The organism is Achromobacter sp. RT286_PF, assembly GCF_059760425.1.
The window spans coordinates 1-41,379 of record NZ_JCBAMR010000043.1 but is presented as its reverse complement, the minus strand read 5'-3'; the positions used below and the strand labels follow the sequence as shown (position 1 = coordinate 41,379).

The following is a 41,379-nucleotide window of genomic DNA, read 5'->3' as shown; positions in this document are numbered from 1 at the left end:
AGACGCTCTCCGTCGGTGGCAAGCTTGACGTCACGGACTCGGACGCCGGCCAAGCGGTGTTCCAGGCTCAAACCAACACCGCCGGCCAACACGGCACGTTCTCTGTCGACGCCAACGGCGCGTGGACGTACAACCTGACCAACAACGACCCGGCCGTCCAAGGCCTGGGCGCCGGCAAGACCCTGACCGAGACCTTCACGGTTACGACGGCTGACGGCACGACGGGTCAAGTCGTGGTCACCATCGTCGGCACCAACGACATCCCGGTGCTGACCGGCAAGGCTGATGGTGCAGTTACCGAAGATGGCAGCCTGGTTGCCACCGGCAAGCTGGATGTGGCCGACGTTGACACGACCGATACCCACACCTGGACCGTTAACAACGAGGGCAAGGGTACGTACGGTTCGTTCTCGGTCGACTCGTCCGGCAACTGGACGTACAACCTGGACAACGCCAATAAGGACGTCCAAGGTCTGAAGTCCGGTCAGTCCATTACCGAGACGTTCACCGTCACGGTGGACGACGGCAACGGCGGCGTAGTGAGCAAGGACGTTACGGTCACGATCAATGGTACCGATGACGGCGCGATCATTACGCCCGCTACGCCTGACAGCGACAAGGGCGAAGTCGTCGAAGACAAGACGCTCTCCGTGGGTGGCAAGCTCGACGTCACGGACCCGGACGCTGGTCAAGCCGTGTTCCAAGTTCAAACGAACGCGCCTGGCCAACACGGCACGTTCTCCGTCGACGCCAACGGCGCATGGACGTACAACCTGACCAACAATGACCCGGCTGTCCAAGGTTTGGGTGCTGGCAAGACGCTGACCGAAACCTTCACGGTTACGACCGCTGACGGCACGACCGGTCAAGTCGTCGTCACCATCGTCGGTACCAACGACATCCCGGTCCTGACCGGCAAAGCCGATGGCACCGTCACGGAAGACGGCACGCTGGTTGCCACCGGCAAGCTGGATGTCGCCGACGTTGATACGACCGATACCCACACCTGGTCCGTTAACAACGACGGCAAGGGCACCTACGGTTCCTTCTCCGTTGATGGCAACGGCAACTGGACCTACAACCTGAACAACTCCAGCGCCAAGGTGCAAGCCCTGGCTGCCGGCCAGCAAGTGACGGACACCATCACCGTGACCGTTAACGACGGCCATGGTGGTACGGCGCAGCAGCAAGTGACCGTTACGATCACGGGCTCAAATGACGCCCCGACGATCTCGGGCACGGCCGTCGGCACCGTCAAGGAAGATACTGCGCCCAGCAGCATCTCTGGCCAGTTGTCCAAGTCCGACGTTGACGCGACCGACACCCACACCTGGTCGGTCAACAACGCCGGCAAGGGTACGTACGGCACGTTCTCGGTTGATGCGACCGGCAAGTGGACCTACAACCTGGACAACGCCAGCGCCAAGGTGCAAGCCCTGGCTGCCGGCCAACAAGTGACCGACACCATCACCGTGACCGTTAACGACGGCCATGGCGGTACGGCGCAGCAGCAAGTGGTCGTGACGATCACCGGCACCAACGACGCCCCGACTATCGGTGGCGTGGCCAACGGCGCCGTCAAGGAAGACGGCACGCAAGTGGTCACCGGCCAGCTGACCAAAGCCGACGTTGACGCTACCGACACGCACACCTGGTCGGTCGGCAACAACGGCAAGGGTACGTACGGCACGCTGACGGTGGACAACACCGGCAAGTGGACGTACACGCTGGACAACGCCAACGCCAAGGTGCAAGCCCTGGCCGAGGGCCAGCAAGTGACCGACACCGTTACCGTGACCATCGACGACGGCCATGGCGGCACCGCGCAGCAAACCATCACGATCACCGTTACCGGCACGAACGACGCCCCGACCATGGGCGGCGTCATCACGGGCGGCGTGACCGAAGATGGCACGCAAGTGGTTAGCGGCCAGTTGACCAAGGCTGACATCGACACGACGGACACCCACACCTGGACGCTGAACAACGCCGGCAAGGGCACGTACGGCGCCTTTGTGGTGGATGCGAACGGCAAGTGGACCTACACGCTGGACAACGCCAGCGCCAAGGTGCAAGCCTTGGCCGACGGGCAGAAGGTGACCGACACCATCACCGTGACCGTCAACGATGGCCATGGCGGTACCGCCACGCAGCTGATCACCGTGACGGTGACGGGCACGAACGACGCCCCGACCATCGCGGGCAACGCCACGGGCGCCGTGAAGGAAGACGGCACGCTGACCGCCAATGGCCAACTGACCAAGTCGGACATCGACCTCACCGACACGCACACCTGGTCCGTCAGCAACAACGGCGCGGGCACGTATGGCACGTTCGTGGTCGATTCCAGCGGCAAGTGGACCTACACGCTGAATAACACCAGCGCGAACGTCCAGGGCCTGAAGGAAGGCCAGCAGGTGACCGACACCATCACCGTGACCGTCAACGACGGCCACGGCGGTACGGCGCAATTGCCGGTCACGGTCACCATTACCGGCACGAACGACGCCCCGGTCATCACCGGCCAGACCTCTGGCACGGTGACCGAGGACTACAGCCTGTCCACCACCGGCAAGCTGACTGTGGTGGACGCGGACGTCGGCCAAAGCGGCGTCATGGCGCAGACCAACGTGGTCGGCAAGTACGGCACATTCTCGATCGATGCCAACGGCAACTGGACCTACACGCTGAACAACAGCCTGGCTGTGGTGCAGAACCTGCCGGCAGGCGCCCTGCTGTCCGAGTCGTTCAATGTGACGACGGGCGACGGCACGACGGTGCAACCGATCTCGGTGTCGATCGTCGGCACGAACGACGCACCGGTCGCCGCGGACAACTCGGCCAATGTGGAGATCGGCGACAGCCACGTCTTCACGCTGTCTGAGTTCAACTTCAGCGACGGCGCCGAAGGCAATGCGCTGCAAAGCGTGATCATCTCGCGCTTGCCGACCGACGGCACGCTGACGTTGAACGGCAACCCCGTGGGCCTGAACACCGCTGTCTCGGCAGCGGACATTGCCGCCGGCAAGCTGATCTTCACGCCTTCGGCCAACGGCCTGGATACCTCGATCGGCTTCCAGGTGCGTGACAACGGCGGTACAGACCACGGTGGCCAGAACACGTCGGGCACGTACAACTTTGTGTTGAACACCAACAATATGGTGACGGGCGAAAACGTCGGCAGCGGCACGGGCACGACGCCGGTGCTGAACGGCGGTTCGGGTGACGACATCATCCTGGGCGACAAGGGCGGTACGGTCGTGACCGTGGAGCCGGGCAAGAACTACAACATTGCCCTGGTCGTGGATACGTCGGGCAGCATGGCGTATGGCCTGAACGGCAGCGAAAACGTCAGTTACGCCAATTCGCGGATGAAGCTCGTCATTGACGCGCTGAAGTCCTTGGCCACCCAGCTGGCGGGACACGACGGAACGGTGAACGTGACGCTGATCGGCTTTGCCGCCGGCGCTCGGCAGAACCTGACGCTGCAAAACCTGTCACAGTCGAACCTGAAGCAACTGACGGACGCCATCGGCGACCTGTCGGCCAATGGTGGCACCAACTACGAGGCCGCATTCAATACGGCGGTGTCGTGGTTCAACAGCCAGGCCACGGCGGGCAAAACCGCGGCGGCAGGCTACGAAAACGTCACGTTCTTCCTGACCGACGGCGATCCGACGTACTACTACGACCGCTACGGCAACCTCGGCGGCACGGGTAGCTCAACCAGCGCCACGACGCTGCAAGAATCCGTCAACGCCTTCGATCCCTTGTCCAAGGTAAGTACCGTGCATGGCATCGGCATCGGCAACGGCGTGAATGCAGACTATCTGCGTCTGTTCGATAACACGGGCGGCGGCGACACTGCCTACACAACGGTCGGCGACAGCAACGACTCTTCGTTGGCTACCTTTGGCAGCAGCAGCAACTCGGGCTTGAATAACATCAACAACTGGACAACGACCGGTACGGGTTCGCAGTCCGGGTCGGTGTCCAAGACCAACGGCGTGCTCAGGCTTGTGGACTTTGCCGGCGGCAGCAGCACCACCGCGACCAACGACACGAAGATCTCCATCAGCGAATATGGAAAGCTGAGCTTCACGGTTCAGACGTCCAATTTCAGCACGGGCGACCAATTCACCTGGACGTTGCAGCGCTACGATGCCGTCTCCAAGACGTGGGTCGGCGTCGATGGCGGAACATCGAACTCTGGTTTCAGCAGCACGACGACCATCACATCCAAGATGTTGACGTCGGGCGATTACCGCTTTGTTTATGAAGTGGTGGATGGCACGAACAACAACTCGAATGCAACGGTGAACATCGACAATATCTCGTTGGCAGCCTACGCCGCCAGCCAGGTCATCGTCGCCCCCGCGGGCCAAGTCGACATCGTGCTGAAGGGTTCGGACCTGGCTGCCGCCCTGCAAGGCGGCAGCTCCAGCACCGATCCGGCCGTGGTGGGTAATGACGTCATCAACGGCGGTGCCGGCAACGACATCATCTTTGGCGACACGATCAATACCGATCATCTTGCCTGGGGCAATGTGGCCGCCGGTTCGCACGATGGCCAGGGCCTGAAGGCGCTGCAAGACTTCCTGGCTTACCAGAATGGTCATGCGGCTACCAGCGCCGAGGTCTATGACTACCTGAAGGCCAACCACGCGCAGTTCAACATTGCGGATGATCCGCGCGGCGGCAACGATACGGTGCACGGCGGCACGGGCGATGACATCATCTACGGCCAGGGCGGCGACGACTCCCTGTACGGCGATGACGGCAACGACATCCTGTACGGCGGCGCCGGCAACGATCTGCTGCATGGCGGCGCGGGCAACGACACGCTGGACGGCGGCGCTGGCAATGACACCCTGATCGGTGGCAAGGGCAACGACACGTTGTACGGCGGCCTGGGCAGCGACACGTTCAAGTGGGAGTTGAACGACCAGGGCTCGGTTGGCGCCCCGGCCGTCGACACCATCAAGGACTTCTCGGCGGACACCCTGGCCAATGGCGGCGACGTCCTGGACCTGAAGGACCTGCTGATCGGTGAGAAGGACGGCACGCTGACCCAGTTCCTGAACATCCATAAGGAAGGCAACAACACGGTCATCGACATCAACACCAAGGGCCAGATCGCCCAAGGCGTCGACCAGAAGATCGTGCTGGAAAACGTGGACCTGACGGGCAACGGCACCATGAGCAACCAGGCCATCATCAATGACCTGCTGCAGAAGGGTAAGCTGAACGTCGACCACAGCTAAGCCGTAGTCGCGTAAGCACCGGGGGGACGACGGGCAACCGCCATCCCCCCGATATTTTTTTCAGGCGAGCCTTATACGCGCTGGAAAAATGTGAAAATCCGCTTCATGTCTTCGACTCACCGTTTCCGCAGCCTGCGGGGCCTATGCCGGTTGGTGTTGCTGTGCCTGGCTTGCGTCTGGGGCGGAAGTTTCGCCCTGGAGGTCAGCTCGGACCGGCTGCAAAGCCTGGCCGCCAGCCGCTACGGCCCGAAAGGCGCGAAGGCGGTGGGCAACTGGCTACAGCTGTTGCGCAACCCGCCCCCGCGCGAAGAGCGGGACAAGCTGACGAGCGCGAACGATTTCTGGAATCAGTCCCTGCTGTCCGGCGAAGCCATCACCCTTTGGAAGCAGGCAGACTACTGGGCCACGCCGCTGGAATCCCTGGGCAGGGGCGCCGGCGATTGCGAAGACTACGTCATCGGCAAGTACTTCACGCTGCTGGCTATGGGCGTACCGGCCAACAAGCTGCGTTTCATTTACGTCCGCGCGCGCGTGGGCGGACCGGCCAGCAGCAGCCAGGTCGCCCACATGGTGCTGGGCTATTACGACACCCCCAACGCGGTCCCGCTGGTGCTGGACAGCTTGATTTCAACCATCCTGCCGGCTACGCAGCGACGCGACCTGACGCCGGTGTTCAGCTTCAACGCCGACGGCGTCTACGTGGACGGCAAGCCCGCCGCGCCGGTTGACCGCCTGAGCCGCTGGCGTGATCTACTTCAACGCATGGAACGGGAAGGCATCCGCCCCTGATGTCCGGAAATAAGACTATGTCCATACTTCGACAGTTACTGCTCAGCGTTACCCTGGCAATCGGCGTCATTTTGCTGGGCACGCTGGCGCTTAGCGTGAATTCGGCGCGGGAATACCTGTCCGGCCAGTTGCAGGTGCAGAGCACCGACGCGGCCGTGTCGCTGGCGCTGTCCTTGTCGCAGCCCGCGAACAACGACCCGGTGTTGCAGGAATTGCTGGTGTCGGCGCTGTATGACGGCGGACATTTCTCGTTGGTGCGGCTGGCGGATCCGGATGGCAAGGTGCTGATCGAACGTCGCTCCACCGCCACGCCGAAGTCGGTGCCGGCATGGTTTCAAAAGCTGGCGCCGCTGGACACGCAACCAGCCAGCCACGCGGTCAGCGACGGCTGGCGTCAGGTGGGTGAAGTGACCCTGATCGCCAACGATTCTTACGCTTGGGAAGCGCTGTGGCGCAGCAGCTTGAAGATGATCGCGCTGGTGATCGGTGCGGGCGTGCTGTGGGCGGTGTTTGCGTTCGTGCTGGTGGGCTGGATCAAGAACCGCCTGCTGCGCGAAATCAGCGACCACGTGCGCAGCATCGGGCGCGACACGCCGCCCGAACAGGTAGAGGCACGCGTACCCGAGTTGTCGGGCGTGGTGCAGGCATTGAACCAGACGCGCGAACGCGTCTACGCCAGCGTTGAAGAACAGAACGCCAAGATCGAATCGCTGGAACTGGAACTGAACCAGGACCCCGTCACAAGTCTGCCGAACCGCAAGTATTTCGTGAACGAATTCCGCCGCGCGCTGGAAGCGCCGGACATGACGGGCGGCCATGTGCTGGTATTCCGTCAGCGCGATCTGGCCGACCTGAACCGCCACATGCCGCGCGAATTCATCGACCAGTGGCTGCGCGCCGCTTGCGAACGCATCCAGGGTGCCTTGAAGGCGCTGAACGTGTCGGCCCCGTTGCTGGCGCGCTTGAATGGTTCGGACTTTGCATTGCTGCTGCCCGGTTGCGCCGCGCCCCAGGCGATGATGGTTGCCGAACGGCTGCGCACCGATCTGCATGCCACCCGCATTCCCGTTGGCGAAGGGCATTTGTGCCGCTGGGCTCTGGCCATGACGGACTATGGCCAAGGCAGCCAGGCTGGCCCCGTGCTGGCAAGGCTGGACTTTGGATTGATGCGAGCCGAAAGCGCCAATAGCGATCAAGTGGTGATTGCGGGTGCGACCGACATGCAGTCTCCGTCGGAATCGGGTGAACGGGCGTGGAAGGACGCGATTCTGACCGCGCTGGAAGACCACCATTTCGAGCTGGCGACCGAGCATCTGTTGGCTGCCGACGGCACCGCGCTGCGCACCGAAGCGATGCTGATGCTACGCACGGCGCCCGACCAGGTCGCCATTCCCGCCACGCTGTTCATACCGCCGGCGGTGCGCCTGGACCTGGTGGCCGACTGCGATCTGGAATCGGTGCGCCTTGGCCTGGACTGGCTGGCGGACAACCCGGGTGAACTGGCGGTGCGCGTGGCGCTGCCGTCGCTACGGGGCCAGAAGTTCTTCCGTCAATTGGCGCTGTTGCTGACCGAACGCCGTCCGCTGGCGCACCGCCTGTATCTTGAAATCGACGCGCACGGCTTGGTGGAATGCCACGAACAGATCGCCACGCTGGCGCGCGTGACCTCGGAGTTTGGCGCGCATATCGGCGTGCGCCGCCTGGCGCAGCAGTTTGGCGCCGTGGCGCAGCTGCACACCCTGCCCCTGTCCTATGTAAAACTGGGCGGCGGTTTTGTGGGCGGGATGTCGCAAAGCCCGGGCAGCCAGCAGTTGACCGCGTCGGTGCTGGAGACGGCACGTTCGCTGAACATCGACGTCTACGCCGAGGACGTGCCCGACGCCGAAACGCAGCGCATCCTGGCCGGCCTGGGCATTGCCGTGATGCGCGGACCGGGCGTCAAACCCGCGGGCGGCGCGGCATCGGCATAGGCGCGGGCATAGGCGCGGGCATAGACGTAGCCGGCACCTGCATCAACAAATACGCCGCCTGGATCTCCAGGCGGCGTATTTTTTTTATTCCCCGCGATCGCAGGACGATGCGGCTATTTCTTTGCTTGCTGATACAGCGGCAGGACTTGCTGCGCGGCAGCTTGCAAGTCGGTGATGCGGGACTCTGCCGACGGGTGCGTCGACAGGATTTCCGGCGGTGCGTTGCCGCTGCTGGCCGCGCCCATCTTCTGCCACAACGTCACGGCGGCGCGCGGATCGAAACCGGCGCGGGCAGCGAGTTCGACGCCCATGCGGTCGGCCTCGGTTTCGTGGGTGCGGCTGTTGGGCAGCGAGAACATCACGTCGGTCAGTTGGCCGCCCAGGTCAGACGCGGCGCTGGAGCCCGTGGCGATGGACAGTACCGACAAACCCAGGTTCGTGGCCATTTGCTGCGAGACGCGCTCGCGCGCATGTTCGCGCAGCGCGTGGGCGATCTCGTGGCCCAGCACCGCCGCAAGCTCGTCGTCGGTGGGCTTGATCTTGGTCAGCAAGCCGGTATAGACGGCGATCTTGCCGCCGGGCATGCACCACGCGTTGATTTCATCGCTGGAAATCACGTGTTCTTCCCATTTCCAGCCCACCGCGTCTGGCCGGAATACGCCAGCCTGCGCGATCAGCCGCTGCGAAATGGCGCGCACGCGCGACAGCTGCTGCGCGTCGCGGTCCAACAGGCCCTTGGCCTGCGCCTGCTTGAGGATGTCGGCGTATTGCTGACTGGCTTCCTGCTCCAGCGCCTGGGAGGGCACCAGGCTGGACATGTATTGCGTACGGTTCACGCCGATGGCACCGGATTGCGTGGTGTTCATGCCCGTGCAACCGCCCAGCAGTGCCAAGGCAAGCACGGCGCCGGCGCCGCGCAACAGATGACGATTACGTTTCAAGTCGGCCTCCTGAAGTCGATGGCAAGAGTGTCGGGGATCAGAGCGGATCGCCGCACTGGCCGCGATGGCGCAGCGCGTGGTCAATCAGTACCAACGCCAGCATGGCTTCGGCGATGGGCGTGGCGCGGATGCCAACGCAAGGATCGTGACGGCCCAGCGTCTGCACCATGACGGGCTCGTTCGCACGATTGACCGAGCGGCGTTCAACACGAATGCTGGACGTGGGCTTGATGGCCAGCGACACCGTGATCGGCTGGCCCGTTGAAATACCGCCCAGCACGCCGCCCGCGTGGTTGGTCAGGAAACCATCGGGCGTGATCTCGTCGCCGTGCTCGGAACCGCGCTGGGCGATGCAATCAAAACCCGCGCCGATGGAAACGCCCTTCACGGCGTTCAGGCCCATCATCACGTGCGCGATGTCGGCATCCAGACGGTCGTAGATGGGTTCGCCCCAGCCAGCGGGCAGGTTTTCCGCGACGACTTCAATGCGGGCGCCGACGGAATCGCCATCGCGGCGCAACTGGTCCATATAGGCTTCAAGTTCCGGCACGATCTGCGCGTTGGGTGCGTAGAACGGATTGTTGGGCACCTCGTCCCAGGACTCGAACGGGATGGCGACGGGGCCAAGCTGGCTCATGTAGCCGCGCACCTTCACGCCATATTGTTCGGCCAGCCATTTCTTGGCGATGGCGCCGGCCGCCACCGTGGGCGCCGTCAGGCGGGCCGACGAACGGCCGCCGCCGCGCGGATCGCGCACGCCGAATTTGCGCCAGTAGGCGTAATCGGCATGGCCCGGCCGGAACGTGTCGGCAATGTTTGAGTAGTCCTTGCTGCGGGCGTCCGTGTTGCGGATCAGCAGACCGATGGGGGTCCCGGTGGTGACGCCTTCGTAGACGCCCGACAGGATTTCGACCTGGTCGGCTTCCTGGCGCTGCGTGACGTGACGCGACGTGCCAGGGCGGCGGCGATCCAGTTCAAGCTGGATATCGGCGACGTCCAGGCTTAGCCCCGGGGGACAGCCATCCACGACGCAACCGATGGCCGGCCCGTGGGATTCGCCGAAATTCGTGACGGTAAAAAGGGTACCTAGGGTATTGCCGGGCATAGGGAGTCAACAGGTCGGATTTGCAAGCAACCCCGATTATGACACCGCCGAAGCCAAAGCCTGGATTTCCGAGGCGGGAGCGGGCCGGCCCAACAGGAAGCCCTGCATCACCCGACAACCCAGCGACTTCAGAATTTCACGCTGCCCTTCGGTTTCAACGCCTTCGGCCACAACAGGCAGACGCATCGCCTGGCACAAACCGAAAAGAGCGGATACCACTTCGCGGCTGCCGGCATCGGACTCCAGCGCGGAAATGAAGCTGCGGTCGATCTTGACCCAGTCGATGGGCAGATGACGCAGGTGGTTCAGGCTGGAATAGCCGCAGCCAAAATCGTCCAGCGCAATGCCGATGCCCTGCGCGCGCAACGTGTTCAACATCTTCACGTGGCGCTCGTAGTGCAGGATGAAAATCGACTCGGTAATTTCCAATACCAGTTTGCGAGGCGACAGCTGCGTGGCCTTCAGCACGTCGGCAATCAGCTGCACCAGGCCGTCTTCATTCATCTGCTTGACGGACAGATTCACATGCACGCGCCACGCCGGGGGCCACAGGGCGGCCTGCGAGCATGCACGCTCCAGGATCCAGGCGCCCAACGGCACGATCAGGCCGCTGCGCTCGGCCAGCTCGATGGTAACGGCGGGCGACACGCTGCCCAGCGTGGGGTGATGCCAGCGCAGCAAGGCCTCGCAGCCCTGCACGACGCCGGAGCCGCTATCGCAAACGGGCTGGTAGAACAATTCGAACTGCTCCATGGCCGGCGTGGTCAGGGCCAGGCGCAGATCGTTTTCCAGGCCCTGCTCATCGCGATGCCGCGCCAGCAGACGGAAGTCAAAGAGATTCCATCCCGGTCCACCGCGCTCTTTGAGCGGCACCATGGCCACCTGCACGCAGCGTTGCAGCTCTTCGACCGTGCGGCCATGCTCGGGATAAAGCGCCGCCCCCACCCTGAATACCGCAATCAAGGTGCGCCCGCCAAGCGCGTAGGGTTCGCTAAGGTCTTCCAGCAGCTTGGCCGATACCTGGGCGGCGCCCACTTCGTCCACTTCGGGCACGCAAATAGTGAATGAATCCGTACCGCTTCGGGCCACCATGCCGCCCAGCGTCCGGGTGATCAGGCTTAGGCGATCGGCAACCAGCACCAGCAATGCCTGGTCTTCGCCGGCGCGCAGCATGGCGCTGATCTCGGCGTATTGTTCAAAGCTGACCAGAAAAAAAGCGCCTCGGCGCGCGGGCCCCTCTTTTTGCGTCAGCCAGGCACGGGCACGACGATGCAATTCCTGCTGACTCAAAACGCCGGTCAACTCATCGCGCATCAAGCGACGACGCAGGGCGCGTTCCCTGCGGACAAAAAACAGACTAATCGCCGCCAAAGCGCCTGCGAGCGTCAGACACAGTGCGAGCAGGTAACTCTCACGCACGGAGCCCCCTATCTGGAAACCCTTGGCGTTGCGGTCCAGAAGGAAACCCAAGGGCTGTAACATTTTTTAAATTATGCATTATTTTCGCAAAAAAACGCCACACTTCGAAGGCAACGCGCCTCTTTTCCTTGTATTTCGAAGGTTCTTAGGATGCTCGAGGGTGGTCATGTCGGTCCTGGGATAGCGTTAGCCGGCCGGTCCGCAGACCCATGCCCTACCCTTACTACGACAGGCAAAGCCCAAAAATTAATACGTGGTGTCTCAATAGTTCTCAATGGGACGATTATCACGATCGAAATAATTGCACAGCTTGTCTGACGTGGCGCCTAATTTCGTAATATTCTGTACGTTCTGTGACATGCCGAATTACAGTGTAAGCGGCGCTGCTGAGGTATTAGTAACGTGTGTCACGTTTCTTATCCAGCTTTTTTCGCGTTGGGCACGTTCTTTGCCCGGCGCCCCCTTTACCCGGGCGGCCCAGTAATCTTGGCTTGCTTGCTGCCCGCGAAGGGAATTGACCGACATGTCGACATTACGCCGATTACTTTTCTGCACTGCTCTGCTGGTCGGCTTCATCCTGCTCGGCGCACAGGCGCTGGGGATGGTCGCTGCCCATCGCTATCTGAATACGCAACTTGCCCAACAGAGCGAAGGCGGCGCAAGCGCCTTGTCGTGGGCGTTGGCGCACGCCTCGTCCCGCCCCGATGAGCGGGCGGCGTTGGCGGATGACCTGTTCGGACAGGGCCTGTATTCCATGGTGCTTATCGCCGATGAAGGCGGCGTCACGGTGCTGGAACGGCACAAGGCCGCAACGGCCGGGCGGGACAGCGACTGGCGTACGGCCTGGCTTAACGTGCAGGCCCCCGCCGTGTCGCGCCCCTACGTGTCAATGGATGGCGGCGCGCGCGGCACCGTCACCGTGCAGGCGGATGGGCGCTTGGCTCGCGACACGCTCTGGCAAGGCGGGGTGCGCGTTCTGGGACTGGTGCTGGCAGCCGGCGTGTTCTGGTCGCTGTTTGCCTTCAATCTGGTGCGCTGGATCGAGACGCGCACCTCGCGCGACATCTGTGATCGCGTGCGTGCGTTGGCGCCGGGCAGCAGCGCGCCGCCCGTCGGGTCTTGCGAGCTGGCCGGGGTGGATCAGGCGTTCGTTGACGCGCAGCGTCGGGTGGCCGCGACCGTCGAGGAACAGAACGCAAAGATCGAGTCGCTGCAAAGCGAGATTTACCGCGACCCCATCACCCGCCTGTCCAACCGCAAGCACTTCATCGACCTTTTCCGCGCGGCGCTGGCGGACAAGTCCACCGATGCGGGCGGCCACATCCTGATGTTCCGCCAGCGAGACCTGGCCCAGATCAACCGCCATCTGTCGCGGGCGTTCACCGATCAATGGTTGCGGTCCTCGTCCGACCGCTTGCGCAAACTGGTGGCGGAATTTGGCGGGCCGTCGGCGCAGTTGGCCCGGATCAGCGGGTCGGATTTTGCGTTGTTGCTGCCGTGCACCTCGGCGCCGCAGGCAAGCGTCCTGGCCGAACGCGTACGCCATGAACTGCGCGCGCTGCGCGTGCCCATGGACAAATACGGATGGTGCCGGTGGGCGCTGGCGATGGCCGCTTTCGCGCCCGGCGACAACATGAGCGATACGCTGGCCAGGCTGGATCACGCGCTGATGTGCGCGGAAAGCGCCGACGACGACCAGATCACCCCCGCCAGCCAGGCCACCGACAGCACGCGCATCGGCGAGTACAGCTGGCACGACGCCCTGGTCACCGCACTGGAGCAACACCGCTTCTCGTTGTCGGTGCTGCCGCTCTACGCCGTGACGGGCGAATTGCTGCACCACGAGGCCAGCCTGACGCTGCATGACACCACAGACGGCGACCCGGTCCCCGCCTCGATCTTCATGCCACCGGCAGTGCGGCTTGGCCTGTCGGCGGAGTGTGACATCCAGGCGATCCGGCTGGGGCTGGACTGGCTGTTCACCCGCTCTGCCGCGCTGACGGTGCCGGTATCCCTGGCGTCTTTGACCCAGACTTCTTTCCTGTCGCGGCTTGAACGCATGTTGGCGGATCGCCCCGCGTTGACCGGACGGCTGATCATCGAAGTGGACGCCGATGGCTTGATCGAACAAGCCGGCGACCTCCGCCAGCTATGCCGCATCGTGACCGCAGCGGGCGCCCGCGTCGGCCTGTCCAGGCTGTCGCAGCAATTCGGCGCGATGGAACGGCTGCACGAATTTCCGGTTTCCTATTTGAAATTGTGCGGCAGCTTCATTACGGGTTTGCGCCATAGCCCGGGCAGCCAGCACCTGGCCGCCACGGTCATGGCCACGGCGGCAACGCTGGACATGGCCGTATACGCCGAAGACGTTCCCGATTCCGCCACCCAGCTCATTCTGGAAGACCTGGGCGTCCGCGCGATACGTGGGGCTGTCGTAAACTTCGCCCATACGCGCGAGCTGGCGCCGGATCACCAATGGGTTACTAGTTGAAGGAAGGATTGTTTCTTCGCATCCACGGCCTTTTCGGCGCACGAGGTGAACGCCGCGCCGCGACAGGATCGCAAGCCCTGTTGTCGCCACTGGGGCTATTGCTGGCGTGTGCATTCTTCTTGCCGGCGGTCGCGCGGGCCTACGGTGTCTCTCCCCCGATTGCAGGACTACAGCTTGGCCTGACGGCGGGCGTCGCCATTGCGTGCGGCCTGGCGTGCGCGCTGGTGTGGGCGTGCGCCCGCGCGTCGATTTACGGCGCCGGCCTGGCCTTCGTGACACTGGAAGGCGTGTTTCGCACCTTGCCCACATTGCTGCCGCCGGGCGCCCTGCAAGCCGGCTCTTATGCCGCGTTGCTGGCCGTGACGGCGCCGCTGGTGGCAGGTGCCGGCGTGGCCCGGTCCGCAACCATCGCGTCCGCATGCCGTGCCTTGAGCATGGCGCTGGCCGGCGTGGCCGCATTGGCGCTGATATTCGTCTACGAGACCGAGGATGGGCTGATTCCAACCCTGATCGCGGGACTGGGAGCCGGCATCAGCGCGGGCCTAGCCATCTGGTTCGCCGTCCAGGCCGCAACGCAAAAAAAAGGCCGCCCGCTGGCGCTGACCCTGGCGTGTATTCATGCCACGACCGCGTGGATGCTGGGCGGCGAGGCCTGGCTATCGAACGGTGCAGACACGTCCGGTTCGCTGATTGAAGTGGCGCGGCTGTTGTTGGTGACCGGCGCCCTGCTCGGCTTGGCGCTGATCGGCCAACGTCACGGAAGCGCCGGCGACCGCCGGGCGGGTCAGGACCACGCGGATGCCGAACATGTTGCCCAGGGCGAACTGCGCGTGGCAGAACTGGCCGGCGCGCTGGACACGCAACGCCAGATGAACGCGTTGATTTCGCACGAGCTGCGCGCGCCGTTGGCCACCATCAGCGCGGCCGCGCAATCGCTGGACATGATCCTGTCCGACAGCGGTGAAGCGGTCGACACGCGCCTGGCTCGCATCCATCGGTCCGTTTCGCGGATGACGGAATTGATGGACCAGCTGCTGAACCAGGACCGCCTGGGCGATCAGGCCTGGACGCCCAGAGGCGAGCACACGGATCTGGCGGAGTTGGCACGCGATGTGGTGACAGCGATGCGGCCGGACACCGCGCACGCGTTGCTGCTGGACGCCGATGACCGCTTGCCGGTGTTCTGCGACCGCCCGCTGACCAGCGTGGTCGTGCGCAACCTGATTCACAATGCGATCAAGTATTCACCGGCCAACGAGCCGGTCCGGATTGAGGTGGGTCAGATACGTGAAGGGAATGCGCCGATGGCGTGGCTGGCGGTGGTGGATCGCGGGCCGGGCATCGAAGAACAGGACCAGCCGCGCGTGTTCGAACCGCATTTTCGGCGTTCCGCGCATCGGGAAACGCAAGGCATGGGCATCGGGCTATATCTGGCCCGGCGCATTTGTCAGAACCAGGGCGGCTCGTTGACCCTGCACAGCAAGGTGGGCGTGGGGACGCGCTTTGTAATCACCCTGCCCGTCAATGCCCCCGGAGAACCGGGCGCGGATCAGGCGGCGAAAACGTAACCCTGACCGCGCACCGACAACACCGGCAACTTCAGGCCCGCGCTTTGCGCCTTGGCGCGCAGGCGGCTGACCAATACGTCAATACGGCGCAATTCGAAACCGCCCGGGCTTTCGGGCAAAAACAGTTCTGCTAGCACCTGACGGCTGACGGCATTACCTGCCGCGTCCATCAGCGCCATCAGAAACGTCCGTTCTTGGGCGCTAAGGTGCAGCGAGGCGCCGTCCGGGGCCACCAGGATCCAGCCCCCGTCTTGCAGGGACCAGGTGCTGTCGGCAGAGGCGCGGGTTTCAGCATCGGCGGGACGCGGGGCCTTGGCCAGCCGCATCCGGCGCGCCAGGCTGCGAATCACGGAACTGAGTTCCAGCAGGTCGACCGGCTTGGTCATGTAGACGTCGGCGCCGCCTTCCAGCCCGCGCACGCGGTCTTCAAGCGCGCTGCGGCCGGTCAGCATGACAATGCCCACGGGGCTCAAGGCTCGTAAACGGGTCGCGACCGAAAAGCCGTCTTCGCCAGGAAGATGCGCGTCCAGGATGACAATGTCGCACGGCTGTTCCTGCAATCGGCGATAGAACGCCGCAGCATTGTCACAAGCAAACGCTACCCGAAAACCATAGCCGCCCAAGCCTAACGCCAATTCCTCGCGGAAGTCAGCGTCATCCTCGAGCAGACCGATACATAGCAAACCATCTGCGCCAGGCATATTCAGAGTGCTTTATATTGAAAATTGTCGACAAATGCCCCATGGATGCGGTATGCGATCCTGAGTGTCCCGCAGGCGACAATCTTACGAGATTTACAATGGAAACGAATGATTGCAGAGAAAAAAAGCGTGATATTTCGCTCTCTATCATCGCTTTTTCGCGTAAATCGCGGGAAAACGCCCCCGCCACCGCCCACCTTTGCGCGATTCGGGATAATCCGCGCGTCAAGACGAGCAGCTGACTTCCAAACTTCCGGCCCAATCCGGGGGCAACCCGGCGTAACGTTCGTACCCGGCCTGCGCCGTGTACGGGTCGCGCAGCAGCCTCATCAATGTGTCGATTTCGCTGGCGTCGCCCGTCTTGGCAGCCCGGATCGCTTCTTCAGCCAGGTGATTTCGTAAAACATATAGCGGGTTCACGCGGTTCATGCCGTCGGCCACTTCTTGCGCGGGGCGGCCCTCTTGTGCGTGGCGCGCCAACAGACGATCCAGCCATGCGCCGGCAGCGGGACGGTCGATGAACAGGTCTTCGAACCCGCTGCGCTGACCCAGCACCGCATCCGCCAATCGGCGCCACGACAAAGTGAAGTCCGCTTGATTCGCGTCCATCAGTTTAAGCAGGTCGTCCAGCAGCGGCTCGTCGGCCGGCTGCCAAGCGGCCAGCCCCAGTTTGGCGCCCATGCGGTCATGGAAAGCGCGCGTGAACACCGCCTCGAATTCGTCCAGCACCGCCCGTAGCGGCTCGACGTCTTGCACCAGCGCGTGCAGGCTTCCGCCCAGGCGATACAGGTTCCACAGGGCCACCGACGGCTGACGATTCCACGAATAACGCCCTTCCGAGTCGGAATGGTTGCAGACGTGCCCCAGCCGGAAACCGTCCATGAACCCATAGGGGCCGTAATCCAGGGTCAAACCCAGAATGGACATGTTGTCGGTGTTCATCACGCCATGGCAAAAGCCCACGGCCTGCCAATCCGCCATCAGCCGCGCGGTGCGGTGCGTGACGGAGCGCAGCAGATTCAGATAAGGGGCAATCTGGGCCTGGGCCGGATCGGCCGGCGCTTCGCGGCATTCAGGGTAAAAGCGGTCGATCACATAATCGGCCAGCGTCTTGAGCAGTTCGGGCTGGCGGCGTGACGACCAATGTTCAAACGAGCCGAATCGCACGAAGCTGGGGGACATCCGGGTCACGATCGCGGCCGTCTCGACGGTTTCCCGCATGACCGGGTCGTCAGATGTCACCAACGCCAAGACCCGCGTGGTGGGGATGCCCAACCCATGCATGGCTTCGCTGGCCAGGTATTCGCGTACCGAGGATCGCAACACGGCGCGGCCGTCGCCCATACGCGAGTACGGCGTCATCCCGGCGCCTTTCAACTGCAATTCCCAGCCGCCATCCGGCCCTTGGACTTCGCCCAGCAAATGGGCACGGCCATCGCCCAGTTGGCCGGCCCACACGCCAAACTGATGGCCGCTGTAGACCGCCGCCAAGGTGTCGCCGCCCGGCAAGGGTGCGCGGCCGGAGAACACTTCGAGGAATTCCGGCGTATCCAACGCGGCCGGGTTCAGGCCGATCAACGCCGCAGCGTCCGCATTGGCGTGCAACAGGCGCGGATTATTCAGGCCTTGCGGCGCCAGCCGGGTGTAGAAAGCAGCGGGCAACGCGGCAAAGCTGTTGACCGCTTGAAGTTCGGAAAGAGATCTGGCATTCATGCGCGTTGGCTCCTGGCGGCGCGCTTGGCGGGCCGCACATAGAAAATGGCGCTAAGGAAAAAGATAGCCGAAAGAACGATTTCGCCCCAGGCCATCAGGACGGAAAGCGGCGCCGGATCCGACATCGCCCGCACCACGCCTTCCATCAGATATAGCAGCGACAACATGGACGCCCACTGATAGGTATAGAGGTTGCCGCGCAAAATGCCGCGCAACGGAAAGGCCAGCGGCAACGCCTTCAGCAGCATCCAGGACCCGCCCGGCCGCAGCGGCGCCACCACCGTTTCCCAGGTAATGCACAAGACGATCAAAGCGAACAATGACGCCGAGGCCAGCAGGCGTAGACGGGGGTTGAGTTCGGGATTCATGCTGCTATTATCGCCTGATGAATCGCCCCGCCGAGCCCGGCGCCGCTACGCCGGTGGCCCCCGAACCCTCGACCGCGCGCTCTTCATGGGTAGCAAGGGCCGGACGCGTCTTCCGGTTCACGTTGCAACGCGCCGGCGAAGAAAAGCTGCTGCAGGTTGCCTCCAGCCTCACCTTCACGACGGTGCTGGCCATCGTGCCCATGCTGGCAGTGGTGCTTTCCCTGTTCACCGCCTTTCCGGTGTTCCAGGAGTTCCGTGTCGCCCTGGAAGACTTCCTGACCAACAGCTTGATGCCCCCGTCCGTCTCGGACAACATCATGGAATACCTGAACCAGTTCGCACGCCAGGCGTCCCGCCTGACGGCGATCGGCGGCGCATTCCTGCTGGTGACTTCCCTGCTGTTGATCATGACGATCGACCAGGCTTTTAACGACATCTGGCATGTGTCCCGCCAGCGGCCCTTGCCGCAGCGGGCGCTGGTGTATTGGGCCATCATCACGCTGGGCCCCGTCCTGGCAGGCGCCAGCCTGTGGGCGACCTCGTTCGTGGCGCGCGAATCGCTGGGGCTGGTCCGGGACGTGCCGGAAGTCGTCAGCGTCATCGTTTCTTTTATCCCGCTTGTCCTGACCGGGCTGGGCTTTGCGGCGCTATTTGTCGTCGTGCCGAACCGCGACGTGCTGTGGCGCGACGCGTTGGTGGGCGGCGGGGTGACGGCGGTTGCGCTGGAAATCATGAAGTCGGGTTTTGCCTACTACCTGACGCGGTTCCCCACCTACACGGTCATTTACGGCGCGTTCGCGACGCTGCCCATCTTCCTGTTGTGGATTTACCTGTCGTGGCTGGCCGTCTTGCTGGGCGCCACCCTGGCCTCAAGCGCCCCGCTGATCCGGCTGGGCCGCTGGGAAATCAACCGCTACCCGGGCGCACAATTCGTCGACGCCCTGGATGCGCTGCGCGCGTTGCGCCGTGTGCAATCCGCCAACCCGCCCGGCCTGCCCGCCAATGTGCTGGCGTCCCAGTTGCGGCTGCATCAGGACGAACTGAACGAGGTGCTGGAAACGCTAAGCGCAATGGGCCTGGCCACCCGCAGCCCCGACGACCACTGGGTGCTGACCTGCGATGCCCGCGAAACGTCGATGGCGCCGGTGGTCGATAATTTCCTGCTGGACCGCAGCCAGCCCAGGGTCCGTAACGACCCGGAAATTCTGCGAGTCGCTTCGGCCGTTATTTCACAGCAAAATACACCCACGCTGGAAGAACTGTGCGGAGAAGCGCAGAATACCGAAAATGGAATCGCTCCCTTACTGCAATTGGAAGCGAACAAGAAATAGCAAAGCATCAGGGCGCAGTCCGCCCGGGAGGAACCGATGTTGAAGGTCAGTGAGATTTTGCGCGTCAAGGGCGATACGCTCTATACGGCGTCGCCCGACATGCCTGTGTCCCAGGCTGTGCAAACCATGAGCGAGCAGGATATTGGCTCGCTTGTCATCATGGAATTCGGCACCCTGACCGGCATGCTCACGTTCCGCGAGATCATCCGCCACATGCACGCGCACGGCGGGGCCGGCGAAACCACGATTCGGTCGATCATGGACGACGCGCCGGTCAGCGTTTCGCCCAATACCAGCGCCGATGAAGTCCAGCGCCTGATGCTGGAAAAGCATGCGCGGTACATCCCGGTCATGGACGGCCCGACCCTGATGGGCGTGATTTCGTTCTACGACATGGCGCAGGCGATCGTCGCGGCGCAGCAGTTCGAAAACAACATGCTGAAGGCCTATATCCGCGACTGGCCGGCTGAAACTGCCGAACCGGCAAAGTCCTGATTGTTCTGATTAGTTCGGTCAGGCTGGGGTTCAGGCAGCGCTAGCCGCCACCCCGACGCCACGCTACACCCCTGCCGGCGCCGCTTCCAATGCGGCGCCGCGCACGTCAGGCGCCTGCCGCTGGCTGCGCCATGCGTCGTAGATCAGTTCCGGGTTGTTAGCCGAAAGCAGGGCCGGGTCGGACAACATCCGGCGCCAGCGACGCGCGCCCGACTGGCCGTTCACCAAGCCCAGCATCGGCCGGGTCATCACCCGCAATGGCACGCCCTGGGCCACCTGGCGGGCGGCGTATTCCGTCATGGCGTCGACGACTTGCGCGTCACTGGGCAAGCGTACCGACGGCCACAAGCGCAGCGACACCTCGGACAGCACGCGCGGCGTGTGCCAGGCCGCGCGGCCCAGCATCACGCCATCGAATTCGCCAGCCGCCTGCACCGACTGGTCCGCATCCGCCAAGCCACCATTCAACACGAAGGTGCAATCGGGAAAATCCCGCTTCAGCTGCTTGACGACGTCGTAGCGCAGAGGCGGGATTTCGCGGTTGTCCTTGGGCGTCAGGCCCTTCAACACGGCATTGCGGGCGTGTGCGATGAAAACGCGACAGCCGGTGTCGTAAATCTTGCCGACGAAATCTCGGACAAAGTCGTAGGAATTTTCGTAATCCAGACCCAGGCGGTGTTTAACGGTGACAGGAATGTCGACCGCGTCCTGCATGGCTTTGATGCAATCGGCGACCAGGTCGGGTTCCGCCATCAGGCATGCCCCAAAAGCGCCTTTCTGCACGCGCTCCGATGGACAGCCGCAATTGAGATTGATCTCGTCGTACCCCCATTGACGGCCCAGCTTGGCCGATTGGGCTAGTGCATCGGGCTCGCTGCCGCCCAGCTGCAACGCAACGGGGTGCTCGGCTTCGTCAAAGTCCAGGTGGCGCGGGATGTTGCCGTGCTGCAGCGCGCCCGTGGTGATCATTTCCGTATACAAGCGCGCGCGGGGGGCCAGCAGCCGGTGGAAGAAACGGCAATGGCGGTCGGTCACGTCAATCATCGGGGCGACGCACAGCCGCCAGTCGGGGGAGTCCAAGAATCACTCTACAAAACAAGGGGATGCGGTATTTTACGGGCTTCGCGGCATTATGTCCGGGACGCCCTGCCAGACAGTGCCCGGCGCTTCCGAACGGCCGGACGCTATGTGGTCTAAAATTGCGCCGCCGCCGCCGCACGGGCTTGTCCCAGCGTCCGTTAACCCCTATTCCCTGCATATCAATGGCCGTATTTACTCCCGTATCCGACGACGACGCGCGCGCCCTGCTGGCGCAATTCGATCTGGGCGAGTTCGTCTCGCTTCGAGGGATTACGGCGGGTATCGAGAACACCAACTACTTCTTGTATACGACCCGCGGCGAATATGTGCTGACGTTGTTCGAAGTGTTGACCCACGCCCAACTGCCGTTCTATATCGAATTGATGTATCACTTGGCGGAACGCGGCATCCCGGTGCCTCGGCCGCAGAACCTGCGCGACGGCACCCGCCTGACGACGCTGCACGGCAAGCCCTGCGCCATCGTGTCGCGCCTGCCCGGCGGGTACGAGCCGGCTCCCGGCGCCGCGCACTGCGCCCTTGCCGGCGCGACCCTGGCGCGCGCCCATCTGGCGGCGCAGGACTTTCCAATACACCAACCCAACTTGCGTGGCTTGAACTGGTGGCTGGATACGGCCCCCAAGGTGATGCCGTTCCTGGCGCCCGCGCAAGCCGAGCTGCTGACTGCTGAATTGGCTGCCCAGCAGGCCGCGGTGGCCACGCCCGCCTGGCAAGCCCTGCAAACCGGCCCGGCCCATTGCGACCTTTTCCGCGACAACGTCCTGTTCGCGGGCACCTTCGAAGATCCGCTCATGGGCGGCATCATCGATTTCTATTTCGCTGGCTGCGATACCTGGCTGTTCGACGTGGCCGTCAGCGTCAACGATTGGTGTATCGAACGTGACACGGGCGAGTTCGTCCCCGAACTGGTGCAAGCCTGGCTGTCGGCCTATGCCGCCGTGCGCCCCTTCACCGACGCCGAACGCCAGGTATGGCCGCTGATGCTGCGCGCCGCCGCGTTGCGGTTCTGGGTGTCGCGCCTCTACGACTTTTATCTGCCCCGCCCGGCCCAAACGCTTAAGCCGCATGACCCCCGACACTTTGAAAGAGTGTTGCAGGCGCGCCACCGCCCGGGCTTGCCAATATTGCCGTAACCGTAACGCCCCCCATAATGGGGCTAGCGCGTCCCTTTTTGAGAGCTATCCCTCCTTTAGAGAGCCATGCAAGCAGCATTCCTACCCGCGACATCCGGCTGGCAATGGGTTCGAGACGGCTTCCGCCTGTTCCGCAAGCAACCCCTGGCCATGTTCACCTGGGCCATGTTCATCAGCCTGCTGGTCGTTTTCGCCAGCGCGACACCGCCCGTCGGCCCCATCCTGGTCGTGGCGTTCATGCCCATCATCACCCTCATGACGTTGTCCGCGTGCAAGCACGTCGAAGCCGACCGCGTCATGTTGCCGTCGATGTGGGGCAAGCCGCTGAAGCAACCGGGCGTGTTCAGAAAGCTTTTCGTCATGGGCCTGCTGTACGCCGGTTTGAGCATGGCGGCCGGTTTGCTGACGTTTATGCCGTTCATGGATTCGATGGCGGAAGCTTATCGGATTGCATCGGTCGAACGTTCCCTGGACCCGATCCTGATGGCCATGCGCGTGCCGCTGACCATCTTCGCCATCATTTATGTGGTGATTGCCGCGTTGTTCTGGCATGCACCCGTTCTGGTCGCCTGGCACGGCCTGCGGCTGGTGCAAGCCCTGTTCTTCTCTGGCATCGCGTGCTGGCGTAATAAGTGGCCATTTCTGGTGTATGGCGCCACGTGGGCCTTGGTGTTTCTTTTCATCGACCTGTGCGCGGGCTTGTTGGTCTACATGGGGTTGTCGCCGCAGTTTGCCGGCACGTTGCAGATTCCGTTCAACATCGCCGCAGGCGGCGCGTTGTATTGCAGCTTCTATCCTGCCTATACCTCCGTGTTTGGCATCAATAACGCCAGCACGCATCTCGACAACGGCAATAGCGCCCAGGCATAGGGCGATGCGGCATGGCGGCAACGCCCTGCGCACCGCTATCACGCTTAAATCGCGCGACACAAACGCCACGTCGATGGCGTAGCGCATGCCAAAGGTATGCACGGCGGCACAAGGCATCAGCATCACACCGGACCGACTGCCGGGCGGTCGACGCCCGAGCAGTCCGCGCATCCGCCCTTTCCAGTCAAGCACGCGCAGGAATCGCAGCCGGGCCACCGGCAAGGGGCTTTGGTTTTGGCTTTGGCTTTGGCTGTTCCGGTTCATGGAATGCTCTGAAGCAGCTGAACCGCGATCGGAAAGGCCAGCACAATGAAGGTGCACGGGAAGATGCAGCCAATCAAGGGCAACAGCATTTTTACCGGCGCCTGCATCGCTTGCTGTTCGGCCCGCACATGCCGGTCACCACGGCACTGCGCCGCCTGCGCACGCAGAACGGGGCCGAGGCTGATGCCCAGCGTCTCGGCTTGAGCCAGCGCCGCAGCCCACGTCCGGGCGATCGGGCTATTGCTGCGGTCGGCCAGCGCTTTGATCGCCACGGCGCGCGTCACGCCCGCCCGCATTTCCGACAGTGCTTCTGACAGGGCATCGCGCAGCGCGCCCTTCGGCCCACTTTGCGCCGCAACTTGCAGCGCCCCCTGCACGCTAAGGCCCGCTTCCACGCATAGCGTCATCATGTCGAACACAAAGGGCAAGTCGCGTTCAATGCTGCGGCGCCGCGCGTCGCTCAGCCCATGCAACCACAGGCGTGGCGCCACGCCGGCCACCATGGCCGCCGCTATCGACCACAGCCACCCGCTTTGAAAGAAGGCGTCAAAGGCCGTCGTCAGGGCTGCGCACACACCGCCTGCAAGCAACGCCGCACTGACGCCCAACGCCGCGACGTGCGCGTAGCCAACCTCGGCAGACAGCCCGGCCAGTTCGACTGCACGGGCCAGGCGGGCACGCAGACGCCACGAACAAAGCGGCCCCACAAGGGGCGCCACGGCCGACACCCACGGCCAAGCCACCCGCCACCACCATGGCAGCCCGGCCAATACCAATCGGTTGCCGCCCAGCAACGGACGCAATGCGGACCAAGTCAACCAGCCCACGGCCGCTGCGGCCATCATCATGCTCAAAGTCAGCAACATGGTTCCCCCCTGTCAGAGTTCGATTCGGACGATGCGCCGGATCAACAGCACCCCGGCCGTTTCCAGCACGGTCAATATCGCGAGGACGCCCCAACCCATCGGCGTGTGCCACAACACGGCCATCACATCGGGCTCCAGGCGGTCCAGCACAGCCAGCAACAGCACGGGCAACGCGCCGACGATCCACGCCTGCAAGCGCCCTTGAGAGGTCAAGGCGAGCAATTTCGCCTGTAGCTGCAGGCGAGCCCGCAGGGTTTGCGCGATGCTGTCCAATGCTTCTGCCAGGTTCCCGCCGGTTTGCGCAGCGATACGCATTGCCGCCACCACCAATGCAGTGGAATCCCCCGGCATCCGCGCTTGGAGGTTTTCCAGCGCGACGTCCCTGGGCACGCCCAGGCGCTGCTCCCGCAGCATCAACCCGAATTCCTGCGCCAGGGGTGCGCCGCTTTGCTCGACGACATGGCGCAACGCCGTCGTCAACGCGACGCCCGCGCGCAGTGCCGCCGCCAGCATCAACAAAGCCATGGGCAACTGCTGTTCGAAACGTCGTGCCCGTCTTCGCCGCAACAGGCCAACCGTCATGCGGGGAGCCCTGGAGGCCACGCCCGCGAACAAGGCAGCCAAAATGCCGCTGCCCGTCAATGAAAAGACCAGCGCCGCGGACATTGCCGCAAACGCCATGGCGGCGGCCCATAACTGCGCCGGGTCAATGAACAGAAAGACCTCGCTCAAGCGCACGCCGGCGTCCTGTGTATAAAGCGCCCGATAGCGGCGCAACGCCGGCGCAAACCAGGCCTGCGCATGCCAAGCCAGCATCGCTGCGCAGCACATCGCCGCCCCAGCCGCCAACCAGATCATGATGCCCCCCATACGCCATGGGCATCCACCGGCCCGGGTATGGAGGCGGCCTCGGAGAACCATGCCGGTTCCAGCGACACACCCTCGTCGGCCCAATCCTGCATGAAGCCGGGCAAGGCTCCGCATCCGCTGAAGCCGGCTGCACGATCAAACCGAAATAGCTGCTGGATCTGTATGCGACCGCTTTCCATGCCCGCGACTTCAACAATGGATGTCACCACTCGCCGGCCGTTTGCCATTCTTGCCTGCTGCACTATCACGTCCACACTGGCGGCTATCTGTTCGCGCACCACCGACAGAGGCAAATCCAGGCCAGCCATCAGGATCATCGATTCCAGCCGCGCCAGTGCATCCCGGGGGGAATTGGCGTGCAGCGTGGTCAAAGAGCCCTCATGCCCGGTGTTCATGGCCGTCAGCATGTCGAACGCCTCGGCCCCTCGGCATTCGCCTACGACGATTCTGTCGGGCCGCATGCGCAGCGCGTTGCGAACCAATTCGCGAATCGCGATATGCCCCCTGCCCTCTTGGTTGGCGGGACGCGCTTCCAGCGCAACCAGATGATCGTGATTCAGCCGCAGTTCGGCCGCGTCTTCAATGGTGACGACCCGCTCACCTTCAGGGATTTCGTCGGACAGGATGTTCAGCAATGTCGTTTTTCCGGACCCCGTTCCGCCGGACACGACGACGTTCTTGCGCATCCTGACGCATAGCGCAAGGAACCGGGCCATGGGACCGCTTAATGACGCCGCCGCAATCAAATCCGCCATCTGAGGCCGACGCTGCGGAAACTTGCGGATGGTCAGGCTTGCGCCCTTCATCGCGACGGGCGGGATGATGGCGTGCACGCGCGAGCCATCCGGCAAGCGTGCATCCACCATCGGTGAGCTTTCGTCGATGCGGCGGCCCAGCGGCGTGACGATACGTTCGATCACCCAACGGACCGACTGTTCGCTGGTGAACGCGGCCGGATGCCGCCATAGACGCCCAGCGCGTTCAACATAGATTTCGTCATAGCGGTTGACCATGATCTCGGTGATATCGGGCGCGGCCAGCAGCGGTTCCAGGGGACCTAGGCCCACAGCCTCGTCCAGCACCTCGGCGCACAGGGCCTGCCTGTCGGCGTCCGGCGGCAGATCGGTGTCCGACGCCACGATCCGCGTCAGCAGGCGCTCGGCCTCGGCGCGCAACGTGCCATCGCTCATGCCTGCCACATCGCGCCTGCGCAGGTCCAGCGCGTCCAACAGCGCCGCATGCAGGCGGCGGCGCGCCTGCACCTGCTGTGGCTGAAGTTGAGGTTGAAGTCGAGGTGGGGGCGTTGGCTCCTGTTGCGTTGCCGTAGTCGCTCGGGTTGATGCGTTTGATGCGTTTGATGCGGTCAATGGAGCGGGCGACGGCAGGCTCGATGGCAATGGCAATGGGGACGGGGACGGGGACGGGGTTAACCGGGAGATTGCGGCCGGCGGCAAATGGGCGGTTGCATCACCGCCGGGCGGGGCGTGGCAATGCGCCGAGGCACTGGCGGACGGATCCGGCAGCGCGGCTGCGTCAGGGGTTGCCAAGCGCACCCTGAGGCGGCACGGTCCAATCAGGATGGCGTCGTCCGGCAGCACCGGCGCATGCCGCACGACACGAGCACCATTGACGATGGTGCCGGCAAGCGTACCCAGATCCTCCAGGACGATATGGCCGTCCTCGCGCAGCAGTCGGGCATGCTGCCGCCCCACTCGCCAATTGACGATACGAAGGCCGCACTGGGCACCTCGCCCGATCAGTACCGGCGCGGTGGTGGCCAGGCGGCGAACGCCGGCATCTTCATAGGTCATTTCGATGTCTAGCATGGCTTCAGGGCTGATCTGGCGGCTGCGCAGGTTCATCATTCGCGGCCCACTGGGAGCCCGCGCCGGAATAGGGATCCCATCCCTGGCTAGCGACCGGAGCCGCCGTTCCCAGGCGGGGCGGGTCCGGGAACGCGGCGTCAATAACGCCCCGCCCCCGCTGCACGCGGTCCATCAGGGCCGGCTCGCTTTGCGACACGATTTTTGGCGTCACGAATATGGCCAGTTCCGTTTCGCGCTGCTGGAATCGTCGGGACGAAAACAGCGCCCCCAGAATGGGAATGTTCTTCAACCACGGCAGTCCGGTGGACTCTTGCCCCTGCTCGCGCGACAAGAAGCCGCCAATAACCAGCGTGTTGCCTGACCTGACATTGAATTCGGTAGACGCCCGCCGCGTGCGCAACGCCGGTCCTCCTGCGACGCTAATCGAGCTGTCCACGGAACTTGCCTCGACTTCAATCAATGAACGGATCACGCCGTTGCGGTCGATGCGCGGCGTGATGTTCAGGGACACCCCATACGGTTTGAACAAGGTGGTAGGGTTGCCACGCGAGTCCGTCGATGTGTAGGGGACCTCGCCACCAGCCAGGAAAGTGGCGCTGGCGCCGCTGCGCGCCAGCAATTGCGGCTGAGCCAACATGACGGCCTCGCCGCTTTGGGCCAGCGCGGCGATACGCGCGGACAGCAAGGCGTTGACCCCGAAGTATCCGGCCGCGGTCGACATGGGCCCCGGCGTCTCGATCACTGGTTCGCCCGGACGCCTCATGCGTCCTCTGGAGCCGGCGTCCCAGGCGACACCGGCATTCAAGCCGCCCTGCGAAACACCGTCCCAGCGCACACCGAACTCTCGCATCCGCGAGGTGGGGATTTCCACGACCTGAACATCAAGAAGCACCATGCGGTCCCATCCCACCTGTCCGGTGAAATCCAGGATGGCGGGATAGCGTTCAGCCAGGGCGGCAATGCGCGCTCGGTCGTCGTCGGACAAGTCATCCCCTTCGATCACGATACGGCCGCCCACGTGCGTGCTGCGCGCCCCGGGAATGCGAGAAAGCAGCGAGTCGACCTCCGCGCGCAAGCGTGGCGCCCCCGCAGGCACCACGCGCAGCTCGTACGCAGCCGCGCGGCCGGCGGCGGTCCAGACGTGCACCGACGACATTCCTTCCGCGCGCGCGAAGATCACCACGTCGCGGCCCTCGGCGGCAATGGCGCTTAGTACCTGCCCGTTGCCGATCGCCACGCGCTTCACACCGGGGTGGGAAAGAACACGGGTTTCGCCGACCTGTAGCTCCAGCACTTCCGAGTTCGCCAGGGCGGCCGCTGTGCTGGGAGTCAGAAGCGCAGTGACAGCCGCCACGCAGAGAGTCCGCAAAATCACCATGACTTGTCTCATGGCCGCCTCGCGGAATAGTCCGGCGCGTCGACGGCTTCCGGTGGGAACATCACCGACTGCTTGTCCATACGATCTCCATACAAAATGGTCACGTCCGGCGCGCGCTTGGGCTCGGGGTCAAGCCCGATAAGGGACGCCAGGTCCGTTTGAGTCGAATCAGCCACGGTGGCCACATCGTCGCGATGCCGCAGCATGGCGGTTAGCGCGCCTGCCTGCCTGGCAGCAACAAACTTCATTGCTTGATCGGGATCGGCGGCAAGCGTGATGCTGCCGGCCGAGCCGACGATGCCGTCTTCGTCCGCCCCGGCGCCTACTGTCAGCACTCGCATCCCTTGCAGCAAGGGCACAGTGACCTCTCGTTGGTGATGGACGAAGGTCACGTAAAGGTCGATCAGGTCGTCGGCGCGCAAGCTATCGGCCAAGCCGCCCAGGTCCGCGGCGCTGACGGTCAGCGCCCGTTGGCCCGATCGCAATCGGGTTGCCAACGCGGGCGCCGGCGCCGTGAACGTCACCTGCGACTTCAGCAGGGGTTCGCCCTGGGCGACATCCACGAGCAGCGTGCCGCCAAGAAGATGGTTCACGGCCTGCGGCTCCAAACTGGCGGCAGACGCCCACTTCACCGGGATCTCTCGCACGGCCATGTCGATTTCTTCAAGCTGCGTCCCCGCCGCCAAGTCATACGCCGCCACCAGGCGCTCGACGACAGGCGCCCGAGCTTCGGCTTCCAGCGCTTCCACTCGCTGCTGCACATGCTCACGCACGGCCCACGCGGACACCAGCCCGGCCGCCAATGCCAACCCATAAACGCCAACGCGCCGCAACCGCAGAACGCCGTGCATCAGTGCGGCCTTCATGGCGTCCACCTTCTGACGTGGAGCCCGCTGCCCCCATCCAACGCAGTCAACGATATCTGCAGACGCTCGCCAGCCTGTGCCCACGACTGCTCTGCACCGCTTTCGGTTTCGGTTTCAAATACCCATCCTTCGCGGCGCAACGCGCCGTGCAGCAACGGCCCAAGCCGGGCGGGCGGCAGGGCCAGTTGCCAGATGCGATCGGACACTTTGCCTCCCTTTTCCTGCACCGCAAGATCCAGCCTCGGTATTGCGCCCTGCGGCAGCCAGGCCGGGGTCGCAAGGCCTGGAACGGAATTCATGCGCAGCGTAGAAACCGTGCCGACCGTGCGGCTCGGGCCCGCAGCTTGCAGCTGCACCACCCATTGCATGTCGTCGACCCGGCCAGACAAAATGATTTGATCGGTAAGCACATTCAAGTCGACCAAGGCCGGCTGCTGAGTCGACAAGTCGCGGATCAGGTCGGGCACTGCTACAGGCGAGTCGAACACAAGCACCTGGGCGGGAAGCCCATGCAGCCATATCCGATCCGCCAACATGTCATGCCGGCTTCCTTCGGGAAAACGTAGTCGGTTCAACGTAACGCCAGGCGATACCGCCGAACGGCCGGAAGGCCACGCGACGGAAGATACGGCCATACAGCCAAGCAGCACGCCGGCCGTCAGCGAACGAAGGCCGGCGCTGACAGCGCGCCTTCTTTGTCTCTGCGTCGTGTTCGTAGTCGCGGTCATCGGGATCGTTCCTTTTGTTGGCCCAATCGGCCCGGCGGGACGACGTCGTCCCACGCCGACAACCAATCAGTGTGGATCGCCGCCCTGCCCCATGCGCGGTCCATACGCTGGACGTACGGCGCCATCCGACGCGCCTCGGCAAGAGACGTTTGTTCGACGTGACGCCATGCCGTGGGCGCGTTGGCGATGCGTCGGCGTGCATCGGCGTCTCCGTGTGCGTGTCCCGTGCCGACCGCCACGTGCGTATGACGCGTGATCAAAGGCGCCGGCGGTCCGTCTCGCCCTGAAGGCGCCGACCGGGCGTACACCGCAAGCAAATGGAGCCCGGCTCCAAACCACTCGTGCTGCAAGCGGGACAGGTTTGGCGCTGCGATGTCAGCAAGGCCGAGTACCCGGCGAGTTTGCGCGGCGGCTGCGAAAGAATGTCGTGGCGTCACCGGTTCGCCCAACGCGCCGGCCATCGCCGCCTTGCGGCTGGCATGCGCCAACTGTTGAGCCGCAAACTGCAACCCTCCGATCCAGGTGACACTCCACACTAGCGCCGCCATCAATGGCAGCATCAGCAGCGCTTCAATCATTGCCTGCCCTTGCTGGGCGGCCGGAAAGCCAGAGCGAGTCGACATCGAGCTCATCGTGCCTCCCGGATTCGCAGCGCTTCGTCGCGAGTTATTGCGGATAGACGTGCCTGCCAATAGGGTCGAAACAATGTCGGCAATTCACTTTTTTTGTCGGCTCTAGGTTCCGGCCGCAGAAAGTACGTTTCAGCGGCGCTGGCGACGGTGATGGCGCCCGACTGGCCCAAGCCGTCATAGCGAAAGCGACCACGAGGTTGCGCCAGTGCGCTATCCGCATCCGTCGTCTTGAGCCGGGCGCCTGACCAGGCCACGCGCACGGCAAAACGCAGCGGGTCGCGCATACGCTCAGTGGGTATTTCCAGATAAGACGGCAAGCCACCGGCGGGCCAACGCTGCGCTGAAGCCATCGCATAGGAGTTGGCCATGGGATTGGTCGCGCCGCTGAAAATGTCCCACCCGGTGGACTGCTGCACCCATCGCCAAAAATCCTCTTGGGAGAAATCCGCGGGCGCGTCATCCACGTAATCGATGCCGTCAGGCGTCTGGGACTTTTTTCCTTGGGCCGTGCCCCAACCCATGGCGTACTCACGGAAGTAGCACCCAATCCAGCGATTGGAACGCAGCGCATGGAACGATTGCGTATCCAACGCGCCCCATCGCCCATCCGGGCCAAGCCAGGTCATTCCACGACGGCGCAATTCATGCCGCTTCAACGGACATCGGCGGCTGACCGGCCAGGCATTGCGACGCGTTGCATCGCGGCTATTCAGAAAGCGATAACGTTCCGTGGCCTGCTCCACGGCCGGACGCAGGCCCGCGTCTCGGGTAGCTGCGCTGCGCCCAATAAAGCCGGGCCAGTTGTCGGACAACAGATCCAGCGCCAAGCCCGACGAACGTGCGCCTACGCCGGAATCGGAACCGGGCCCGGAACCGGACCCGGACCCGGACCCGGAGTCGACCATGTTGGCTTCAAGCACCTTGCGCATGATGCGATCGCGAGTAGCGACAAGACCCGCCATGGCCGATTCCGCTCCCGCCTTCAAAACGCGATGTACCGCCCGATCATGTTGAGCAAACGCGCCGGCCAGCCGCGACTGTGCGTCCGATGGGGCTTGCCCGGCCCGATAGGCCAGGCCCATATCCGCGCCGAACAGCATCGCTATCAGGCCCCCCGGCGGATTGCGACGAGTGTGCTGCGTGTGCAAGGCGCCGCCGTACTGCGCGGCCGCTGCCAGGGTGACCAGATGCGCCATGGCGACCTGGTGGGCAATGTGGGTGCGATTGACGTAGGCGATCGCGTTGAGCGTGCGCGCTTGTTCCAGCGCGCCGCTGTACGCCGCCGCATCCGCGGCATGCGTCAGCCGCACGCGGCCCTCGACGGTCTGGCCCAGGTTGTAAAGCACGACCAGGGACGCCACTGCCACCGACACAACGACCATGCCGAACACCAGGGCCTGGCCATGTTGAAGGGACTCTGGCGTACGAGTAAACATCTTCACTTCGCTTCCGTCGCATTGCCGGTGAAAGACTTCAACGAGCGGGCCTTTGCCTGCGCGCCCGCCTTCTGAGCCGCTTGCTGCGCCGCGCGCGTCTGCGTCCCGCCGTCTTCTCCGGCCAGCTCGCGCGCCATCGCGGCGGTTTGCGAGCGAACCACTTGTCCGAAGTACTGATAGACGGCGATCGCCGCGACCGCCACAAGCGCTACGACGACGATGTATTCGGTCATGCCCTGACCAAGCTGACGTTTTCGACTGCTCCACATTTCTGCTCTCCGCTGCATTGAAAGTAGGCGTCAGTGTCGACGTCGCACTCAGGCGCCACAATTCGCACAAGCCGAGGTGGGCAAATGTGTCCCCGGGCCTTGACGCGTTGAAGAGCGCCCCAGCGGGCAAGAAATTCGTTGACGCCGGACGCGTCATAAAGAGCGTTCAGAGCGGAATGACCTGCGTGAGACCGAGATCTTGTAACCCGCTAATTCTTTTGGGGTTTTCCCTATTGCCGGCCGTTTTTTCCAGCAGTAGATTTGAGTTGCCGGGCTGTCTGACACCCATCGCGTGCGAAGCCGGGCAGGAGCGCCTCAGACTCATCTTGAGCTGGGGCGCTCTTCCGTTTTGGCGTCGACTTTTCAGCCATCGAGGCACGCATGTGTTCCCACTATCAGACGCTGAAAGACGCAGAACTGCTGCTGCAGAAATTCGGCGTTCGCGCCCCTTCCGTCAGCACGAAGTACGACATGTGGCCCCGATACGAAGGCTTGTTTGTCCGCCGGCCGATAGAGTGGGATTCAGGTGATGAAGCGGTGCCGGAACGAGAGGCTGTCATCGGCCGATGGGGCCTGATCTCGGCGGCGACGCGCCCGGATGCGGTGGATAAAGCCGCCAAATTGTCCACCTTCAACGCTCGTAGCGAAACCGCGGCAAAGTCATACACGTTCGGCAACGCTTGGCGCCGCGCGCAACGCTGCATCATCCCCGCCCAAGCCATCTTCGAACCCGACTGGCGATCAGGCGCGGCCGTTCCGACTCGGATCAGCCGTGCCGACGGCATGCCGCTAGGCATCGCCGGGCTTTGGGACAGGTGGCGCGACGCCGCGGGCCACCTGTACGAAAGCTACACAATGCTGACCATCAACGCCGACGACGATCCGCTGTTCAGTCGATACCACCGGCCAGACGAGGAAAAGCGGATGGTGGTGATCCTGTCGGAAGGTTCGTACCAAGACTGGCTGCGCGCGCCTTCGGAAGAGACGCGTGACCTTCTCGGCGCCTATCCGGCCCTGAAACTAATTGCCGACGCCGTGAAATGACCCCGTTTCTGGTGGAATATACTGGATATATAAACAGTGTCTTTCGCCATGACGTTCAAAGCCCCCCTCACCCTAGACGACCTCCGGACGATCCGCGAGCGTCAACCCTGGAACTCCGACGTGATCTCGCTGCTTTGGGAGGTCAAGCGCCTAAGGTCGGTGATCCTGCGCGCCTATCAACTATCGGGAGACTTCAAGCGGCCCGCCGGCGTGACGGGCGAACTGTACGATGATTTCGTCAAAAGTCTGTGCGACGAGCCCTGTGTGCAAGAGCGCGACAGCCTGGCGGCCTCGCTGCTAGAGGCTCCTGACAAGCTTCGCAAGGGAATGGCCCCGCGCTGAAAAGGCAAGGCCACAAGCCCCGGAGCGCCGCGCATAGACCCGTCAATCAGTCCTAGTTCCGGGCTTCAGACGATACAGAAGCGAATCCCGTTGCTAGAGTGTCTGAATGAACACATGGCCCTATCCCGATTTCCCGCCCGCCGAATTCCGGGCGCTCTCCGAAGCCGACAAAGAGCTTTGCATAACGATGATCCGAGCGTTCTGCGCAGAGATAGCGTTGCAAGAAGCGAGAGGCATGCGCCCGGATCCGAATGAATAGGCAGGCGACGCCCGCAGGCATTAGATAAGCCCACGGAAACCCACCATACGGATGTGCCTTCAGCAGTTACCGACCTTGAAAAGGCAAGGGGGCGTTCCACACGCTCCCGAACGAGGCGGTAAAGGCCATATCCGTATGACTTTTGCACAATGAAGACTGCGAACGCCCCGGCAAAGCCCATAGCTTTTGTCGGGGCCGCCGCATACCTTTCCGCATACCCGCCTTGGCTGCACAAAGAATCAGCCAAGATTCACAAGATCTGGTCTGTTGGCCCTGGTGTTAGCCCCCGTGTTAGCCCAAGAGCGAACGCTAGACCGGCCTCACAAACAAAAAGGCCGAATCCATTGTTCCAATGGATTCGGCCCCGCAGCTTGCTACCTACCTGCCCGCCTGACAGCGGGCAAACAGGTTATTAAATCGCTTTGATCATGGTCGCCTGAGGACCTTTCTGTCCTTGGCCGGCGACGAAAGAAACGCGCTGGTTCTCTTCAAGAGATTTGTGCCCGTCACCCTGAATTTCCGAGTAATGCGCAAAGAGGTCTTTACCACCCAGTTCCGGCGAAATAAAGCCGTAGCCCTTGTCGTTGTTGAACCACTTCACGATACCAGTTTCTATCTTCAATGTATGTCCTAGATGTACAGGGAAAAAATATTCCCGCAGCCACTATGGGCGCTTAACGGCAACAAAGATATCGCTGTTTCTCAATGCCACATATTCTGCACACACTGAAGGTCCCTCTTCGCTCCAAAAACGAAACAGCCGCCATTGCTGGCGGCTGTACGTACCTGATTACTCAGGATTTTCTTGGTAGGCCCCCCGAGAGTCGAACTCGGCACCAACGGATTATGAGTCCGCTGCTCTAACCAGGCATGAGCTAGAGGCCCAGGAAACGATTACTGCCCTTCGAGGAAGCTTTTCAGCTTATCGGCGCGGCTGGGGTGACGCAGCTTGCGCAGCGCTTTAGCCTCTATTTGGCGGATGCGCTCGCGAGTCACGTCGAACTGCTTACCCACTTCTTCCAGGGTCTGGTCGGTGCTCATTTCGATACCGAAACGCATACGCAGAACCTTGGCTTCACGCGGGGTCAGAGAGTCTAGCACTTCCTTGACCACATCACGCATGGAACCATGCAAAGCCGCGTCCGAAGGCGCCAGCGTCGAGGTGTCTTCGATGAAGTCGCCCAAGTGCGAATCATCGTCGTCGCCGATCGGCGTTTCCATCGAGATCGGTTCTTTAGCGATCTTGAGGATCTTGCGGATCTTGTCCTCGGGCATGTCCATCTTTTGCGCCAGGGTCGCGGGATCCGGCTCAGCACCGGTTTCCTGCAGAATCTGACGGCTGATCCGATTCATCTTGTTGATCGTTTCGATCATGTGAACCGGAATACGGATGGTGCGCGCCTGGTCAGCGATGGAACGCGTGATGGCTTGACGAATCCACCACGTGGCGTACGTCGAAAACTTGTAGCCGCGACGGTACTCGAACTTGTCCACGGCCTTCATCAAGCCGATGTTGCCTTCCTGAATCAGATCCAGGAATTGCAGGCCACGGTTCGTGTACTTCTTGGCAATCGAGATCACCAGACGCAGGTTGGCCTCGGTCATTTCGCGCTTGGCCTTGCGAGCCTTGGCTTCGCCCGTGGCCATGCGCTTGTTGACGTCTTTCAGGTCCTTCAGCGGCAGCACGACACGCGTTTGCAGGTCGATCAGCTTTTGCTGCAGTTCCTGCACTGCGGGAATCTGACGTTCCAGCGTTTCGGCGTAAGGATGGCCGGCGCTGACTTCGTCAACGACCCATTGCAGGTTGGTTTCATTGCCCGGGAAGACCTTGATGAAGTGCGTGCGCGGCATGCCGGCACGGTCCACACACGTGTGCAGGACGGCGCGTTCAAGCTGGCGTACTTCTTCCACTTGGTTGCGCAACGTGTCAGCCAGCTTCTCGACCATCTTCGCGGTGAAGCGGATGCCCATCAGTTCGTTCTGGATGGATTCCTGCGCGCGCACGTAGATGTCCGACTTGTAGCCGTCTTTCTCGTACGACAGGCGCATCTTGTCGAACTGCTTGCCCACTTCGTCGAACTTGGCCAACGCCTTCACGCGCAGGTCTTCCAGCTGCTTGCTGGACATCCCGCCCGCGGGGCCGTCATCGCTTTCGTCTTCGTCAGCGGTCACACCGGCGCCGGCGTATTCTTCGCCGTCTTCCGGATCAACCAGGCCGTCAACAACTTCGTCGATCTGCGCCTGGCCTTCCCGCACGCGCAGGATGTGGGCCAGGATTTCGTTGATCGTGGTCGGGCAGGCCGAAATGGCCATGACCATGTGCTTCAAGCCGTCTTCGATACGCTTGGCGATTTCGATTTCGCCTTCGCGCGTCAGCAGTTCAACCGAGCCCATTTCGCGCATGTACATACGCACGGGATCGGTGGTCCGGCCAAAGTCGGAATCCACGGTGGTGAGCGCGGCTTCGGCTTCGTCTTCGACATCGTCGTCGTTGGACGCAACCGGGGCGTTCTCGCTCATCAACAGCGTTTCGGCGTCGGGGGCCTGGTCGTAGACCGCGATACCCATGTCGCTGAACGTGCTGATGATGCCGTCAATGGCTTCGGCGTCGACCAGGTCGTCAGGCAGATGGTCGTTGATTTCGCCGTATGTCAGGTAGCCGCGGTCTTTGCCCAGCTTGATGAGCTGCTTCAGACGGTTGCGGCGAGCTTCGTATTCTTCAGGCGTGACAGGGCCGCGCGCGATCAGATCCTTGGGATCTGCCTTGCCGCGCTTGCCGCCGCGCTTGGGCGGCTTCAGGTCAGGCAGCACTTCGCCTTCGCCGTCCATCGTGTCGTCGAAACCATCGCCGTCGTTATTGGCGTTCTTGGCGGGGCGGCCCGGGCGGCGGCCGCTGGGTACCGGACCCGAACGAGGTGCGCTACCGCCAACCAAGTCGGCGAGTTTGTCCTCAGCCTTCTTGGCGCGAGCCTTGGTCACTTTTTCGGGCTTGTCAGCCGCGGCCGTCTTGGTTGCCTTTTTGGCAGCCGTCTTGGCGGCAGGCTTGGCGACCTTCACCGCCGTCTTGGCGGGCGCTTTTTCCGCCGCCATGCTTACGGCACGCTTGGCCGCGGGGGCCTGAGTTTCAGCCGCATCAATTGCAGAGGAGGATTTGCCGGTGGATTTGGTCATAGTCGCTTCCGTGGTCGTCGCAACCCGTTTGGGCATGTTGCACCGCGCTGGTTCACCCTGGACGGTGGCCCAGCGCGACGCAGATACGGGTAAAACAGATAAACCGGCCAAGATCACGCGGCTGCGTTGTTCGCAGCGCCAGCTCTTGCGAGCCCGCTTGGCGCCTTGCCGGTGCAATACCGTTCGGGCGCTTAACGTGCATAACCTCATCCTGCGGCGGATTCCGGGCGTCGGGGGGGCTGCCTGCCTATAAATAGGCTTTGCTTGCTTATGGGGACGGTTGCCCCTAGCAGCTATGTAGACACAGCACCCAGACCACTAACGCTACGCAAAAATGCTCACCGCTGAACTGCCTGATTCACCGCTCAGCCTTCGGCTCCAGCCGTCGGCCATAAAATCACTTAAAACAAGTACCTTTGATGTACTTCGGTCTTTCTCAATACTGCTTTCGCATCAATCTTCATCACTACGATTCATCACTACGATTCATCACTACGTCTTGCACTGCACATTCATGCACGCCTGCGATGCCGTCCTGCCTGCACCGTCCTGCGGGCCTTACTTCCTGCCAAACCGCTTCAAGCAAAGACGGCGAAAATCTATTAGATTCATCTAGCCGAAATTGATTCCGCCGGCTTGGACGCATCCTTCAGCACGAGCGCTCTCGGGCCAAGTCGTCTTAGGATTCAGAAATATTTCAGGAATCTTTGCGCTGCAAACATCGATGCATAAAATGCAAGGCTACGGTCGGAAGGCTATGCTTCAAGGCTATATGCTCCAGGGCTATAGCCTCCAAGACTATGCTCGATGGTCGCACCACTCTCGGAACTACACAGCTTCGCATGGCCCTTGCCAGCGGACAACCTTCGATTTTAGCGCATTTACCGTATCCCAGCACCTTTCAACACCGCCAATCGGCTGGACAGCTCCAGATAGCGCTTCCGAGCTTCCTCGGTAGACAGACCCGTCGCCGCCAGTTTGGCCATTTCAAGCTTCGCTGAATCAAATTCAATGCGCCGCAAGGCGTCATCCCACTCGGTTTGGGGATCCGGCAAATCTTCCTGAGACAGGATGTCCGCGCGCAGCCCCTTTAGGACCGTTGCCAGGTCCGAATCGGGCTCGGCTGCCTCCAACAGGGCGCCGACATGGCGCGCGCCGCTGGACTGAGCCAGCATGATCAAGTCCCGTACCAAACCTAGATGGGGGCCATGATCGATGACTTCAAGTTGCTGATCGCCCATCGAGTCGACAAGTTCGGGGTGAGCCAGCAAAAGCCCCAGCAGACGCTTGGCCAGGGACGGCATGGTGCGGCGCCCCTCAAAGCCGCCGACATCATTGTCCCGGCGCCCTTTCCAGTTGCCCTTGCCGCCCTTCCAGTCGCTTTTGCCCTTCCAATCGCCTTTGCTCTTCCATTCGGGCTTCCCGCCGGATCGTTGGCCGGAGCCCGCCGCCGCATCCCCACCCGCCGACGGAAAATGCCCGTAATCGCCAAAATCGGGCTCTTCGGCGGGAATATCGTGGAAATCATGGCCGGCAAAGTCATACCCCATATCGGAGTGACCGCCGTCCTGATCCGAACCCGAATGTCCTGACGGTGCACCGGCCTCGCCTGCGCTGGCTTTCGCCGCGCCAGGCGGGGCAAAAGGTTTGGCCGGCTGCTGCGCCAGGATCTGCGACATTTCCTCGGGCGTCAGTTGCACAAGCTTGGCCATTTCGCGCTCGATCTGGACGCGCAACGCGCATTCCGGAATCGCTGCCAGCAAAGGCTTGGCCTCGTGCAGGCAACTGGCGCGGCCTTCCGCTTCATTCATGTTGTGGCGCGAGGCCAATTCGTCCAGCAAAAATCGGGACAGGGCAACAGCGTCGCCCAGGCATGCGCGGAATGCTTCAGCGCCCAGCTCCCGCACGTACGAATCCGGATCGTGCTCGGACGGCAAGAACAGGAAACGGATCGCGATATCGTCGCGTAGAACGGGCAGACAGGCTTGCAGCGCGCGCCATGCGGCACGCCGACCGGCGCCGTCACCGTCAAAACTGAATATCACCTTGTCGCTGGCGCGCAGCAGCTTCTTGACGTGGTCCGGCGTTGTTGCCGTGCCTAACGTCGCGACCGCGTTGGCGATCCCTTGCTGCGCCAGCCCGACCACGTCCATGTAACCTTCAACCACGATCACCTGGCCTTCCTGGCGGATGGCTTGGCGCGCCTCCCACAGGCCGTACAACTCATGGCCCTTCGAGAAAAGCGGCGTCTCGGGAGAATTCAGGTACTTGGGTTCGCCTTTGCCGATGATGCGGCCGCCAAACCCGATCAGACTGCCTCGTGCGTTGCGAATCGGAAACATGACGCGCTCGCGAAAGCGGTCATAACGGCGCCCATCTTCGGATTCGATGACAAGCCCCGACTCCACGAGCGTGGGGTCGTCGTAATTGGGAAAGACCTGCGCAAGGCCGTGCCGGTCGGTTCCCGACCACCCCAAGCCGAAATGCGCGGCAATTTCGCCCGTCAGGCCACGCTGCTTCAGGTAGCGGATGGCGGCCGGAGATGCACGCAACTGTTTCAGGTAGTGCGCCTGGGCGGCATCCAGCACCTGCGTATGGCGGGACTCCTCGGCCTTGCGGCGCGCGGTTTCCTGCTGCTGACGTGGACTGCGATTTTCTTCCGGGACCGTCATTCCCGCCGAAGCCGCGAGCGTGCGCACGGCTTCGGGGAAACTGGTACCCGTATGTTCCATCAGGAATGTGATGGCGCTGCCATGGGCTCCACAGCCGAAGCAGTGATAAAACTGCTTGGTGGGGCTGACAGTGAAAGACGGACTTTTTTCGTTATGAAAGGGGCACAGGCCAAGCAAGTTGGCCCCACCCTTTCGCAACTGCACATATCGCCCGACTACGTCGACGACGTCGACTCGGGCGAGTAGATCCTGGATGAATGATTCTGGAATCAATAGATTCGGGAATCAAAAATCAATACAGGCGCGGGGGCAGTTGTTGGCTACGAATGCGCTTGTAGTGGCGCTTCACGGCGGCGGCGTGCTTGCGCTTGCGCTCGGCCGTGGGCTTCTCATAGAACTCGCGCGAACGCAGCTCGGTGAGCAAACCGGTCTTTTCGATGGTGCGCTTGAAGCGGCGCAGAGCGGCTTCAAACGGTTCGTTTTCCTTCAGTCGAACGATAGGCATAAAGTGATTGGCCTGCTTGTAGGGTAACAAAAGTTGATGACAAACCTGGCTTGCTTACCAGCAACGCTGCGCGGGTCCAGGTCCGCGGTAACCAATAACCGCGGAACGAGGAACCTTGAAAGCGCAACCCAAGTTCTCGAAAAACGACGTAGCGGGAAAACATGCAGCGCTGCTTTAGCAGTACTGATGCGTACCCACTCTTGCCCGTTTTTTACGTATTTCTCGGATTTCCGCTGGCTGTTTCCGTTACCCAAAGACTACCCAAAGAGTAACAAGCCAAGTTCGGTTTAGCGATAACCAGCGATTCTAGCATGGTCACGCCCGCTTTGACTACTAGGAGGGACGCTTGACGCATACATGCATCCCTCCTTTCCTGCCTTGGACTTCAGACCGACCGAGCTCAGCTCTTGTAACCCTTGCGGATCCACGCTTCCAGCTGATGTGGTCGCAGGCTGTCGTAATCCTCGAACGGCTGGTGAATCCAGGGGTTCGTCGGCAGCTTCTCGACGTAATAGTCGGGCGTGGCTTGGGAATGCCCTTTCCACCAGAGGACGGCGCTGCGCAATTCCGTGATGTCGGCGAATTGGCTCTTCAGATGGTCGTAGACCTTGCTGAACGTCTTGCCGGTGTCGACCATGTCGTCCACCAGCAACACCCGCCCGGACAATGTGCCGCGCGTGATGGTGATGAACTGCGCGATGTCCATGTCGCCCTGCTTGGTGCCGGCGGCTTCGCGATAGCTGCTGGTGGCCAGAATGCCCAGCGGGACATCAAAAATACGGGACATAACGTCGCCCACGCGCATACCGCCGCGCGCCAGGCAAAGAATCTTGTCGAACTTCCATCCCGACTGGTGCACCTGCAAGGTCAGGCGCTCGATCAGCCGGTTGTAATCGTCCCACGTCACCCACAGATGGCTCTCATCATTGGTCGGTGCGCTCATAGGTAAGCATCTCCTGCTTAAAAATACGAAAAGGCCGCCGCCGGTATGAGAC

Annotated in this window: 33 protein-coding genes, 1 tRNA gene and 1 pseudogene; 12 read left to right on the top strand and 23 right to left on the bottom strand. The window is 62.6% G+C overall.

All coding sequences use genetic code 11. The annotated features are described in order from the left end of the window. From AC6LJY_RS24255 to AC6LJY_RS24245, 3 genes are all read left to right on the top strand, one after another. On the top strand, positions 1-5,264 hold a 5,264-nt coding region (locus tag AC6LJY_RS24255), incomplete at its 5' end, for a VCBS domain-containing protein (protein ID WP_498136936.1). A 105-nt stretch (positions 5,265-5,369) separates the two neighbouring features. Next, positions 5,370-6,053 (top strand): transglutaminase-like cysteine peptidase, encoded by a 684-nt coding sequence (locus tag AC6LJY_RS24250; RefSeq protein WP_498136935.1) that lies wholly within the window; start codon positions 5,370-5,372, stop codon positions 6,051-6,053. Between the two features lie 17 nt (positions 6,054-6,070). Further along, the gene (locus AC6LJY_RS24245) at positions 6,071-8,023 is read left to right on the top strand and encodes a bifunctional diguanylate cyclase/phosphodiesterase (protein WP_498136934.1); all 1,953 of its coding nucleotides are present in this window, start codon (positions 6,071-6,073) and stop codon (positions 8,021-8,023) included. Positions 8,024-8,136: 113 nt separating this feature from the next. Here the strand turns inward: AC6LJY_RS24245 and AC6LJY_RS24240 are convergent, their stop codons facing one another. Genes AC6LJY_RS24240 through AC6LJY_RS24230 form a run of 3 tightly spaced genes read right to left on the bottom strand, consistent with a single transcriptional unit; the run spans position 8,137 to position 11,383 of the window. After that, positions 8,137-8,964, bottom strand: coding sequence for a M48 family metallopeptidase (locus AC6LJY_RS24240; RefSeq protein ID WP_046803556.1), 828 nt, complete (start codon positions 8,962-8,964; stop codon positions 8,137-8,139). Positions 8,965-9,001: 37 nt separating this feature from the next. Next, entirely contained in the window at positions 9,002-10,069 is a 1,068-nt protein-coding gene (aroC, locus tag AC6LJY_RS24235) for a chorismate synthase (protein ID WP_046803557.1), read from the bottom strand. Between the two features lie 36 nt (positions 10,070-10,105). Continuing rightward, positions 10,106-11,383, bottom strand: a complete 1,278-nt coding sequence (locus AC6LJY_RS24230; protein ID WP_223265054.1) for a putative bifunctional diguanylate cyclase/phosphodiesterase — start codon at positions 11,381-11,383, stop codon at positions 10,106-10,108. Here AC6LJY_RS24230 and AC6LJY_RS24225 point away from each other — a divergent pair. From AC6LJY_RS24225 to AC6LJY_RS24215, 3 genes are all read left to right on the top strand, one after another. Continuing rightward, positions 11,339-11,548, top strand: a complete 210-nt coding sequence (locus tag AC6LJY_RS24225) for a hypothetical protein (RefSeq protein ID WP_255594224.1) — start codon at positions 11,339-11,341, stop codon at positions 11,546-11,548. The two genes, AC6LJY_RS24230 and AC6LJY_RS24225, sit on opposite strands and share 45 nt — an antisense overlap. 463 nt (positions 11,549-12,011) lie before the next feature. Continuing rightward, positions 12,012-13,979, top strand: coding sequence for an EAL domain-containing protein (locus AC6LJY_RS24220; protein ID WP_498136933.1), 1,968 nt, complete (start codon positions 12,012-12,014; stop codon positions 13,977-13,979). Between the two features lie 8 nt (positions 13,980-13,987). Further along, positions 13,988-15,547, top strand: coding sequence for an ATP-binding protein (locus tag AC6LJY_RS24215; RefSeq protein WP_314360404.1), 1,560 nt, complete (start codon positions 13,988-13,990; stop codon positions 15,545-15,547). Here AC6LJY_RS24215 and AC6LJY_RS24210 read toward each other — a convergent pair. The 3 genes from AC6LJY_RS24210 to AC6LJY_RS24200 all read right to left on the bottom strand — a co-directional run bounded on the left by AC6LJY_RS24210 (position 15,529) and on the right by AC6LJY_RS24200 (position 18,329). Next, a complete protein-coding gene (locus AC6LJY_RS24210; protein WP_006218682.1) occupies positions 15,529-16,248 on the bottom strand; it encodes a response regulator transcription factor in 720 nt (239 codons plus the stop codon). The genes AC6LJY_RS24215 and AC6LJY_RS24210 overlap by 19 nt on opposite strands. Positions 16,249-16,473: 225 nt before the next feature. Beyond that, positions 16,474-17,961: a protein adenylyltransferase SelO gene (locus AC6LJY_RS24205; protein ID WP_498136932.1), complete on the bottom strand. Its 1,488-nt coding sequence runs from the start codon at positions 17,959-17,961 to the stop codon at positions 16,474-16,476. Next, entirely contained in the window at positions 17,958-18,329 is a 372-nt protein-coding gene (locus AC6LJY_RS24200; protein ID WP_046803560.1) for a DUF2069 domain-containing protein, read from the bottom strand. The genes AC6LJY_RS24205 and AC6LJY_RS24200 overlap by 4 nt, the downstream gene beginning before the upstream one ends. Before the next feature lie 17 nt (positions 18,330-18,346). On the opposite strand from AC6LJY_RS24200, the gene AC6LJY_RS24195 reads away from it, so the two are divergent. Both AC6LJY_RS24195 and AC6LJY_RS24190 read left to right on the top strand, forming a co-directional pair. Beyond that, positions 18,347-19,660, top strand: coding sequence for a YihY family inner membrane protein (locus AC6LJY_RS24195; protein ID WP_046803561.1), 1,314 nt, complete (start codon positions 18,347-18,349; stop codon positions 19,658-19,660). A 36-nt stretch (positions 19,661-19,696) separates the two neighbouring features. Continuing rightward, entirely contained in the window at positions 19,697-20,155 is a 459-nt protein-coding gene (locus tag AC6LJY_RS24190; RefSeq protein WP_006218678.1) for a CBS domain-containing protein, read from the top strand. Between the two features lie 63 nt (positions 20,156-20,218). Here AC6LJY_RS24190 and dusA read toward each other — a convergent pair whose 3' ends face one another. Beyond that, a complete protein-coding gene (gene dusA, locus AC6LJY_RS24185) occupies positions 20,219-21,235 on the bottom strand; it encodes a tRNA dihydrouridine(20/20a) synthase DusA (RefSeq protein WP_120154657.1) in 1,017 nt (338 codons plus the stop codon). Between the two features lie 182 nt (positions 21,236-21,417). On the opposite strand from dusA, the gene AC6LJY_RS24180 reads away from it, so the two are divergent. Then, positions 21,418-22,386 carry a homoserine kinase gene (locus tag AC6LJY_RS24180; RefSeq protein WP_046803618.1) on the top strand — a complete coding sequence of 323 codons (969 nt, stop codon included), beginning with the start codon at positions 21,418-21,420 and terminating at the stop codon, positions 22,384-22,386. Between the two features lie 66 nt (positions 22,387-22,452). Next, positions 22,453-23,256, top strand: coding sequence for a BPSS1780 family membrane protein (locus AC6LJY_RS24175; RefSeq protein WP_046803619.1), 804 nt, complete (start codon positions 22,453-22,455; stop codon positions 23,254-23,256). A 6-nt stretch (positions 23,257-23,262) separates the two neighbouring features. Here the strand turns inward: AC6LJY_RS24175 and AC6LJY_RS24170 are convergent. From AC6LJY_RS24170 to AC6LJY_RS24125, 10 genes and pseudogenes are all read right to left on the bottom strand, one after another. Continuing rightward, positions 23,263-23,373, bottom strand: a pseudogene (locus AC6LJY_RS24170) (DUF192 domain-containing protein); the annotation flags it as partial. Positions 23,374-23,516: 143 nt separating this feature from the next. Continuing rightward, positions 23,517-24,386 (bottom strand): type II secretion system F family protein, encoded by an 870-nt coding sequence (locus AC6LJY_RS24165; protein ID WP_498136931.1) that lies wholly within the window; start codon positions 24,384-24,386, stop codon positions 23,517-23,519. A gap of 12 nt (positions 24,387-24,398) precedes the next feature. Continuing rightward, positions 24,399-25,244 carry a type II secretion system F family protein gene (locus tag AC6LJY_RS24160; RefSeq protein ID WP_498136930.1) on the bottom strand — a complete coding sequence of 282 codons (846 nt, stop codon included), beginning with the start codon at positions 25,242-25,244 and terminating at the stop codon, positions 24,399-24,401. Further along, positions 25,241-27,067, bottom strand: a complete 1,827-nt coding sequence (locus AC6LJY_RS24155) for a TadA family conjugal transfer-associated ATPase (RefSeq protein ID WP_498136938.1) — start codon at positions 27,065-27,067, stop codon at positions 25,241-25,243. The genes AC6LJY_RS24160 and AC6LJY_RS24155 overlap by 4 nt, the downstream gene beginning before the upstream one ends. A gap of 19 nt (positions 27,068-27,086) precedes the next feature. Continuing rightward, a complete protein-coding gene (locus AC6LJY_RS24150) occupies positions 27,087-28,460 on the bottom strand; it encodes a type II and III secretion system protein family protein (RefSeq protein ID WP_498136929.1) in 1,374 nt (457 codons plus the stop codon). An 8-nt stretch (positions 28,461-28,468) separates the two neighbouring features. Then, positions 28,469-29,326, bottom strand: coding sequence for a Flp pilus assembly protein CpaB (cpaB, locus tag AC6LJY_RS24145; RefSeq protein WP_498136928.1), 858 nt, complete (start codon positions 29,324-29,326; stop codon positions 28,469-28,471). Next, positions 29,323-30,054, bottom strand: coding sequence for a hypothetical protein (locus tag AC6LJY_RS24140; protein WP_314360383.1), 732 nt, complete (start codon positions 30,052-30,054; stop codon positions 29,323-29,325). Before AC6LJY_RS24140 ends, cpaB begins: the two co-directional genes overlap by 4 nt. Beyond that, positions 30,051-30,686: a TadE/TadG family type IV pilus assembly protein gene (locus AC6LJY_RS24135; protein WP_498136927.1), complete on the bottom strand. Its 636-nt coding sequence runs from the start codon at positions 30,684-30,686 to the stop codon at positions 30,051-30,053. The genes AC6LJY_RS24140 and AC6LJY_RS24135 overlap by 4 nt, the downstream gene beginning before the upstream one ends. Continuing rightward, positions 30,683-32,122: a pilus assembly protein TadG-related protein gene (locus AC6LJY_RS24130; protein WP_498136937.1), complete on the bottom strand. Its 1,440-nt coding sequence runs from the start codon at positions 32,120-32,122 to the stop codon at positions 30,683-30,685. The genes AC6LJY_RS24135 and AC6LJY_RS24130 overlap by 4 nt, the downstream gene beginning before the upstream one ends. Before the next feature lie 2 nt (positions 32,123-32,124). Then, complete coding sequence (locus AC6LJY_RS24125; protein WP_046803667.1) at positions 32,125-32,391, bottom strand: hypothetical protein; 267 nt, start codon at positions 32,389-32,391, stop codon at positions 32,125-32,127. A 381-nt stretch (positions 32,392-32,772) separates the two neighbouring features. Here AC6LJY_RS24125 and AC6LJY_RS24120 point away from each other — a divergent pair, with 381 nt between their 5' ends. Both AC6LJY_RS24120 and AC6LJY_RS24115 read left to right on the top strand, forming a co-directional pair. Then, complete coding sequence (locus AC6LJY_RS24120; protein WP_498136926.1) at positions 32,773-33,435, top strand: SOS response-associated peptidase; 663 nt, start codon at positions 32,773-32,775, stop codon at positions 33,433-33,435. Between the two features lie 48 nt (positions 33,436-33,483). Continuing rightward, the gene (locus AC6LJY_RS24115; RefSeq protein WP_046803669.1) at positions 33,484-33,777 is read left to right on the top strand and encodes a hypothetical protein; all 294 of its coding nucleotides are present in this window, start codon (positions 33,484-33,486) and stop codon (positions 33,775-33,777) included. 671 nt (positions 33,778-34,448) lie between these two features. Here the strand turns inward: AC6LJY_RS24115 and AC6LJY_RS24110 are convergent. The 6 genes from AC6LJY_RS24110 to AC6LJY_RS24085 all read right to left on the bottom strand — a co-directional run bounded on the left by AC6LJY_RS24110 (position 34,449) and on the right by AC6LJY_RS24085 (position 41,327). Continuing rightward, positions 34,449-34,652: a cold-shock protein gene (locus AC6LJY_RS24110; protein WP_172616244.1), complete on the bottom strand. Its 204-nt coding sequence runs from the start codon at positions 34,650-34,652 to the stop codon at positions 34,449-34,451. A 190-nt stretch (positions 34,653-34,842) separates the two neighbouring features. Next, positions 34,843-34,921: transfer RNA gene (locus AC6LJY_RS24105), tRNA-Ile, on the bottom strand. Between the two features lie 9 nt (positions 34,922-34,930). After that, a complete protein-coding gene (gene rpoD, locus AC6LJY_RS24100) occupies positions 34,931-37,207 on the bottom strand; it encodes an RNA polymerase sigma factor RpoD (RefSeq protein ID WP_046803671.1) in 2,277 nt (758 codons plus the stop codon). 881 nt (positions 37,208-38,088) lie between these two features. Next, positions 38,089-40,152, bottom strand: a complete 2,064-nt coding sequence (gene dnaG / locus AC6LJY_RS24095) for a DNA primase (RefSeq protein WP_498136925.1) — start codon at positions 40,150-40,152, stop codon at positions 38,089-38,091. Positions 40,153-40,171: 19 nt separating this feature from the next. Continuing rightward, on the bottom strand, positions 40,172-40,384 hold the full coding sequence (gene rpsU / locus AC6LJY_RS24090) for a 30S ribosomal protein S21 (protein ID WP_006218592.1): 213 nt from the start codon (positions 40,382-40,384) through the stop codon (positions 40,172-40,174). Between the two features lie 400 nt (positions 40,385-40,784). Then, a complete protein-coding gene (locus AC6LJY_RS24085; protein WP_046803673.1) occupies positions 40,785-41,327 on the bottom strand; it encodes a phosphoribosyltransferase in 543 nt (180 codons plus the stop codon). Between the last annotated feature and the right edge of the window lie 52 nt (positions 41,328-41,379).

Coding starts and splice junctions, on each gene's coding strand:
- AC6LJY_RS24250 (WP_498136935.1), top strand. CDS start 5,370: ATGTCTTCGACTCACCGTTTCCGCAGCCTGCGGGGCCTATGCCGGTTG.
- AC6LJY_RS24245 (WP_498136934.1), top strand. CDS start 6,071: ATGTCCATACTTCGACAGTTACTGCTCAGCGTTACCCTGGCAATCGGC.
- aroC (WP_046803557.1), bottom strand. CDS start 10,069: ATGCCCGGCAATACCCTAGGTACCCTTTTTACCGTCACGAATTTCGGC.
- AC6LJY_RS24225 (WP_255594224.1), top strand. CDS start 11,339: ATGCAATTCCTGCTGACTCAAAACGCCGGTCAACTCATCGCGCATCAA.
- AC6LJY_RS24230 (WP_223265054.1), bottom strand. CDS start 11,383: ATGCGCGATGAGTTGACCGGCGTTTTGAGTCAGCAGGAATTGCATCGT.
- AC6LJY_RS24220 (WP_498136933.1), top strand. CDS start 12,012: ATGTCGACATTACGCCGATTACTTTTCTGCACTGCTCTGCTGGTCGGC.
- AC6LJY_RS24210 (WP_006218682.1), bottom strand. CDS start 16,248: ATGCCTGGCGCAGATGGTTTGCTATGTATCGGTCTGCTCGAGGATGAC.
- AC6LJY_RS24205 (WP_498136932.1), bottom strand. CDS start 17,961: ATGAATGCCAGATCTCTTTCCGAACTTCAAGCGGTCAACAGCTTTGCC.
- AC6LJY_RS24200 (WP_046803560.1), bottom strand. CDS start 18,329: ATGAATCCCGAACTCAACCCCCGTCTACGCCTGCTGGCCTCGGCGTCA.
- AC6LJY_RS24195 (WP_046803561.1), top strand. CDS start 18,347: ATGAATCGCCCCGCCGAGCCCGGCGCCGCTACGCCGGTGGCCCCCGAA.
- AC6LJY_RS24190 (WP_006218678.1), top strand. CDS start 19,697: ATGTTGAAGGTCAGTGAGATTTTGCGCGTCAAGGGCGATACGCTCTAT.
- AC6LJY_RS24180 (WP_046803618.1), top strand. CDS start 21,418: ATGGCCGTATTTACTCCCGTATCCGACGACGACGCGCGCGCCCTGCTG.
- AC6LJY_RS24175 (WP_046803619.1), top strand. CDS start 22,453: ATGCAAGCAGCATTCCTACCCGCGACATCCGGCTGGCAATGGGTTCGA.
- AC6LJY_RS24165 (WP_498136931.1), bottom strand. CDS start 24,386: ATGTTGCTGACTTTGAGCATGATGATGGCCGCAGCGGCCGTGGGCTGG.
- AC6LJY_RS24160 (WP_498136930.1), bottom strand. CDS start 25,244: ATGATCTGGTTGGCGGCTGGGGCGGCGATGTGCTGCGCAGCGATGCTG.
- AC6LJY_RS24155 (WP_498136938.1), bottom strand. CDS start 27,067: ATGACCTATGAAGATGCCGGCGTTCGCCGCCTGGCCACCACCGCGCCG.
- AC6LJY_RS24150 (WP_498136929.1), bottom strand. CDS start 28,460: ATGGTGATTTTGCGGACTCTCTGCGTGGCGGCTGTCACTGCGCTTCTG.
- cpaB (WP_498136928.1), bottom strand. CDS start 29,326: ATGAAGGCCGCACTGATGCACGGCGTTCTGCGGTTGCGGCGCGTTGGC.
- AC6LJY_RS24140 (WP_314360383.1), bottom strand. CDS start 30,054: ATGACCGCGACTACGAACACGACGCAGAGACAAAGAAGGCGCGCTGTC.
- AC6LJY_RS24135 (WP_498136927.1), bottom strand. CDS start 30,686: ATGAGCTCGATGTCGACTCGCTCTGGCTTTCCGGCCGCCCAGCAAGGG.
- AC6LJY_RS24130 (WP_498136937.1), bottom strand. CDS start 32,122: ATGTTTACTCGTACGCCAGAGTCCCTTCAACATGGCCAGGCCCTGGTG.
- AC6LJY_RS24125 (WP_046803667.1), bottom strand. CDS start 32,391: ATGTGGAGCAGTCGAAAACGTCAGCTTGGTCAGGGCATGACCGAATAC.
- AC6LJY_RS24120 (WP_498136926.1), top strand. CDS start 32,773: ATGTGTTCCCACTATCAGACGCTGAAAGACGCAGAACTGCTGCTGCAG.
- AC6LJY_RS24115 (WP_046803669.1), top strand. CDS start 33,484: ATGACGTTCAAAGCCCCCCTCACCCTAGACGACCTCCGGACGATCCGC.
- rpoD (WP_046803671.1), bottom strand. CDS start 37,207: ATGACCAAATCCACCGGCAAATCCTCCTCTGCAATTGATGCGGCTGAA.
- rpsU (WP_006218592.1), bottom strand. CDS start 40,384: ATGCCTATCGTTCGACTGAAGGAAAACGAACCGTTTGAAGCCGCTCTG.
- AC6LJY_RS24085 (WP_046803673.1), bottom strand. CDS start 41,327: ATGAGCGCACCGACCAATGATGAGAGCCATCTGTGGGTGACGTGGGAC.